The sequence below is a fragment of the Planococcus sp. S3-L1 genome, from assembly GCF_030063085.1.
GTDB classification, from domain to species: Bacteria; Bacillota; Bacilli; order Bacillales_A; family Planococcaceae; genus Planococcus; species Planococcus kocurii.
The window spans coordinates 1-51,030 of sequence record NZ_JASISN010000024.1; the positions used below are offsets into that span (position 1 = coordinate 1).

Consider the following 51,030-nt stretch of genomic DNA (forward strand, 5'->3'; position numbering starts at 1 on the left):
GCAGTGCAAAACATCAAAAAAATGACCCTTCTGCTAAGCAGAAGGGTCTAAAAACTTCACGTTCTTTTGTTTCTTGACCAATCCACTGAGAAGATAATCGATAAAACCTTAGTTTCTCAACAAGCTGGAAAACCGCTGAGAGTTTCTCAGCGGTTTTGTTTTTGGTAATAGATGTAATCAAGCGCTATGCCTTCTTTCCCGAATTGCCGTAGCAAAGACGTTACCTGCCCCCTGTGATAGCTAGCATGATTAACAAAAGTGAATAACATTTCTTCTCTAGTTGTGGAAAAATCATCTCCGCGCATATTTCGATAATGGAGCGTTTCTTGCCACTTCGCTTCAGGTAAAGAGGCGAAAAATAATTCCATTTCAGCATGAAGCAACATAAAACTTTCTGCTGCTTGTTCCGTTGTTTCTACATCGAAATGTTCAAATGTCGGATTCGCTACACCTGACATTCGAAGCAACCACAGTTTTTCCACGCCTAAAACATGCTCTGTTGTTTCTTGAATCGAAGCAAAAGAATTGATTCCTTCTTTTTTATAAAGTTCTTCGCCTAAATCTCTAACGTGTTGCAGGCAGGCTAATGTGGCCCATTTGTGATAAGAGAACATTTTGTCTTTGTTCAATTTGCACACCTCTCTCTACCGCTACTCACGATTCAAACCAACGTCGCGTATCTTTCCACCATTTTTTATAGGTGGCCTTGCCCTTTCAAAATTCTTCCTCGATTACTGAATAATAAAAATGGTCTTTCCACTCACCATTTATATAGAGAAAACTCTTCAACAAGCCTTCTTGTCGAAAACCCGTTTTCTCCAACACGCGAATAGAGCCCACATTATCCGGAGAAACATAAGCTTCGACTCGGTGAAGACGAAGCTGTTCAAAACCAAAGACCGTCATTAAGTTGACTGCTTCTGTAGCAATCCCTTTACCGACATACACCTTATCAATCGAATACCCGATCAAAGCACTTAAAAAAGGCATCCGTTTCACGCTGTACACGGAGATGTGTCCAATCAACTTATTGGTATTGTGTTCAAAGATCCCAACGCTATATTCTCGATTTTCTCTCGCTTGATAAATCGATTCCCGAATTTTTTCTCGCTGAACGCTCGCTGAGAAATAGCTGTCTCGATGACGTGGTTCGTAGACAGACCAGTATTCCCGGTTACGAAGCAGCAATTGCACCATTTCCTCTGCATCTTCAACCGCTAAACTGCGCAGATAGCATGTCTGCCCTTCAAAAAGCAAGTTCACACTAGGCCTCAGTAGATGTTAGTGAAATGAATTCCTTGGCATCTTGAACACATAAGGCAATTCCTTTTTCCCAAAACGCCTGTTGTGTAATATCTTCGCCTAAATGCTTCATCGCTAAGTCTTCTGCTGACATTACCGCTGTATCACGAAGTAAAGCCATGTACTTTCCTTCAAAACTATCCCCTTCTTCTAAAGCTTTTGCGTATACGCTCAAAGAGAATAAATAACCAAAGGTGTAAGGGAAATTGTAAAAAGGTACTTGGGTAATATAAAAATGCAATTTGGATGCCCAGAAATGTGGATGCGTTGACGCCAATCCGCCCGCAAATCCTTCTGTTTGAGCCTGCTCCATTAATTCATTTAATCTAGCTGCAGGAACAACACCATTTTTACGTTCTTCATAAAAACGAGTTTCAAAAAGGAAGCGCGAATGAATGTTCATGAAGAAAGCAACACTACGCTGAACTTTATCTTCTAGCAACGCAATTTTCTCTTCATTGGACTTGGCATTTTTCACAGCTGCATCTGCCACAATCATTTCCGCAAATGTAGACGCTGTTTCTGCGACATTCATAGCATACGAACGGTTTAACGCGTGAACTGGACGAAGAGCGAAAGAATGAAATGCATGCCCAAGTTCATGAGCCAAAGTTGCCACATTAGACATCGAGCCACTATAAGTCATGAAAATACGCGATTCTTCACCTAATGGCAAGCTTGTACAAAATCCGCCAGGTCGTTTGTTCGGACGATCTTCTGCTTCGATCCAGCCATTTTCAAATGCTTGCTGTGCGAATTGCTCTAGTTCCGGACCAAATTTTCCAAATTGCTTAAGGATAAATTCTGCTCCTTCTTGATAAGAAAACTGTTGCGTACTTTCCGTTACTGGTGCATCCACGTCATACCAATCCAGTCCGTCTTTTCCAAGTAGTTTTCCTTTTTGGTTTAAATAATCAACAAAAGGCTGTTTGTTTTTACTAATAGCTCTCCACATCGCATCTAAGGTTTCTTGCTTCATGCGATTAATGTGTAAGGGTTCTTGAAGGGGATTGTCCCATCCACGTTTTTTATACGTTTCCAAACGAAAGCCACCAATGGAATTCAAGGTTTTGGCAAAGAATTCTTCTTTCTCTGTCCATGCTTCCTCTAATTTTTGGTAGGACTCTTTTCGAACTGCTGCATCTTTATGAGAACTCAGATTATTCGCTTGTCCTACCGATAATGACTTCTCTTCGCCGTCCACTGTGACTGTAACGTTAATTTCGCCAACTAGCATATCGTATAATTGGCCCCAGCTGTGATACCCGTCAATACTTAACGCGGTAATCAAGCCTTCCTCTTTTTCAGAAAGTAACATTTTTGCCTCGTCACGCCACTCGTTTAAGACAAATGTAAATTTACGTAAAGACTCTTCGTTTAATAGTTCGTTCCATATGCCATCCTCGGTCTTTACTAAATCTTGTTGGATTTTCTGAAAAGAGTTTTGGAAACGCGCAGATAAGGTCGAAGCTTCACTTTCTAAAATACCTGCTTTTTTATCTTGTGTATTTTGTGCCATCAAACAGCCAATAAATGAACCTGCTTGACTGAGATGGCGCATTACACGGCTCATTTGTTCAAGCAAGTCAGCAACTTTTGGTGCATCTTCTTTCGTCGTTAGTACTTCAAACTTTTGGACGTGCGCTTCAAATTCAGAGAGTTTGTTTACTGCCTCGTCCATATGTAGCCGCAATTCCCGCGATTCACTTCCTCCTGGAAATAGCGTGTCCAAATCCCATTGTTCTGGATAGGTAACTGTCATAATTTCTCCTCCTGATAAACTAAATTTTCTAAAAACACTTCTTTAGTATATCATTTTTCTTTCCGAAACCGGAACAATATTTCACTCTTCAAGCTAATACTTCACCTTATCGACATGTTTAGGGATTTTTTTGGAAAAGGTTAATTGTTGATTGAAACGACGACAGGTATACTAAAATGAAGGAGGGATTCTGCATGATTCGTATTTTACTTATGACAATTTCTTTTATTGCTGTCGTTGTCATGAATACTTTGGCAAATACCTTGCCGTTAAACGATCAAACTACAGGTGACGTGTCTAACCGACTGTTAGTGTTGTTTACACCAGCCGGTTACGTATTTTCAATTTGGTCCATCATCTATCTTTTGCTGGCTGTTTGGATTGTTGCTTTCTGGATACGTTTAAGAAAAGGACAGACCCCTTCACACAAGATCACTTTGTTTTTTGTCTTAAGCTGCCTGTTCAATATAAGTTGGCTCTTGTTATGGCATTATGAATTTTTTGCCTGGTCCATTGTTGCCATGCTTGGCTACTTGATAGCATTGATTGCTCTTTACCTGCAATATGGAAATTCGGAAAGATCGTTTACTGAACGGCTGCCTATTTCAATCAATATGGGATGGATTAGTGTAGCCACTATTGCCAACATCAGTTTCGTCTTAACTTTTTACAATTGGAGCGGTTGGGGATTGAGCGATCAGCTGTGGACAGTTATTATGTTGACAGTCGCGACTGCAATCGCTTTGCATATTCGGTTTCATCATATGGATATTCCTTTCGCTTTGGTCTTTATATGGGCGTTCATTGGAATTGCTGTTAAACACGGCACAGACGAAATGTTAGTAACAACCGCATCTCTTTTCTTGAGCGGCGTTATCTTAACCGGTATTTTGCTCATAAAAAAAAGAACGGCACCTACTCAATAAATCTGCGAGAGACTCGATTAGAGCGAGCTTGTCTGCAGATTTTTTGCATTCACATTCAACTAACATAAAAAAGAGATTCGGCTATTCCACCGAATCTCTTTTTTATGTTAGCTGTTTAGTTTAGTCAATAAAATCGGTTCACCTTTTGTTACCAATACAGTATGCTCGATTTGCGCGACCAATGATTGATCCGGTGTTATAAATGTCCAGCCATCACCTGACTCGATAATGTGCTCGGCTTTTTGAGAGATAAAGGGCTCTACTGCAAGTACCATGCCTTCTTTTAAAATCGTCGTCTCCCAAGCATCGTAATAATTTAAAATATGTTGGGGCGCTTCGTGAAGTGATTTACCAATGCCATGTCCAGTCAAGTTTTTGATGACGAACAAACCTTGCTCTTTCGCTTCACGTTCAACAGCCTTACCAATTTGGTTGAGTTTTGCACCGGCTTTGACTTTCGTCATCGCGCGGTCAAATGCCGAAGCAGCTGCTTCACAGATTTTTTCTTTTTCAGCATGTCCTTCGCCTACAACAAATGAAATTCCTGTATCAGAGAAGAATCCTTCATATGACCCCGAAACATCGATATTCACAATATCTCCATCTTGGATGACACGGCTACCTGGAATACCATGAGCCACTTCTTCGTTGACGCTGATACATGTATACCCAGGAAAATCATATTCTGATTTTGGACCGGAAACGCCACCCAGCTCCTCAAATAATTGACCGCCCAGTTCGTCGATTTCTTTTGTCGTGACTCCAGCTTTTGTGGCAGCTTTCATCGCTTCCCGAATTTCAGCCACCATTTGGCCAGCTTTTTTTAACATTTCAATCTCTTTTTCATTAGTTGCTATCATCAATGACCCTTCTTTCAAGCTTTTCTATTCAAGAATTATACCACAAAATTAAAAGGGATTCTCTTCTACAGGTCTAACTAGTCCTGAATCCAAAGATTGAAAAGAAGGCTGTCAAAAGACAGCCTTCTACCATTTCAAGCTTCTGCATCTACCAATTTCGGTGCAGCCGCAAAAAGTGCAGCACAGACAAAAGCAGCAAGCAAGAATACCGGTATCATGTAAGTTGCATTATAGATGACCGAATAGATGATCACATTGCCTTCAGCAAACATGCCGAAGAACAAAATACCTGTAATAACATGGACCAAGTAGCGCAACACAGAAGCGATTAGCACTCCCACTACTATAGCCGTTATCATTTTACCCGTTTGCTTAGCTTGCGCATGTTGCATATACTTTGCACGCATAATGCCTGCTACCCCAACAACTCCATACGCTAAAATATAATCCAGCAAGACCTGCATGACAACAAACCCAAACGATAATGGGGTGACAGAGATAAATCCAGAAACGATTTGCAGGAGCCCGACTAAAATCCCAGTTAGAATTCCGGCACCTGCACCTCTTCTAAAAGCAATTAAAACAATTGGAATCATTACCAAGCTGACCGAGCCGCCTTGTGGCATCCGGAAAGAAATGAAATCCAACACAAATCCAAGAGCCGCGAAAATTGCAATTTCTGTCATCAACAATACTTTTTTATTTCTCATGACTTCCTCCTTAGGTGTTGTGTACATCACCAGAAGGGTCGTGAATAAAACCATATTAAAAACGACGTCAGGACAGAGCCTGGCGTCGTTGTAAGAGCCGGTTTCCATCCACATCCCTGCGCAAGTGTTAACTTACAGGTTCAAAGGGTAAGAACAAATGTTCACTCTCAGCAAAAGCTCCCCTTGTGGTGTATACAACTATATTAACAGTCACCTGTATTGTACACAACGCTGTTCTTTTATGCAACATCGTTTTAAGATGATGTGATAGGGTAAAGATGAGAATAGTTACGATACTTGAAAGGTGGTGGAGGCAGCCGGGATATTAGGCTTGCCAAAAGGATGATTGAATTGTTAAAAGAATTGATAAAGATTCAAAGTGATACCAAAGAGGGTGCCAACAAAGCTCTTCTTTTCTGTGCCGATTGGCTAAAAACCAAAGGAGAATCCGTGAAGGTTCATGACAATAAAGGCTACTTGATGTTGACAGCTGTTAAAGGGCAAGGAGAAGAGACGATTGTCTGGAATGGTCACGTTGATGTAGTTCCGGGTCATAAAGAGCAATTTGTACCTGTTGAAGAAGGAGATCGACTTTATGGGCGAGGCGCTGCTGACATGAAAGCCGGAGTTGCAGCCATGATGCAGGCGTTTGTCGAACTCGACAGTTCCCTCGTAACTCGCGAAGTGCAGTTACATATTGTCACTGATGAAGAAATTGGCGGACGCCATACATCCAAGTGGCTCGTCGAACAAGGATTCCACGGTGATTTTGTCATTTGCGGAGAACCTACCGGATTAAAAGTCGGACTTCAATCTAAAGGGATTTTGAGAATGGATATGGTTTTTAAAGGCAAACCTGCTCATGGTAGTCGTCCATGGGAAGGAATTAACGCCATTGAATCTGCGATGAAATTCCATCTGGCCGTCGCCGATTTACCGTTCCGAAAAGAATCCACCGAATATTACGAGCAACCTTCTGTCAATCTGCCCATCATCAAAGCAGGAGAACGCTATAATGTCGTTCCTGAGGTTTGTGAAATGTCTTACGATATCCGTTTTATGCCAGGACAGCAAAAAGAAGAAATCGTTCGACAATTGGTGGACTTGGCTGAGACTTTGAACGTTACTATGGATTATAAAGCTTCGGGATCTACACCTCCTCTAACAACTACAAAAGACAATCCATTTATTCAAAGCTTGCAAAAAGCAATTACAGCTACTACACAACAACAAGCTGTTTTGTTTGGTCAGCACGGCGCAGCCGACACACGTTATTATGCAGCCGTAAACGGCGGTGAAGGTGCCATTGAATTTGGACCAAGTGGTGACGACTGGCATGGCAATGCGGAATATGTAACGATTTCAAGTGTTCACGCATACAAAAACATCTTGCTGGCACATGCGCAACTGACGTAAGAGGTTTGCATCATAGAGAACTCGGGAAAACAACAATCACTACGATTATGAATGGAGAGATTTAAATGGCAATTGGAAGACTACTGAAATCTGCAATCAAATATGGCCCTATAGCATATCCCATTATTCGCAAAGTATTAAACAAAAGAAAACAAGGCAAAGCAGGTCAATCTCCTACTAAACAGCCTACTAAAAAACGCTAATAAAAAACGTTCTGGCATATATGCCGGAACGTTTTTTATTAGCATGAAACAGCTACTCTTCTTACATAAAAAAGTGAACCTCTCAGTATTTAGAGAAAAGTGAATATGCATTTTCGCACATTTTAAACGTAAGGAATTTCTTGCTGTAAAGCCAAGTACCCTGTTTTGTTTTGATCAGAAGGTCGCTTCGCCGTTTCTTCAGCTTCGCTATCTTTTGGTGTCTTCTGTTCTTGCTGTTCTTGTGCTTCTATAATTTCCTCAAAAGACAGTGGGTTTGCTGGTGGCAGTTCAGAATTTTCTATGGTCCACGCTTCTTGATAGTTTTCGAAAAATGCGTTTGCCATCGCCTGGTAACCAATTACGTTCGGATGAACATCGGCTGGATTTGGAATTTTATCCACGCCGTTTGCACCAAATGGTTGGTCTACTGACACAAAAATAGCACCCGCTTTTTCAGCTGACAATCGAAGAATTTCATTAAGTCGATCCAGTTGTTTGGACGTGCCATTTTTTTGACTTTCACGGACGTGAGGGTATGCAAAATAATAGCCCATCACATAAACAGTGGCATCTGGAGATTTTTCGGTAAGCTCAGATAAGATTAAGTCCATATTTTTTCTTGCTCCATTGAGCGCAAAATCTACTTGACGTTGTTGAAAAGTCAAAGAACCTTGTTTCGAGTCGTTTTGTACTAAACGCAACAGATCATTTGCTCCAGCTGATATCGTTATCAGATTAGCTGACCCAAGCACTTTTTCCGCCTCATCTGTTTGTATACTGTCTAACACATCAGCCGTTGTAAATCCAGGAAATGCCAAATCTTTCGAGTAAAAGGCCACGGGTTGATTGCGTGTTAGTTCTTGATGGATCAAATCGGTATAACCCGTATCTATTTGTTGATTGGGTGTTTGTCCTGCTGCTAGTGAATCCCCGATTGCCACATACGCGGCAGGGATTTGTATCGCTGCTTGCGCAGAGGCCGTTCCACTAAACAATAGAAAACCAGTCATTGCTGCCATCCAATACTTCTTCATCTCCATCACCTCTTAGAATGCCCAGTTTCCGTTTCGGAAGATAGGCTCTTTTGAACCATCAATCGTGATGCCATCAATATTCATGTGCTCACTGCCTATCATGAAATCTTCATGGACAATTGACGTGTTAAGGCCGATAGCTGCTAGTTGATTGCGCTCTAAATCGCGTGCACCTTCGTAGCAAGTAGGATAAGAATCACCAATCGCTAAATGATTTGAAGCATTTTCATCGAATAAGGTATTGTAAAACAGAATATTCGAATCGGAAATTGGAGAATGAAATGGCACTAATGCCACTTCTCCCAAATAAGCTGCCCCTTCGTCGGCGCTAATCATTTCGTCTAGAAGTTCTTGTCCTGTTGCTGCTTTGGCCTGAACAATTTTCCCTTTTTCAAAAGTCAGTGTAAATCCATCAATCACATTTCCCTGGTAGACCAGTGGCTTTGTGTTCTGAACGATGCCATCTACTCCATGCTTTAACGGAACGGTGTAAACTTCTTCGGTCGGCATATTCGCAATAAATGGATTTCCTTGAGGCGTTTTTGACGCACCAGACATCCAAATGTGCTTGTCTGGAAGTTCAATAGTTAAATTCGTTCCAGGTGCACTATACTGCAATTTCACGTAACGTTTATCGTTTAATTGCGTAGCTCGTTTCTCTAACAAGGCGATGTGGTTTTTCCAAGCTTCCACTGCATTGCCTTCACCGATTCGTACAGTTTTGAAAATAGCTTGCCATAAAGACTCCATTTGTTGTTCAGCCGGCAAGTTGGGAAACACTTTTTGTGCCCATTTTGAGGACGGAATTGCAACAATCGACCATGCTACTTTATCCGTTCCAACTGCTTGACGATAGCGCTCTAACGCTGTTCCTGAAGCTTTTTGCCAATCGGCCAAACGTTTTGCTGGAATTCCAGTTAGCAAGTCCGGATCTTCCGCATCAATCCACAGGAAAGCCCCACCCGTATTAACAACTTCATCTCGCTGTAAGACAGACCATTCTGGATATTCTTTAAATGTGTCATCAGGAGCTAATTCAAAATGCGTTCGTGTCAATACCGGATCTTCGTAGTTAACCTGTACACGTTTAGCACCTGCTTCATAAGCTTTTCTAACGACAATCCGCGTAAATTCAAGCGTGTCAATTGTTGTATTAATGACGACCAATTGTCCTTTTTGAACATTTAATCCGACATAAACCGTTAATTCAGCGTATTGTTCAAGCTTTTCATGAAAATTCATCGCTTATTCCCCTTCGCGGCAATGGTTTTGCTAGATCCTTCGATTAACTTACCACCATGAACAATTTTTTGAACAGGCTTAGAAGGCAATTCTTTCGTGAATTTTTTATAATGACGTTCATCAGCATACGCCAACAAAGTCAATACTTCACCATCAGCCCCAGCTCTTCCGGTTCTCCCTGAACGATGTAAGTATTGCTCAACGGTTTGTGGAACATCGACGTGAACCACGTGCGTCACCAAATCGATATCCAATCCACGTGCCGCTACTTCTGTTGCAATCAAAACGGCGACTTCCCCTTTACGAAAAGCATCTAATGCTTTTTTGCGTTCATCTTTTTTCATTTCAGAATGCAATGTGACGATTTTCGCGTCACGGAATTTCAATTTATTTTCCTTCATTAGCAACTGATCTAAGTTATTCACAAACGCTAATGCTTTCATGTCTGGAATATGCGAAATGCTGCGCAGCAATTCCGTTTTATCACGTTCATCCACTTTGATGAATGAATGCGTCACTTTACCAAACATTGGTAAATCTGCAGCTGTTACTTGCAGACGCGTTGGATGTTGCATTAACCGTTCGGCAACTACTTCTATTTCTTCTGTAATGGTCGCAGACACAAGAACCAATTGGCGGTCATGTTGCGTTTTTTCAATCAAGTCTTTCATAATCCCACGGTGCTCACGCGCCATTAACTGATCGCCTTCATCCAATACCAACATACGGATTTCATGCATTTTCAATTTTTTCGTTTTCACTAATTCATTTAGACGTCCCGGAGTTCCAACTACAATCGTTGGCTTTTTCTTTAGCTTTTCTAATTGACGCTGCATATTTGCACCACCAATCAACTGCGTAACGGTTACGTCTGTTCCTTCTGTCCACTCACGTAAGACATTAACGATTTGCATAGACAATTCCTGCGATGGCGCAACGATCATTGCTTGTATCGCTGGTTTTTCTGGATTTACTCGTTCTAATATCGGCAAGACATATGCCAAAGTTTTACCAGAACCTGTGGGAGATTCTGCTACGATATCATTGCCTGCTAACATTTCTGGAATCATCTGGTCTTGAATCGGCATTGCCGCTTCAAATCCAGCCTTCTCCCATTTCTCTTGCCATATTGGACTTAGTTCTTTTATAAAAGTCATTTGCGATTCCACCTTTTTTTCAATGCTTTTAGTGTACCATATTTGCTGTTTTATCGCCTTTTTGAAACTGGAAAAGTGTAAGCCTCCGTAGCATCCAATCACGATCAAAGTGCAGTCATTTCTATTTTCTTAAATTCAAAAAGCCAGCCCGGATACCGGACTGGCTCAGTCGATTATTCAGTTGCTTCTTTTCGTCTGTAAACAATTTCTTTTTCGGCTTCAGTGACTGGTCGAACAGGCTTTTTAATAAAGAAAGCCAGTATCAATGATACGAGCGCGATAAAAGTAGAAACGAAAAACGCGAAGTTAATGCCGTCAAGCATGGCTAAGTTCAAAATACTCTCCGGAGAAGTTCCACTTGCCGCCAATTCTTTCGCTGACGATTCGGTGCGTGTGTTCATGATGGTAATTAAGAAAGCTGATCCAACAGCCCCTGCCACTTGCTGCAACGTATTATTGATTGCTGTTCCGTGAGGATAAGATTTTATCGGCAAGGTATTCAAACCGTTGGTCATAACCGGCATCATAACCATTGAAATACCAAACATCCGCAATGTGTAAATTACCATAATACTGACGTAACTAGAGTCTAAGCTCAATTGGCTAAACATATACGTCGTTAAAACAACTAATGACAACCCAGGAATGGCCAACACTTTAGCGCCAAAACGGTCGAAAAGTCGGCCAGTAATCGGCGACATAAAGCCCATAATTAAAGCGCCCGGCAACATTAACAACCCCGAGTTAATCGGTGAAATTCCTTTGATGGTTTGGATATAAATCGGCATTAAAATCATTGCTGAGAACATAGACATGGAAAGAGAAATTGAAATAGCAGATGATAAAGCAAACATCGGATATTTATAAATTCGAATTTCCAGTAAAGGCTCATCTAATTTTAATTGGCGGAACCCGAAAACAATTAAAGATATCACACCTATTGCGATTGTCACTATGACAGTGGCATTGGTCCAGCCGAGCGTTCCGGCTGAACTGAACCCGTATAAAACACCGCCGAATCCTAAACTTGAAAGAGCCAACGAAGCTTTATCAAGTGATATATCTCTATTTTGGAATGTTAGGTTCTTTAATTTGAATATCCCTAAAGTAAGAGGAACTAGTGCGATCGGTAAGACAATCCAAAAGAGAACACGCCATGAGTAATGCTCGACGATAAATCCAGAAAGAGTTGGGCCAATTGCAGGTGCAACGACCATAACCAGTCCGAATATCCCCATCGCAGATCCTCGTTTTTCAACAGGAAAAGCAGCAAGCATAACGTTCATTAATAATGGCATCATCAATGCTGCCCCAGAAGCTTGGACCATTCTGCCGATTAGCAGAATGCTAAATGTTGGCGATATTGCCGCCAATAACGTGCCGAGTGCAAATAATGACATCGCCACAATGAAAATCGAACGATTGGAATAGCGCTGAATGAAAAAAGCACTAGCAGGAATCAAAATCCCGTTAACTAGCATATAGCCTGTAACTAACCATTGTGCTGTAGAAGCGGCTATATTTAAATCGATCATAATTTCAGGCAATGCAATGTTCAACAAAGTCTGATTAAAAATCGCTACGAACGCGCCGGTAAAGAGAATGGCAATAATGCCATAAGGTGGTTTTTTCTGTTCTGTCATATTTTCATTTCCTCCATACATCTTACGCTTTTTCTATTTCTTCATTTGATTATTCTATACCGGTTGTATATTTTTTTCAAGTCAAATGTTTTATTCATCTTAAATCATTGATTTGAAAGCATTTTTAACTTATTATAAAGATAGACTAACGGTATAAAGGTGAGGTATATGAACCCGAAAAAACAGCAAATTTTAAGCGCAGCCTACAAGCTGTTCATCAATAAAGGCTATAACCCCTCTTCTATCCAAGACATACTCGATGATGCTGGCGTGTCTAAAGGAACTTTCTACAACTATTTCGGTTCCAAATCTGAGTGTCTTATGGCAATCATGGAATCTATTGGCAGTGAAATTCGCCAGCAACGATTAGCCGCAGCACTTGGAATGCTAACCAACGATCCAGAGGTTCTGGCAGAGCAACTGTCTATTCGCATCAAGCTGAACCTTGAAAAAAATCTATTTTCTCTCTACGAAAGCATCTTTTATTCACAAGATCCGGAACTAAAAGCATTTTCCATTAAACAATACACGTTAGAAATGGAATGGATTTCTTCACGAATCGTAGATGTTTTTGGCAAAGAAGCAGCTCCTTACGCATTAGAAAATGCGGCTTTTGTCCACGGCTATGTACAGCAACTGATTCATTTATGGCGTCTCGTTTCTGTGGAGGAATTACCGGCAGAAAAACTCTCTTCTTTTGTCGTCCGCCGCTTACAAGCAACGATAACTCTTCAAATAGCAGCGAAAGACCATTTTATTGGCAAGCTCAAATTACCAATCGCCACTTTAGCAGATCACGTTAGCATTGAAGAACTTGCTATGCTATTAGAAGCTTATGCTCGAAACTTAAAAGATCATGCCAACACACAGCAATTAGTGCAGTTTCTAGCAACAGAACTCGCCACAGAAGCGCCGAGAAAAGCGTTAATTGAAAGTGTCCTAACGACTTTAGCTAATGACAAACGGATCGAAGCTGAACTGTCGATACTCATAGAACAAGTATGGAAGCATTTAGACGAGTTGGCATAAAAAAAGCGAAGCCACAACTGGCTTCGCTTTTTTTCGACATTTGCTTTTGTGTGCATTTCATTACTAGTAGCTATATTATCTGCTAGCAAAATGGGGAGCCCATGCAAATGTGAAATCGTTTCTTTGTACATTAAAACTGATTTTTTCTGAAGTTAAGTTATCAGCTGTCAGTTCTTGCTATATTTCGGCAATCGGCAGTTCAACAAATCGACTCTTGCGATAGGTTGCTAATTTTTCATCACACATGAACATGGCTCCTACTTTGTATCAACCATTGAAAAAAGCCAGAATCAACCGGCTTTTTCATTGTCTGTATAAGTTTTCATTAATTCATAAAGTGAAGTTTCATATAATTGTCTGCCATTGATCTTAAATACATTTTGTTCGACTAACCCTTGAATGATGGTTTCACGTTTATCTGTGAATTTTGACTCGGGCACTTGTTTCATTTTCATCGTTATCTCCTTCTGGAAGTATTCTTTTATCTTTACCCTATGATTTATCTCTTTAAAACCTGTAACTCAGTAAAGTTGTGTCAAAAATAAAAAAAGAGTTTAATCAGCGCGTTTCGCCAATTAAACTCTTTTTTTATTTTTCTAGCTCTAGCCAAGCCACTGCTTCACAATGCGTTGTCTGTGGGAACATATCAACAGGCTGTACTTCTTTTGTGCGGTAGCCACCATCTTCTAATATGCGCAAGTCACGCGCAAGTGTAGCCGGGTTACACGATACATAAACAACACGCGATGGACGCTGCTTGAGAATAGTCCGTAGCAACTGCTCATCACAGCCTTTACGTGGTGGATCGACCACTAAAACATCCGCCTGCTTGCCTTCTTTGTACCAGCGCGGAATCACTTGTTCGGCAGGTCCTGCTTCAAATAAAGTATTCGTTAAACCATTTAGTTCAGCGTTGCGTTTAGCATCTTCAATCGCTTGAGGAACAATTTCTACACCCATAACAAATTTAGCTTGCTTTGCAAGGAACAGAGAAATCGTCCCAATGCCACAATACGCATCAATGACGGTCTCCTGTCCCGTTAATTGAGCGTATTCAAGCGCTTGACCGTAAAGAATTTCTGTTTGTATCGGGTTGATTTGATAAAAAGAGCGTGCTGAAATTTCAAAACGAACGTTACCGATCCGATCTTCAATCACATCTTTGCCCCAAAGCGTTACGGTTTCGTCACCAAAAATAACATTGGTTTTTTCATGGTTGATGTTTTGGACAATCGATGTCACTTCTGGAACAGTTGCTTGAATCAATTCAATTGCTCGTGCTGAATGAGCAAATTTCTTTTTCTTAGTGACTAAAACGACCATAATTTCTCCAGTCGCTCGAGCTTTCCGAACTACTACGTGGCGAAGCATACCGCGGTGTGTGGCTTCTTCGTAAGGTTCAATGCCTATTTCCACTAAGTTGTTTTTCAAAGCGACCATAATCGCATCTGCTTCAGGTGTTTGAATCAAACATGTATCCGTATCTGCAATGTCATGAGAACGCGGCTGATAAAATCCAGCGACCACTTTGCCGTCTTGTGTACCAAAAGGAATTTGAGATTTATTGCGGTAGCGCCACGGATCTTCCATACCTTTAACTGGATGTACCGGCACATCTGGTAATTTACCGATACGCGTAATCGCGTCCCGCACTAATTTTCGTTTAAAAGTCATCTGTCCTTCGTAGGACAAGTGCTGAATTTGACAGCCTCCACATGTATCAAACACTGGACACGGAGCTGTAACACGAAAAGGTGAAGCTTGCTGTATTTCGATTAGCTTTGCAAAGCCATAAGATTTCAAGGTTTTTAACACATGGACCGAGACATCTTCTCCTGGCAAAGCGCCTGGGATAAACAGCGGATAGCCATCAACTTTTGCTACGCCTGCACCGTCATGTGTCAAATCTTCTACATGGACCGTTAGTCGATCGTTTTTGTTTACTGGTTTCAAAAAAATTCACTCCATTTCACATCTACTTATCATACAACAAAAAAACGCGTCAGGCAAAAGCCTGTACGCGTTCCTAATTTTTTTCTTTTCTAGCGGGACCATCTTTCAGAGAGAACCAGAAACCAAAAATAATGGCTCCGAACAACACTAGAAATGGTGCATAAAATATCATGAAATCCTGCATGAATAATGCCTCCTCTTATGCGTGGTAATCTGATTTGCCTTCAACGTAATCCTTATCGAACAAGAACAGACGGAACAACAAGTAAAGCGATGGCAACAACAAGAACAGCCCTGCGATAAATGCAATGATCAAAGCAATCGCCATGGCTTCATTAGTAAAGCTGTCATATATCGTCAAATACGGATACAGCAAGTACGGGTAATGGGATGCACCATACGCGAAGAATGCTGTAAAGAACTGCCCCATTAATAAAATAAAAGCCCAACCATAATGACGCTTTTTCCAAATTAGGTAAACCGTTCCAGCAAACAATAAGAACGACAATGCGAATGCCCACCATAAATCAAGAATGCGAGCGTAATGCTCTGGATTGTGGCCACGCAGTTCGTAAATAATCCCGGTTGCAGTAACGATTGCGGGAGCTGCCCAAACGAGCGCATATTTACGCATCAAATCAGTCGCTTTCGCATCACCAGCTTTCGATGAGTACCAAGTTAAAAATACCGACGAAATATAAAGAACTGCTGTTAAACTCAAAACGACAATACTCCACATTAACGGACTGGTGAACAATGCCCAGTAATCCAAGTAAGGCTGGCCATTATCAAGTTGGATAAAGCCACCTTCAGACATGGCAAGAACTGGTGATAATGCCGCTGGTAACAACAGCCCAGACAACCCATACATATAGATATAACCTCTATGATTGATTTTTGCTCCGTAAGTCGCAAAAGCGTAATAGGAACCTCGAATCGCCAGCAGTATCAATGCTAGACTAGCTGGAACTAATAAGGTTGTACCGTAGTAAAAAGCGGTTTGCGGGAAAAATCCGATAATCCCAACAAAGAAGAAAACAAAGAATACGTTGGTAACTTCCCAAACTGGTGACAAGTAGCGCTGAATAACCCCTGTCAAAATATGTTGCTTGCCAACAAACGAGCTATAGGCATTAAAGAAGCCGGCGCCGAAGTCAATCGACGCCACAATGACGTATAGAAACAGAAACAACCATAAAACAGAAATCCCAATAATTTCTAGAGTCATTCTTCTTCACCGCCTTTGCCATTTTCACGTGCTGCTAATTCTTTTTCAACGGGGTTGCGTCTATACATTCTTGAAAGAACAACAACCGTCCCGATTCCTAGAATCAAATACAAGCCAGCAAACAAAACAATCATCAAGTCCACATGACCACTAGTAGTTGCAGCTTCATCAATCTTCATATGACCTCGAAGAATCCAAGGCTGGCGTCCTACTTCTGTAAACCACCATCCTGCTTCAATAGCCACGAGTGCCAAAGGACCTCCTGCTACTGTTAGCCAACGGAACCATTTTGTCCGTATAAACGACCAGTTACGCCAAGCCGCCACAACATAGACAAAGGAGAAGAAGGCTAGCCACATCCCAATAGTGACCATCGTATCAAAAAGATAGTGAATCCATAATGGTGGAATTTCGTCCTCTGGGAACTCATTAAGACCTGTTACTTCAGCAAATGGATTACTGTGCGCCAGTATGCTTAAAGCATACGGAATCTTAATGGCGTACTTCACTTCTTCACCATCTAGAACTCCAAACATGACCAAACCAGCATCTTCTTCGGTTTCAAAATGCCACTCAGCAGCTGCCAATTTTTCCGGCTGATACTCTGCCAAATACTTACCAGAAAAATCACCAATTAAAGCCGTAGCGACAGAAAATACCAATGCTAATTTCATCGTCAAGAACAAAGCTTTTTTGTGATAAATATGCGTAGAGCCACGTAACATTCGGAAAGCCGCAATAGAAGCCAGTAAAAATGCGCTGGTCATGAAAGCTGTCGCCATAACGTGCGCTACTTTTGTCGGTACTGCAGGACTAAACATCGCCAGCAGCGGGCTGACGTTAACCATTTCACCATTTAGTATCTCAAAGCCCTGTGGTTGGTTCATAAAGGCGTTGACAATGGTGATAAAAACGGACGATGCGGCTGCACCGAGTGCAACCGGAATCAGTAGCAGAAAATGCTTCCGCTGATCTTCAAAGCGATCCCATGTATAAAGGTAAATCCCGAGGAAAATTGCCTCGAAGAAAAACGCAAAAACTTCCATAAACAATGGCAACGCAATGACGTTCCCTGCTAATTGCATAAAATTCGGCCACAGCAGCGATAACTGCAAGCCGATCGCTGTACCGGTTACAACTCCTACAGCTACGGTTATAACAAAGCCTCTTGCCCAACGGCGAGCCATCAAAATATAATGTTCATCTTTTTTCTTAATCCCCACCCACTGGGCGATCATAATCATGAGTGGTACCCCTACGCCGATTGTTGCGTAGAGAATATGGAATGATAAAGTCAAAAGCGTTAGAATACGACTCAGAAAAGCTGGATCTTGGAATTCCAATCTACTCGTCTCCTTTTTTCAAACATGTAATTTACTGTTTCCTTAGTTCCTATTGTACATCAAACGCACTTGCCAAAACTCTTCCTAAGCCTTGGTATCACAGCCAACTTTGAATAAGCTGTGACAAAAACGAAGTAAAAAGAATTGAAATTTTTCTCAATTTTTAGTATTCTATAAAGAACAAAGAAAAAGGGTGATTCATCATGAGAACAAAACGGAAAGTATTTGCTTATATCACAAGAGGCGATGATGAAAATCGTGAATTGCTTGTATTCGAATACAAAGGAGAACCAGAAGTTGGCCTGCAAGTTCCAGGTGGCACAATCGAAGACGGCGAACTATTGATCGATGCATTATACCGAGAAGTAAAAGAGGAAACAGGCTTGCCACGTGAAGTTCTTGACTTTGTAGGGAAAATCCACAAGTATACGTATTATCCTGAACATCAGGATAAGGCATACGAACGGAATATTTTTCAATTTGAATATACCGGAGAACCTATTGAATTTTTTGAACACATGATTAAAAGCCAGGGCCGTGATAACGGCATGACGTTGTTATTCCGCTGGGAATCGATTAAAAATCTGCCGCAGCTTGCAGCAGAACAAGACAAAGCAATCGAACTACTTTAGAATGTCACAAGATAGTAACTAGCAAACGGGGCTGTCCCAAAAAGTCATGAACAATGACTTTTTGAGTACGGCTTCTTTTGTTTCTGAAAATGTACACCGAGTTCTATATTCTTGACAGCAATCCAAAAAACAGACGGTGGAAAAAGAACTCTTTTTCCACCGTCTGTTTTATTTTAGAGACTTACCGGACGACTTATTTTTATTTACGGTCTTTTTCGTTCAATGAATCAATCGGCACATACATCTCAATATGACTAGCTAAGTTTTCGAATACAGCTGGCAGTAACCCACCATACTCTCCATCTAAATTGAGTAATACTCGTTCTTCTGTCGTTACTGTAATTTTGCTGGCTTTAGCATAAATTACATGAGAGTCCGATAAATGTTCACCCCGAAGAGCTAAAGAGGCAACACGGATAAACTCAGCCATATTGAGCTCTTTTAAAATTAATAACGTAAACTTCCCGTCGTTAATACTAGCATCAGGCGCTAATTTTTCAAATCCTCCAACCGAATTAGTCAATCCGATCAAAAACATCATGGCACTGTCATCAAAAACTTGACCATCGTATTCAATCCGAACACGTGAAGATCGAATCGAAGGCAGCATCTCGATGCCTTTTAAATAATAAGCCATTTGACCGAGAACTGTTTTTAACTTGCTTGGAACTTCATACGTTAGCTCCGTCAGCCTGCCGCCCCCTGCAATGTTAATAAAATACCGATCACCATTCATTAACCCTATATCCACAGGAATTGAATCACCTTTAAGAATAATATCAACAGCTTTTGTTATATCGCGTGGAATATGAACAGCGCGAGCAAAGTCATTGGTCGTTCCCATTGGAATAAGACCCACTTTGGGACGATTTTCAAAAGGAGCGATTCCTGAAACAACTTCGTTTAAGGTACCGTCTCCACCCACAGCGATTACTAAATCAAACTTCCGCTCTACAGCAAAAGCTGCAGCTTGAATGGCATCGCCTTCACAAGTTGTCGCGTGACAAGATGTTTCGTAGCCCGCTTTTTCCATTTTTTCTAGCACTTCAGGCAAGTGTTTTCGGAATAACTCACGGCCGGAAGTTGGATTGTATATAATGCGTGCACGTTTCATGAGATTCAGCCTTTCTGGACTTTCTGTAAAGATCGACAAAACATTTTCTAGGTAAGCAGTTATAGGTTTTCTAAAAATAGATCATTCATTTATGTTAGTGCTTTTTGAAATGCTTGACGTAAGTCTTCATAAACGATTTGCCAAAAACCATTGTTATATACAAATCCATCTGAAATCTCACCAATAACGGTCTTCAAGTGATGCTCGTATTGGGGATCATCTTTATCCGGAAGTACCGATTTCTTTTCATCGACAAAGTTTTGAACTTTAGGAGCTCGTGGACCCCAAGTACCCAGAACCTTGCCGTCTTCTGAGAGAATAATGTATTTGGGAATTGAACGTCCACCATTGGTTAAATAACGATCCATCAATTCGAGATGTTCATCACGGTATACGCAATGAACCTCTAAATGAACCGCATCTGTGATTTTTCGCAGGATGGCATTATTCATCATCGCATCGCCACACCAATCTTCAGTAATAACCAAAATATGAGGTTGCTTTTCTTTTAGCAACGCCATAAATTCCGTGTCTTCTGGAAGGTTAAACTTCTCATAGATGCTATAGGACTTTTGCTGATTCGACTCCATTTGAGCCATATAACTTTCCAAAGTAATGCCAGCTTCAAAATACTGCTGCTCCGTCATCATACAATCACGTCTCCCTCTTCCTACTTTCTACTAAACAGCCGGTTCCTCTCGAATTAGAAGGTTCATTCACATGAATTCAGTTGAAATTACAAAATACATCAAGCACATGCTATTGATCCAAACTTATCTTTACTACCAGTTTACTGTTATGTAGCAAAGTCTTCAAGGCTTAGGTGAAGAAATGCTGATTTACAGCGGTGTAAGTCACCACTAATTAACGGTCAACTTAAAGACGTCTAAAGTTTAACTTAGTTTCACTAAGCATAAAATTAACTTTTACCTGCAATTCTCCTAACTAAAAGCAACCGGTTCCAGCACGAAGCGCGTCCATCGGCTAAACGAAGCTAAAGACAAACGGCTTTTTCTTAGCTTTAGCGAGAGCAATGCTCAAAGTGGCCGGTATTGCTTTAACTTTACCCAACCCATAAAAAAGGATGATCCATAATGGACCATCCTTTTTTATGGGTAAAGCTTATCTTTTAGCAATTTCTTCAAGAAGAATTTTATTAAGCAATGGCGGATTTGCTTGCCCTTTAGTTTGTTTCATGATTTGCCCGACAAGGAAACCAATTGCTCGATCTTTACCGTTTTTAAAGTCTTCAATCGATTGTGGATTATTGTCAAGAGCTGCTGTAACGAATTCACGCAATGTGTTCTCATCAGAGATCTGAACAAGTCCTTTCGCTTTAACGATATCGTTCGCGTCGCCGCCTTTTTCAATCAATTCCTTAAAGACTTTCTTCGCAATTTTAGATGAAATGGTGCCATCTGAAATCAATTTGATCATACCAGCCAAACCTTCTGGTGTTAATTCCGTATCTTCAAGTTCTTTTTGCTCAGCGTTCAAGTAAGCAGATACTTCGCCCATCAACCAGTTAGATGACAGTTTCGCATCGGCACCAGCAGTTACTGTCGCTTCAAAGAAATCCGAAATTGGTTTTGCTAGTGTCAGAACCATAGCGTCATAAGAAGACATGCCTAGCTCTGAAACATAACGAGCTTTTCGTGCATCTGGCAATTCTGGAATTTCTGAACGAACGCGTTCTAGCCAAGCATCATCAATAACGATATCGACAAGATCAGGTTCAGGGAAGTAGCGATAATCGTCAGATCCTTCTTTAATGCGCATCAACAAGGTTTTTCCTGTGGATTCGTCGTAACGACGTGTTTCTTGCTCGATAATCCCACCGGACAATAACACTTGCTCTTGACGAACTTGCTCATGCTCAATCCCTTTACGAACAAAGTTGAACGAGTTTAAGTTTTTCAATTCGGTTTTTGTGCCAAATTGTTCTTGACCAAACGGACGAAGCGAAATGTTCGCGTCGCAACGCAATGATCCTTCTTCCATGCGTACATCAGAAACGCCTGTGTACTGAATAATGGCTTTGATTTTTTCAAGATACGCATACGCTTCATCAGCTGTACGAATATCTGGCTCAGAAACAATTTCGATTAATGGTGTGCCTTGACGGTTAAAGTCAACCAATGAATGGCCTTTGCCCGTGTGCGTTAGTTTCCCTGCATCTTCTTCCATATGAAGACGGGTAATGCCAATCCGTTTTTTCTCGCCTTTTACTTCAATTTCAATCCAGCCATGCTCACCGATTGGCTGATCAAATTGTGAAATTTGATAAGCTTTCGGGTTATCTGGATAAAAATAGTTTTTGCGATCAAATTTCGTGTGGCGCGTAATTTCGCAGTTTAATGCAAGTGCCGCTCTCATTGCCCAGTCCACTGCTGTTTTATTCACTACTGGTAAAACACCTGGATAGCCAAGGTCAATGACGTTCGTATTGGTATTTGGTTCCGCACCAAAATGAGCCGGTGCTGGAGAAAACATTTTAGATTCTGTTTTTAGTTCAACGTGGACTTCAAGTCCGATAATTGTTTCAAAATTCATTGTGCTGCTCCCTCCCATGTCTGAGGAGTTTTTTTATGGAAATCCGTTGCTTGTTCATATACATCTGCAACGCGATAAACGGTTTCTTCGTCGAAGTGCTTCCCGATAATTTGCAAGCCTAGTGGTAGACCATTTTCAAATCCACAAGGTATTGAAATGGCTGGTACACCTGCTAAGTTAACTGGAATTGTTAAAATATCGTTTGCATACATTGTTAATGGATCGTCAATGATTTCACCAATTTTAAATGCTGGTGTTGGCGTTGTTGGACCAACGATGACATCGTATTTTTCAAATGCATCATCAAAGTCTTTTTTGATCAAGGTCCGAACTTTTTGTGCTTTTTTGTAGTAAGCATCGTAGTAACCTGAGCTTAGTGCATACGTTCCAAGCATGATGCGGCGTTTGACTTCATCGCCAAATCCTTCAGAGCGCGTGTTCATGTAAAACTCAAGAAGACTTCCTGCTTTTTCTGTGCGGTAGCCATAGCGAATACCGTCAAAGCGTGACAAATTTGATGATGCTTCAGAAGAAGCAAGAATGTAATAAGTTGCTAATGCGTATTTTGAATGAGGCAGTGAAATTTCTTCACAAATTGCGCCTCGTTCTTCAAGCACTTTCAAAGCATCAAGAACAGCTTGTTTTGCTGCTTCGCCAACACCTTCAGCAAAATATTCTTTTGGAACACCGATGCGAAGACCTGTAATGTCACCCGTCAATGCCGCAGTGAAATCTGGAACTTCAACATTAGCAGAAGTTGAATCTTTGTCGTCATATCCCGAAATCGCATTTAACAGGAGTGCGTTGTCTTTTACAGTTCGTGTAATTGGACCGATTTGATCTAACGATGAAGCATAAGCAATCAACCCAAAACGCGAAATTCGTCCGTAAGTAGGCTTCATGCCAACTACGCCACAAAAAGCAGCAGGTTGACGAATTGAGCCACCCGTATCTGATCCTAGCGAAAACGGAACTTGTCCTGACGCAACTGCAGCAGCAGACCCGCCTGAAGAACCACCCGGAACAGTTTCAAGATTCCATGGGTTTTTTGTTTTTTTGTAATACGAGTTTTCGTTAGACGAACCCATTGCAAATTCATCCATATTTAATTTTCCGACGGTCACCATTCCAGCAGCTTTTAATTTGTCTACGACTGTTGCATCGTAGATTGGATTAAACCCTTCTAAAATACGGCTAGAAGCCGTTGTTTCAAGACCTTCTGTGACAATATTGTCTTTTACTCCGATAGGCAAACCAAATAAAGGTCCACGTTCAGCAAAAGGCACACTATCCATTTCTTTTGCAAGTTGTGTTGCGCGTTCTTTGTTTAACGCAAGAAATGCATCTACTTTGGGTTCAAGAGCTTCGATGCGTTCAAATGCTTTTTCAGTCATTTCAGCAATCGTTATTTCTTTTGTATGTATCATTTCTTGCAATTGTGCAGCTGTTTTTTCTACCAATGACATCTTTAGTGCCTCCTTCCGACTACTCTAAAATTGTTGGGACTTTAACTTGTCCGCCTTCATGTTCTTTCACGTTTTTCATAACCAAATCACGATCTAATCCTGGGATTGATTTATCTTCTCGTAAAACGTTGACCATTTGCAATACATGCGTCGTTGGTTCAACATTTTCCGTATCCAATTCACTTAACAATTCCATTGCGTTGGTAATTGCTTCTAATTGATCTGCAAAATGTTCCGCTTCTTCATCAGTAATTGCAAGTCTCGCCAAATGAGCGACTTCAATTACTTCTTCTTTAGTCATTTTCGCCATTTTTCTACACCTCCGGATTCAGTAAACATACGCTATATTATACCATTTTTCTAAAAAAATAAATAGGGACAGCCGCATGGCTATCCCTGTTTTAACATAAATTATTCGTAAATGTGAACAAACGGTTTAGTTTCTCCCGCTTTTTTCAAAACCAATGCTTCTGGACCGTTAGTCGAAGTAACACTAACTTCAACTAATACATTTTCAGGAAAATGTTCTGCCACTAAACCAGTCACGTATTGTGTAAAACCAATCACTTCAGCTGCTCCAAAAAATTGGATAGGGATTTCAATTTTCAATTCTTTTAGTTCATTGTTCTGATAAAAACCTGTCCCGATTACACTTGTAAAATTAGAAAAGTAGATTTCCACGTCTTGTTTGAAATTGCGAAAAGCCGTATCGATGTCTCGGTAACGTTCATCTGAACCTGAAGTTGGAAACAGCACATACGCTTCGTTTACTGCATTCCAGTTGGCAACAGTTTGTTTGCCACCCGGTGCAGCACCAGAAGCAAAATACGTACCTGGTACCATTGCATTTCCTGCGTTTTGTTTAAAAAGTCCTACTACGATTGGTACATCCGCTAGTCCTTCTTTTTCGCGTAGGCGTTTAACAATTTCGTCGGCCATGCGCTTGCCTTCTTTTCCGATTTGTGCTTGAGGAATTTCCTGTTCGTAGGACATTCCGCCTTCAGAGCTATAATACATCGTATTCAAGGCCAGACCTATTGAGATACCACCAAGCCGAATTTTCCCCTCATCCGTCTTCACTAAATAGTTCTGTTCGGTAATGTGTGCCAGTATTTCTGCAGGCGCACGTTCACCTGCTTTTTTCTGCTCTTCAGTTCGTTTGTCCGCAGCATTTAAACCTGCTGGATTGTCTGTACTGGTGCGTTGTAGCCAGGAAGTGGCATCTTCATCCGTGATTTTCTGCCCTTCCTGGAAATAATAATCGTCAGGCGAAAATTGTTTTTGCGACAAGCGCAACAACCCATTTTCTGTCTCCACAATATCGTAACGAGAATTTAGGCGATTAACGATTTTCCCTCTTGTGGCACTTTCTTTATATGGCAGAAGCGTACGATAATATTGATCATCCAGCTGCATGCTTGGAATAATCGCCGTCTCTACTTCTTCTTTTTCATTTACTACTTCTGCTTCCTCATCGGTCTCGGAAGGAACACATCCCGTTAGCAGCAGCAAGCTGATTGGAATCCACCACATACGCTTCATGTTAAAATCTCCTTATTTGTTCAATTCCTCAACGAGACGTGCTTCGTCCCAAATCTCTACTTTAAGCTCGCGCGCTTTATCGAGCTTTGAACCTGCTTCTTCACCTGCAATAAGCAAATCTGTTTTCTTGCTCACGCTGCCTGACAGCTTGCCTCCAAGCGCCTCAATTTGAGCGCTAGCCTCTTGACGAGTCATTTGTTCCAGCTTACCTGTCAAAACAATTTTCTTTCCTGCAAATGCATTTGCACCTTCTTCGATACGTACTCGTGTACCCGTATAAGTTAGATTGACGTTCGCTTCGTGCAAACGTTCCACCAATGCACGAACTTCTTCACTATCAAAATACATCACGATAGAATCCGCCATTTTTTCGCCAATTTCATGTATTTCGACTAGTTCTTCTTTTGTTGCTGCGATTAATTGTGCTAACGTTCCAAAATGTTCGGATAAAATACGCGCTCCTCTTTCGCCAACATGGCGGATACCCAGACCAAACAACAATTTCTCCATCGAATTGCTTCTAGAAGCCTCAATCGCTGCTACTAAGTTGGATGCAGACTTGTCACCCATGCGATCCAGTTCTAGCAATTGTTCTTTTGTTAGCTTGTAAATATCAGAAATGTCGTGAACCAAGCCTTCCCGGTACAATTGCTCAATCACTTTTTCACCAAGCCCGTCAATATTCATCGCGTTACGTGACACAAAGTGAATGAGTCCTTCTGTGATTTGTGCCGGACATTGCGGATTGACGCAGCGAAGCGCAACTTCTCCTTCGATGCGAACTAACTCGCTATCACATGCCGGACAATGAGTCGGCATTTCAAAAGGCAGTTCTTCTTCAGTTCGTTGATCAAGAATGACAGCTACGACTTCTGGAATAATGTCTCCCGCTTTTCGAATGATCACTTTATCGCCAATTCGAATATCTTTTTCTTTGATCAAATCTTCGTTGTGCAAAGAAGCACGTTGCACAGTCGTTCCTGCAACCGATACTGGATCTAATATCGCCGTTGGTGTCACAACTCCCGTTCGCCCAACACTCAATTCAATATCGCGTACAGTCGTCATTACTTCTTCTGCCGGAAATTTATAAGCTGTTGCCCATTTTGGACTTTTCGCTGTAAAGCCAAGTTCTTGCTGGTATAAAAATTGATTGACTTTAATGACGATGCCGTCAATTTCATAGGGCAAGTCATTTCGTTTGTCAGTCCACTTTTCAATATACGCCAATACTTCTTCAACAGTCGTACACACTCGGCGTTCTTTATTTGTTTTAAAGCCGAGACCTGCAAGATAATCAAGGGATTCATCGTGGTTTGATAAATTATATGTTTCCCCGTCGCCACCAATTCCATAAATAAAAACATCCAAATTTCGGCTCGCTGCAATTTTAGGATCCAATTGACGTAGCGATCCTGCCGCAGCGTTTCGTGGATTGGCGAATAGCTCTTCGCCTCGTTCACCACGCTCTTCGTTCAAGGCATGGAAGGATTTTTTGGGCATGAAGACTTCGCCGCGCACTTCAAGCGAGACGGCTTCTTTTAATTTGAGTGGGATAGTACGGATGGTTCGCAGATTAACTGTGATATCTTCACCAATGCGACCGTCTCCGCGTGTTGCTCCTTTGACGAATTTACCGTTTTCATACAACAGTGATACCGCAAGACCATCAATTTTCAGCTCGCAAACATACTCAATCTTATCACCTGCACCACTGCGTACTCGTTTATCAAATTCATGTAAATCCTTTTCGTCAAAAACATTAGATAAACTGAGCATTGGACGTTCATGCGTGACTTTATCGACAGTTGAAAGTGGTGCTCCGCCAACACGTTGAGTTGGTGAATCTGGGAAAACCAGATCAGGATAAAGCGTTTCTAAGTCGATTAATTCATTCAGTAATTGATCATATATTGCATCCGGAACGGCCGGTTTATCGAGTACATAATAAGCATGACCATAGTTCCGAAGCATTTCGTTTAATTCATTTACACGTTGTTCTGCTTTTAAGCGATCCATCTAGTTTCCTCCCGATTATACTTTTTCAATCGGCGCAAATTTCGCCAATAAACGTTTAATGCCGACAGGACTTGGAAAGGCAATATCAAGTTCGGTTTGTTCGCCTTCGCCTTTAACGCTAACGACCGTTCCGGTACCCCATTTTTTATGCGTTGCTTTATCGCCCGTTTTCCAACCCAACTTTTCACTGCCTGACTGATTATAGCTAGGACGCGTTACAGCGGGTCGTTTCGGTACTTGTCGATAACTGGTTGCAGCACCAGCACGATGGTGCGCTCGTGTTTGTTCAATCAGCTCTTCTGAAATCTCCGAAATAAACCGTGAAGGCATATTGAAATTACTTTTCCCAAACAATGTGCGTGAAGAAGCATGCGTCAAATACAATCGCTGTTCCGCACGCGTAATGCCTACGTAAGCAAGACGACGTTCTTCTTCTAATTCTTCGTCATCGTTATTTGATCGCGAATGCGGAAAGACGTTTTCTTCCAGTCCAATGATGAATACGACAGGAAACTCCAATCCTTTTGCTGCGTGCATCGTCATTAAAATAATCGGGCCGTCTGCATCTTCTTCGTCATCTAATGAATCGATATCCGAAATCAATGCTAAATCGGTTAAGAAAGCGACTAATGATTTGTCGTCACTTTGCTTTTCAAAAGCTTTCGTGACGGATAAAAACTCTTCCAAGTTTTCTAAACGGCTTTCGCCTTCTATGGTTTTATCGTTTTGCAACATTTGGCGGTAGCCCGATTTCTTCAGTATTTCTTCTACCAATTCCGTTACGGATAAATACTCTTGCATTTGCGTAAAACTATCGATCATCGCGCGGAATTCCAAAGCTGTCTGTGCCGTCTTCGGTGTTAACCCCATAAAGTCAGCTTCTTGCAATGCATCCATAATCGTACGATCTTGTTCAATCGCAAAACGTGCCATTTTCTCGAATGAAGTTGCCCCAATTCCACGCTTTGGCTCGTTGATGACACGAGCTAAAGACAAATCATCGTCGTTGTTGGCGATCAAGCGCAGATACGCCAGTAAATCTTTAATTTCTTTACGGTCGTAGAACTTTGTTCCACCAACGATGGTATAAGACATATTCGATTTAACGAACATCTCCTCCATAATTCGTGACTGCGCATTCGTACGATACAAAATCGCAAAATCAGAAGTTTTGTATTGTTCTTCCTCCATTAACCGCTGGATCGTTTGAACAACAAATTGTGCTTCCTGTCGCTCATCTCCTGCTTTATGCAAAGTGATTGCTGGACCTTCGTCGTTATCAGTCCGCAATTCTTTCGGATAGCGGCTGGTGTTTTTTTGAATCACGTCATTAGCTGCCTGCAAAATACGCTTTGTCGAGCGATAATTTTGCTCAAGCATAATGACTTTCGCATTTGGATAATCTTTCTCAAACGACAAAATGTTCGTGATATCCGCTCCACGCCAGCGATAAATCGACTGATCTGAATCGCCAACCACACAAATATTTTTGAATTTGCTCGCTAATTTTTGAACCAGCTGATACTGGGCGTTGTTCGTGTCTTGGTATTCATCTACATGGATATAATGGAATTTATTTTGATAGTATTCCAATACTTCAGGAACGGTATTAAACAAATTCAACGTCGTCATAATCAAATCATCAAAATCCAGTGACTGATTTTTCTTCAAGCGTTTTTCATATGCTGTATAAACATCCGATACTGTTTTTTCGTACGGATTAAATTGATTCATGTCCGCTGCAAACTGCGATGCATCAATGCATTCGTTTTTTGAAGATGAAATCGCATTTAACATTGTTCGCGGTTCGTATTTTTTCGGATCTAAATTTTGTTGTTTTAAGACATTTTTAATAACAGTCAATTGGTCTGTCGTATCTAAAATCGAAAAACTTTTCGACATTCCTAACTTATCGATATCGCGTCTCAATATACGTACACACATTGAGTGGAACGTAGAAGCCCACATGCGTTGTCCGGTTCCATGCCCTAATAAGCCATCAATCCGGTTACGCATTTCACGCGCTGCTTTATTGGTAAACGTAATGGCTAAAATATTAGATGGATACACTTGCTTTTCTAGCACCAAATAAGCAATACGGTGCGTCAATACACGTGTTTTACCTGATCCCGCACCTGCCATGATTAGTAGAGGACCTTCTGTCGTTTTGACTGCTTCTGCTTGTTCCGGATTCATTCCGTTTAGTAAACTTTTTGTTATCAATTCCATTTCGCACCACCTCGAACATTTGTTCTTACTAGTATAACGATTCATCAGCCGTTTCCGCAACTGCCTCGACGGTTTCCATCGCTTTTTCGATACTTTCATATATGATGTTGCCGACAACAATGGTATCCGCAATTGCAGATGCTTTTTTTGCCATATTTGCTGAATCAATGCCCCCGCCATAAAACAAGCGGGTTTCACATAGAACACTTTTCACTTTTTCTGTTAACTCCATGTCACCAAACATACCGCTGTATTCCAAGTAAAAAATAGGCAAACGGAAAAAATGTTCAGCCATGCGCGCATATGCCAAAACATCTTCTGTCGTTAAATCTGTTTTTGCTCCGGTTAGTTTTGCTGCTTTACAGTCAGCGTTTAGAATACAGTAGCCTTCTGGAATCAGTTCATCCCAATCTAAAATTTCGCCATATTCACGAATTGCGCTATGATGAAGGCCTTTAATCCACAGTGGATTGTCGCTGTTTAAAACCGTTGGGATAAAATAATAATCAAAGCCAGGCGCCACAGCGGCAATTGCTGAAACTTCGAGCACGAGTGGCACATCGTAGCGCTGTACACGTTCTGTTAAGCAAAGGACATTGTCGAGTGTGACATGATCACTGCCACCAATCAAGATGGCATCAGTCCCGGATCTGCAAATTCGTTCCAAATGTTCATCTGTGATCTCTTTTGCCGGATCTAATTTAAAGACATGTTGCCATGTTTTGAAATCCACCATTTATCACCTAACTTTATCTCAGTTATCATCTATTTAGTATAACAAAAAAACCGAACAGAGTCGGCTCTCTGTTCAGTCTTTTGGAAGTTCAAATGGTTTTTCATCTGGATACAGACGTTCCAACATTCCATCATAAGCGTCATTGCCGTAGTTCAAGCAACGGCGCACACGAGAAATTGTTGCAGTACTCGCGCCTGTTTCGTTCTTTATTTTTTCATATGTTTTTTTCATGCGCAGCATATGTGCTACTTCCAAACGCTGGGACATCGATTGGATTTCACTAATTGTGCATAAATCATCAAAAAAGCGATAAGCCTCTTCTTTATCTTTTAAAGCCAAAACAGCTTCAATCAACTGATCTGTCTGATGGCCTCTTATTTTGTCGACTTGCATGCAGCTTCAACATCCTTTCCTTGCTCTGATCATCAATGCGTATAGCTGACAGTTTGCTCTATTCCTGGGGCAGTCGGAACGATATGAATCCACGTTTTTCCTGGCACTAGTTTTACCGGCTCTCCATTTGCAGTTGGCACGAGCATTCCATCAAGTGAACTCCACTCTATTTCACGAACGCCTCCTGCTTGGAAAAGTAAAGCCGCTCCACCATTCGTCAAATCAATGGATTGGCGCCCTTTCGAATCGATCGTTTGGTGAGGCGCTTCAAACACTAAAATATTTGAAACTTCGACAATTTCTGATGTTTCTTTATCGGTCGTTAGTTTGCCACCGGAAGACCGGCTATACAAATGCGTTTCTCTATCATAGGCATAGTCACTAAAAAACAGCTCATTTGTTCCATACTCCACACTTACCGAAAGAGCCTGTTCCTCTAGTTTAGCATTTTCGAACGAGTCATAGAAATAATAAAGCGATTTCCCACTGTATTCCGTAGAAGCTTGCGTAATCTTCATGGCTCTTGAAACATTTTCCATTGAGATATAGGAGTTGTGAGGCGCCACTCGGTCAGATGATCGCTGAAATAAAGTTCCGTCATGTTGGATACCATTGACATGATCAACCACTCCAGATTCTAGCAGTACTTTGGCATCTGGACTATAGCCGTGAGCTACAAAAAAGCCATCGTATGCCGCGGCCAGTTGGACAAAATATTCCCGTGCACTACGAATTGGCCCCAGTGTTTCTGGAAAATCACTTTGATAAAGCGCAACAAACCGCGTGATATCATATTCGGCAATCATTTCAAAGACCATGTCTGCATTTGTCAGCCCCGTCTGCGGGCGGGCATCTGGATGATTATTAATGACCGCCATGACAGTTCGGCTATTTGTTGGTGGCACTGCCCGTTCTCCCGTGAACGGAGCAGTCGTTAAAACCTGGTCCCCCACTGGCTCTTCAGTGGGATCCTTTTTCATAATCAGCCAAAAGCCTGTAGTAAATACTGCTAGTACTCCGAGGACTAGCAACGTAAAAACCCAATTTTTCATATCGCTTACCTCATAAATGATGGAAACAAGATTTTTTTATTCATGACATCGTAAATGCCCTTTTGCGTAATCCGTACATATGGTAAATGAGTTGCCTGCAAAAACAATAACGTATAAACCGCATCACCATGCTTATAACCACGTTCGTTTAATGACTTTTTTAATGCTTTCTCTTGATCAATCAACTCTTCCATTGGCAGATTTGACATCACACCGCCATAAGGCAGCGGCAGAGATTCGATAATTTCGCCGTTTTCGGTCAGAATAATACCACCTTTAATGCGCTTTAATTCGTTAAACGCAAGCCACATATCTTCGCGATTTTTTCCGATCAGAATAATATCACCTGTACTGGTATACGAAGAAGCGAAGCCGTCCAAGCCCGGTGCAAAACCTTTAATCAACGTATTCACACGCCATTGTCCTTTTTTATCGATAAGCATCAAAAAGCTTTCATCATGCGATTTTGATAAGTTGGCGTCATGTGTATCAACACTGACCGTATAAGGTTTCGTAATGACATCATTAATCATTTCAATTCCAAAAGGCATCGAAAATTGGAAATCACCTTCAGTTAGTTCATAGTCAAGATCAAGGTCAGGCAAAATCGACCAATCGATATTCGACAAAGATTGAACTTTTTTTCCATCTTTTTTCAGCCATACGCCTTTTGAGATAACCCCAGATGGCACCGGATTATCCATGCTATCGAGAATATTCAAATTGGCGTAACGCCCTGTTGCGATTAAACCATGCAAGCTTGTTACATTGTAGTAGCGTGCCACGTTATAAGACGCCATCATATACGCATCAATCGGTGGCACACCGGCCTCAAGTGCAATTTTAATGCACAAATCCATAATCCCGTCTACATGAAAGGCTGGAGTTGAGCCATCAGTCGTCATCATTAACTTGTCAAAAACGTTTAACTCTCGCTCGACAATTCCTTTTAAAAGATTTGGCAGATCGGGTCGAATCGAAGAATGCCGAAGTGTAACGCCATAGCCATGAAGCAAACGCATCTCGACTTCATCTACCGTCATCGCCTCATGATCTCCATCAGCTCCAAGCAGCCTCATCCGCGCCAGAGTCTTTTCCGAAGCACCTGGGAAATGACCTTCGATTTTTTTCAAGCCCATTTTGGCTTTTTGAATCCAATACAACATCTGATCATCGCCTGCCATTAGTTTTGGCCAACCCGTCAGTTCCCCACCAAGTAATACATCTTGGCGATCTAACCATTCGCCCACTGATGTGGAAGTAAATAACTGATCTTCATTATTCAATTCTGTCTGCGAATCAAAACGTGTCCACCAATAAAAGCTAAATGGCAATTTCGCTAATTGATCTAGCAATGAAAACGCTTTCTTGTTTTCTAGCGCTAAAAAGAAGGTTAAGTTGTCCGAAAGGAACATTGTCGTTCCTCCTTGAGCCGCATAATCTGCAAAGCTTTGTGGATTATACAATTGTGAAGGATGAACGTGAGGTTCTATGTATCCTGGAACGATAAGTTTATCCGTCATATCAACCACTTCAGTAGCATCGTCAATTTTCGGCATTTCTTTCCCAGCATAAACAATACGATCTCCAGAAATCCATATAGTACCTGTTACCCATTTCTTAAAAATCCCGTGAAGGTACGTTGCATTTATCAAAACGAGATCCGGCGCGATTTCTTTTGTAACAATCTTCAACTGATTTCGAATCTCTGTGTTCTTCCATAACGGATTTACCATTTGCCGGCACCTACTTTCTACTAGTTCAATACTTAATATCGTAGCATAATTATACAATGAAATACAGTTATTCCCTGTAAAAACAAGCATGTTTTAAGTTACTCAGGACACAAAAAATCCACGCATAGCGCGTGGATTTTTTATCAGCTACTGATTATTGATTGGATCGCTAAAAGGTTTTAAAACGTCTTTTTTCTCTTCTTCTTGGAAAGTCAAAACATCCGTAACAGAATCATATGATTCTCCGTAAAATTGTTCATCTTTATACGTATGGATGTCTTCGTACATTTTTTGCATGCCTTCGAAAATCTGTTCTTCTGTTTCACCGCTTGGCGTCCAGTACAAAATTTCCATGGAATTTTCTTCACCTGTTGCTAATGAACGACGGCAATAGCCAATAGATGACGCATGTTCAAATCCTTCGCGCGCATAAAATCGCAGACGTTTCTCCGTGTCAGTATCTTCGTAATTGACTGGCTCAACTTCAAGAATGATGGGTTTTTTCTTGTCTTTCAACATCTGCAAAGTCTTTCTGCCAAGACCCATTCCACGGGATTCTTTTGACACAAACAAGTAATCTACAAATGTGAAATGCGGGAATTCTGCATACATTAAGACATGATAAGGACCCTCATCTTTGTAGTAGACGCTCCCTTTTTCTTTTAATAATGCATCCATATGCTCTTTCGACTTCATTTCTTCAACTGGAAAATACTGATTTAATTTTTCATACCAATTCATAGTTTGTCTCCCTTCAATTTTTAAATGCCCTGCTAATTTTGTTTCTGGGGTCTTCATAGGTTTGTCATTCTGGAGTTTATATAGAGGTAAAAGTGGGCTGTTGAAAATCCTCAACTTTAGAATCATTGCCTATTGGGCAGACAATAAAACAAAAATGACACATCTTCTTGTCGAATTTGTGTCATCAACCAGTATAGCATATATGTATATAAACTTCAATTTAGCAGCTTTTTCTCTTGAATATTAGATGATCCAATTAGACATTAATAGCCAGTAAAATTACTACTGGCCATTAATGTGAGATAAAATTATTTTGCACGCCATCCAATGTCTGTCCGGTAGAAAAAGCCGTTCCACTCTACACTGTTCAACTGTTCATAAACTTTTCTCTGAGCGTCTTGAATAGAAGAACCATTTGCTGAAACGAGCAGCACACGTCCTCCGTTTCCAACGTACTTGCCAGATGACAGCTTAGTTCCCGCGTGAGTTACTTCCACTCCAGTGAGTTTCGTCAAGTCTGGTAAGCATGCACCTTTTTTAACAGTCTCTGGATAATTATCAGCTGCAACAACAACACCAAGTACGGCTTGTTCGTCCCACTCTAGTTCAGCCGGTTGACCTTTTAAAATGGCATCCATGAATAGCCCGAAATCTGACTTCATGCGTGGTAAGACAACTTGCGTTTCCGGATCGCCAAAACGCGCATTAAATTCAATCACTTTTGGACCTTTTTTCGTTAAAATAACACCTGTATAAAGGATGCCATTAAACGGTGTTTCTTCAGACGCCATCGCTTTAACTGCAGGTTCTACAATTTCAGTATAGGTTTGATCCACAATTGCTTGTGAAATTTGTGGAACAGGTGAATAGGCGCCCATTCCCCCTGTGTTTGGTCCACGATCTCCATCGTAAGCTCGTTTATGATCTTGCGAAATGACCATTGGATAAATTTGACCGCTATGAACGAAAGACATAAACGAAAATTCTTCACCGTCTAAAAACTCTTCAATAACCACTTTTGAGCCAGAGTCTCCGAACTTTTGCCCTTCTAACATGTCATTAATGGCAAAAACAGCTTCCTCTTCCGTCATTGCCACAACGACACCTTTCCCAGCCGCAAGTCCATCCGCTTTAATGACAATCGGAGCACCGTGGTGACGAACAAATTCAATAGCTGATGCAGTTTCTGTAAAAGTCTCATAGCCAGCAGTTGGAATTCCGTATTTTTTCATCAATTCTTTTGCAAAAGCTTTGCTGCCTTCAATTTGCGCAGCCACTTTAGACGGACCAAAAATGCGCAATCCTTTGGCTTCAAAAAAGTCGACGATTCCTTCTGATAAAGGCTGTTCAGGTCCGACAAAACTAAAATCGACTTGCTGCTCTTTTGCAAATTCTGCAAGACCTGCAAAATCCATTTCATCAATAGCAAGGACTTCAGCATCTTCCCGCATTCCATCATTGCCTGGAGCTGCATAAACTTTAGTGACCGAAGCAGATTTCGAGAACTGACGGACGATGGCGTGTTCTCGCCCACCTCTTCCAATGACCAATACCTTCATACTTGTTTCACCCCGATTAATGTTTGAAATGACGGACGCCCGTAAAGACCATAGCAATTCCGTATTCGTTCGCTTTATCGATCGACTCTTGATCTTTTTTCGAACCACCTGGTTGAATAATCGCTTTTATGCCTGCTTTTGCAGCTGCTTCTACTGTATCATTCATCGGGAAGAACGCATCTGATGCCATAACTGCACCTTCTGCAGCACTGCCTGCTTGGTCTAACGCAATTTTAGCAGAACCAACACGGTTCATTTGACCTGCACCAATTCCTAAAGTCATTTCCGAATTACATACAACAATGGCATTGGATTTTACGTGTTTTACAACATTCCAGCCCAGTTTCAACGCTTCAAGCTCTGCTGCTGTCGGTTGACGATCTGTAGCAACTTGAATAGCCGCATCGTCATAGCCAAAAACATCTGGTTGTTGAATTAATAATCCACCTTCTACTGTTACCGTGTTCCATTTGTCGCTAATTTTACTATCGAATGGAATCGTTAATAGACGGATATTTTTCTTTTGGGTCAGCAATTCAATTGCTTCATCAGAAAATGATGGTGCAATAATAATCTCTAAGAAAATCGTCGCTAATTGTTTGGCTGTATCCGCATCTACTTCACGATTTAAAGCAACAATTCCACCAAAAATTGACGTTGAATCTGCTTCATAAGCTTTACCAAAGGCATCCGCGATTGTTTTACCTGTACCAACACCACATGGATTCATGTGTTTGACAGCAACTGCTGCTGGCATTTTGAATTCTTTAATCATTTGAAGAGCAGCATTGGCATCTTGAATATTGTTGTACGATAATTCCTTGCCATGTACTTGATGTGCGTTGGCAATTGAGAAACTTGAGCCAAGCGGACTACGGTAAAAAGCAGCTTTTTGATGAGGATTTTCACCGTAACGAAGCGTTTGAGACAATTCGTACGTAAGCGTCAATTGATCCGGATATTCTTCACCTGTCAAGTCAGTCAAATAATTAGAGATGTATGAATCGTAAGCCGCTGTATGGCGGAAGACTTTTGCTGCTAAACGTCGTCTCGTTTCAGGAGTTGTAGATTGTTTGTTTTGTAATTCCGTCAATACTTCAGCGTAATCAGCCGCATCGACAATGACTGTAACGTATGCGTGATTTTTTGCAGCAGAACGCAACATGGTTGGACCGCCAATATCGATGTTTTCAATCGCATCATCAACTGTCACGTCTGGTTTTACGATGGTTTCACGGAACGGGTATAAATTAACGCAGACAATATCAATCGGCGAAATGCCGTTTTCAGCCATTTGACTTTGATGTTCTGCATCATCATGTTTGGCTAATAGTCCACCGTGTACAAGCGGATGCAAGGTTTTTACACGTCCACCTAAAATTTCTGGAAATTTCGTAACTTCGTCTACGGCTGTAATCGCAACGCCGTTTTCTTCAAGAAATTTTTTAGTGCCGCCTGTCGATAACAGTTCATAGCCCATTTTTTCCAATTCCTGTGCAAATTCCAAAATCCCTGATTTATCCGATACGCTGAGTAATGCTCTTTTTTTCACAAATAGTCCTCCTATAGATTAAGACCGACAGTTTACCGGTCGAATAATTGCTGCAATGTTGCAGGATATAATTCATGTTCAATCTGATGGATCTGTTGCTCGACTTTTTCACGTCCACGACCTAATACCGGGAATGATTGTTGTGCAATAATGTGACCTGTATCCATTCCAGCGTCTACATAATGTACAGTGACACCTGCATTTATTGCTTCTGCGGCGAGTGTTTGACCAATCGCGTCTTTACCTGGAAACGCTGGCAAAACAGAAGGATGAATATTCACAATGCGATTTTCATATGCTTCAAGTAAAACCGGACCTATCAAACGCATATAGCCTGCAAGGACCACCCATTCCACTCCAAGTGCTTGCAATTTTCCCTTCAACATCTCTTCGTAAGATTGTTTTGAATCGTATTCAGAAGGAATAAAGGAAAAAGAGGCTACGCCTGCTTTTTTCGCACGTTCTAATACAAATGCTTTTGGCTTATCGGTTACAACAAGCATGAGTTCAGCCTCTAAATTACCAGCCGCAATTGCGTCTGCAATGGCTTGAAAATTAGAGCCATTGCCAGATGCAAAAACAGCAATCTTTGTTTTAGTTTTCATCTAATGTGCCATCCTGTTGACCTTGGAATTGAACACCCTGCGAGCTTGAAACACGGCCAATTTGAAAAGCTTGTTCACCATTCGCTTTAGCGATTTCCAACACTTTTTCTGCATCTTCAGGTGCTACAGCTAGAACAAAACCAATTCCCATGTTGAAAACTGAGTACAAGTCGCGGTCTGCCAACTCGCCTTTTTCTTTCAGCAACTTGAAAATATCAAGTACTGGCCAGCTGCCAAGAGAAATTTCCGCGCCTAAGCCTTCTGGCATCATCCGTGGAATGTTCTCGATAAATCCGCCACCTGTCACATGTGCCATACCGTGAATTTCAATCTCCTTGCCAATCGCAGCTACTGCTTTTGCGTAAATTTTTGTAGGAGTTAACAACGCTTCACCAATTGGTCCAAGCGCTTCATAACCTTCAACTTGTTGATCTAGTGTAAATTGATTTTGTTCAAAGACGATTTGACGCACAAGTGAATAACCGTTTGAATGAATGCCGCTAGATGCAAGTCCGATTAACACATCTCCTGCTGCGATTTTTTCGCCAGTTACGATTTTGGATTTCTCCGCAGCTCCAACCGCAAATCCAGCAATATCGTATTCATCTTCTTCATAAAGTCCTGGCATTTCTGCCGTTTCTCCGCCAATAAGTGCCGCACCTGATTGCACACAGCCATCTGCTACACCTTTAACGATTTGTTCGATTTTCTCAGGAATTGCTTTACCTACTGCAATATAATCTAAGAAAAACAAAGGCTCTGCACCTTGTGCAACGATGTCATTGACACACATTGCTACGCAATCGATGCCGATTGTATCGTGACGATCTGCCATGAACGCAAGCTTTAATTTTGTACCAACGCCATCTGTTCCAGACACAAGAACCGGTTCTTTCAAATTCAACTCAGACAAATCGAACATGCCACCAAATCCACCAAACGCACCGAGCATTCCTTTACGCGCTGTACGTTCTACATGCGATTTCATGCGATTTACTGCTTCATAGCCAGCTTCGATATTAACGCCTGCTTTTTCATATGCTTTTGACACACCGGTTCCCCCTTATTTCACTTTTTCTTTTTCGTGCGGTAATACTGTATCGGGATAAATATTGGTCGGGTATTCTCCTGTAAAACAAGCTAAGCAATGTCCACATTTTGATCCGGGATCTGTACGTCCAATATTTTGAACCATACCGTCAACTGATAAGAATGTTAACGAATCTGCACCAATAATTTCACGCATTTCTTCTATTGTATTGTTAGCAGCGATGAGCTCACCTGCTGTACTAATATCAATACCATAAAAACATGGATTTTTGATTGGAGGTGAACTAATGACCACATGTACTTCTGTCGCACCTGCTTCTTTTAGTAAGTTGACAATGCGTCGTGACGTTGTACCACGAACAATTGAATCGTCCACCATAATCACACGTTTGCCTTTCACAACTTGACGCACTGGCGAAAGTTTCATCTTGACCCCTTGTTCGCGCAAATCTTGTGAAGGTTGGATAAACGTACGTCCGACATAACGGTTTTTAATCATGCCGAGCTCATATGGTATGCCGCTTTGTTCCGAGTAGCCAATTGCAGCTGAAATACTCGAATCCGGAACACCTGTGACAACGTCCGCTTCAATTTGTACTTCTTTTGCTAATTGCACGCCTAGACGTTTTCTCGCAGCGTGAACGTTGATACCATCGATATCCGAGTCTGGACGAGAAAAGTATACATATTCCATCGTACATATTGAACGCTCTTCTGGATAAGCAAAGCGTTCTGCACGCATGCCGTCTTTCGTAATGATTAAAAATTCGCCCGGCTCAACTGATCGAACAAATTCTGCTCCCACAATATCAAACGCACACGTTTCAGAAGCCGTCACCCACGCATCGCCCAATTTACCAAGTGATAATGGACGCAAACCATTCGGGTCTAGCGCAATATACATCGCTTCTTCCGTCAAAATCACACATGCAAAAGCACCTTTTAATAACGATAATGCATTTTTTGCTTTTTCTTCAAACGTCGCATAGCCACTTCGTTTAATCAGGTGAGCCAATACTTCTGTATCTGAAGTTGTTTGGAAGATACTTCCTTGACGCTCTAAATGCCCTTTTAATTGTGTGGCATTAACTAAATTTCCGTTATGTGAAATTGCCAAGCTACCGGTAGTTGAATTAAAGAGGAGAGGCTGAACATTTTCAATGCCGCTGCCCCCTGCTGTTGCATAGCGAACATGCCCTATTGCGGCATGTCCTGCTATTTTCTCTATTTTTTCAGGCGTGAACACTTCACTGACCATACCTTCACCTTTTAACGGACGTAGGCCTTCTCCATCAGTTGAAACAATTCCAGCGCCTTCTTGACCGCGGTGTTGTAAAGCGTGCAATCCGTAATACGTCAATTGCGTCGCATTCGGATGTCCCCATATTCCAAAGACACCACATTCTTCATTTAAGCTTCTGATTTCAGCAAGCATGGGATAGCTCCTTTCCAAGCTGAGCGAAGCGTTGCGACGGATTCGTCGATCCAAGTCGTACCGTCTTCACCGTTAATTACAAATTTGTCTCCCGTGACTTGGCCGACTTTCTTAGCATCTGTTACGACTTTCTCGAATTGCTCTGCGTTTTCTGGGCTAACTGTTACCACAAAGCGTGATTGCGATTCGCTGAACAAAGCAGTTGTTGGGGATCCAGACAACGTGACTTCCATGCCTAATCCGTTACCAAAGGTTTTTTCAGCCAATGCGACAGCCACGCCACCTTCAGCAACGTCATGTGCAGATGCAACGAGTCCTTGTTGAATCGCCGATAAAATTTCTTGTTGGCGTTTTGCTTCGACTGTTAAATCGATCGCTGGTGCTTTACCGAAAATACGTCCCTCGACCATCTTCTGTAATTCACTTCCGCCAAATTCTGTAAAGCTTTCACCAATCAAGTAAACAAAGTCGCCTTGTGTTTTAACGTCTTGCGTTGTTACATGTGCAAGGTCTTCAACAAGTCCGACCATACCGATTGTTGGTGTTGGATAAATAGCCGTTCCGTTTGTTTCATTGTATAACGAGACGTTTCCGCCGATAACTGGAGAATCTAAGATGGTACATGCTTCAGACATACCGTCTGCTGCTTTTTCTAACTGCCAGAAGATTTCTGGTTTTTCTGGATTCCCAAAGTTTAAGCAATCCGTGATGGCAAGTGGTTTCGCACCTGATACGACAACATTACGTGCTGCTTCTGCTACCGCAATTTTACCGCCCACTTCTGGATCTAGATAAATATAGCGCGAGTTACAATCCGTCGTCATGGCTAAACCTTTGTTTGTTCCGCGAACGCGTACAACTGCCGCATCCGACCCTGGGCTTACCACAGTGCTTGTACGCACTTGGTGGTCGTATTGATCATAAACCCACTCTTTAGAAGCAATCGTCGGTTGTTTTAATAAAGCTGTTAAGGTTTCATTGAAATCCGTTACTTTTGGCTCTACGTTGTCCATTTGTTGGAACTCTGTAAAGTACGCAGGTACAGCTGAAGGCTTATGGTAAACCGGCGCATCTTCTGCAAGTGCGTCAACAGGAACTTCTGCAACAATTTCACCTTTATGTTTTAAACGCAATGTCGAATCATCTGTTACCGTACCAACTGTCACGGCATCTAACCCGTATTTCTCGAACAACTCAACGATTTCAGGCTCACGACCTGCTTTAACCACGATTAACATCCGTTCTTGAGATTCAGAAAGCATCATTTCGTATGCTGTCATCCCTGTTTCACGCTGTGGAATGTGATCCAAATCCATTTCAATACCAGATCCGGCTTTAGAAGCCATTTCGGCCGAAGAAGAAGTCAGTCCAGCAGCACCCATATCTTGAATCCCGATTAATGCATCTGACTTGATTAGTTCTAAACAAGCTTCAAGTAACAGTTTCTCCATAAACGGGTCACCCACTTGTACTGCAGGACGGTTTTTATCTGAGCCGTCTGTTAGTTCTTCAGAAGCAAAAGTGGCTCCGTGAATGCCGTCGCGTCCTGTTTTAGCGCCAACGTACATGACCGGGTTACCTGTACCTTTTGCAATTCCTTTTTGAATGTCTTCATGATTAATCAATCCGACACACATCGCGTTCACTAATGGATTGCCATCGTAACATTCATCAAATTGAATTTCTCCGCCCACTGTTGGGATTCCGATACAGTTTCCGTATCCCGCAATTCCCGCAACAACTTCTTCAAACAAGTATTTTACTCGCGGCGTTGTTAATTCACCAAAGCGTAATGAGTTAAGTAAGGCAATTGGACGTGCGCCCATTGAAAAAACGTCACGAATAATGCCGCCAACTCCAGTAGCCGCTCCTTGATAAGGTTCAATAGCCGATGGGTGGTTATGCGATTCCATTTTGAAAACGACCGCTTGTCCGTCACCGATGTCGACAATCCCAGCACCTTCACCAGGTCCTTGAAGAACACGTTCACCTTTAGTCGGGAATTTCGCAAGAACGGGTTTCGAGTTTTTATACGAACAATGCTCAGACCACATAACTGAAAACAAACCTGTTTCCGTGTAGTTTGGCAATCTTCCTAAAATCGTTTCAACCATTTCAAATTCCGCGTCCGATAAGCCCATTTGTTGATATACTTTTTGTTCTTTTATTTGAGCAGCATTTGGTTCAAGCATGACTGACATGTGATTCCCTCCACTGTTTAACGATTGATCTAAATAAAGCCAAGCCATCTTTGCCGCCGATTAACTCTGATACTGCACGTTCAGGATGCGGCATCATGCCTAGCACGTTTCCGCGTTCGTTGATGATTCCTGCAATGTTGTTTCGACTGCCGTTAAAATCATCTGCATACGTAAAGACGATCTGATTGTTTTCTTTAAGGTGATTGTATGTCGCATCATCGCAATAATAATTGCCTTCTCCGTGAGCGATTGGAATTTGGATTTCTTCACCTTGTTCGTATTCATTTGTGAACAAGGTATTGTTGTTTTCTACTTTCAATCCAACAGTACGGCACATGAACTTCAAGTTTTTATTTCGTAAAAGAACGCCTGGCAAAAGGCCCGCTTCCGTTAAGATTTGGAAACCATTACAGATTCCAAGAACCGGCTTGCCTGCTTCAGCTGCTTTTCTTACTTCATCCATGACTCCAGAGAATTGAGCGATCGCGCCGCAGCGCAAGTAATCGCCGTATGAAAATCCGCCTGGTAGTAAAATCCCGTCATAGCTGCTCAAATCTTTTGAGTCATGCCATACGTATTCTGCTTCTTCACCTAATTCATCTTTGACCGCATGGTACATATCCAAATCACAATTCGAGCCTGGGAAAACAATTACTGCGAATTTCATTGCGAGACAACCTCCTCAATTTCATAACGGTAATCTTCAATTACAGTGTTTGCTAAAAGTCGATGACATAATTCATTTACTAAAGAATCTACATTGCGTTCGCTGTCTTCAATAACCAATTCTAGGTATTTGCCAATTCGTACATCTGCCACTTCATCATAGCCCATTTTATGAAGAGAGCCCATAACTGCAGAACCTTGTGGGTCCAATACACTTTCACGTAATGTTACGTATACTTTTACTTTTTTCATGAGTGTTGTCCTCCTAGACGAGTTAAAATGAGTTCGTACGCTTCTGTCAAATTCCCGAGATTGCGGCGGAATACGTCTTTATCAAGCTTTTGTTTTGTTTTCATATCCCAAAGCCGGCAAGTGTCCGGCGAAATTTCATCTGCCAATAAGATTTGACCATTTTCATCTCGGCCAAATTCAATTTTAAAATCAACAAGATCTACGCCAATTTCTTTAAAAAAGCCGATTAACACTCCATTAATTTCGCGTGCCTTTTGCTTGAGCACTGCCACTTCCTCTGCAGTTGCCAGCTTTAGCATATCAACATGATCATCTGTAATTAGTGGATCGCCCAATTCATCATCTTTCAAATAGAACTCCACAACCGGACGGCTAATGGCCACGCCTTCTTCAATGCCAAGACGTTTGGCCATGCTGCCCGCTGTGATGTTCCGGACCACTACTTCCAATGGAATGATGCTTACACTTTGCACCAATTGTTCGTGATCAGACAATTGCTTAACGAAATGAGACGCAATGCCTGCTTCCTGCAATTTTGTGAAAATCAGTGACGTGATTTTATTGTTCAAAATGCCTTTCCCGGTAATTTCTTCTTTTTTCTCACCGTTGAAAGCCGTTGCTGAATCTTTATATTCCACCCACAAAATTCCCTGTTCATCCGTTGCATACAGACGTTTTGCTTTTCCTTCGTACAATAGCTGACCTTTTTCCATTTTCAGAAGCCCCCGTTTAGTTTAATCCAAGTCGGTTGAAAATCATGTCTACTTGTTGCAAGTGGTGATTGTAATCAAAGCAATCATCCAACTCTTCTTTAGATAGTTTAGCTGTAATCGTGTCATTTGCTTCCACAATTTTGCGGAAATGCGTTTGGTTTTCCCAAGCTTCCATCGCACATGGCTGAACGGTATCGTAAGCTGCCTCGCGAGCCATCCCTTTATCGATCAATGCCAACAACACACGCTGTGAATAAATCAATCCGAGTGTTGAATCCATATTGCGTTTCATGTTTTCAGGGAACACCGTTAAGTTTTTCACGATATTACCGAAACGATTTAACATGTAGTTAAGCGCAATCGTTGCATCTGGTAAAATCACACGCTCTGCTGATGAATGCGAAATGTCGCGTTCGTGCCATAAAGATACGTTTTCGTAAGCTGTTAGCATGTATCCACGGATTAAACGTGCAAGACCCGTCATGTTTTCAGAACCAATTGGGTTGCGTTTATGCGGCATTGCAGAAGAACCTTTTTGACCTTTTGCGAAAAACTCTTCTACTTCGCGTGTTTCCGATTTTTGCAATCCGCGAATTTCTGTCGCAAATTTCTCAACAGATGAACCAATCAATGCGAGTACACTTAAATACTGTGCGTGACGATCGCGTTGCAATGTTTGTGTGGAAATAGGTGATGCTGCAAGACCTAACTCTTTGCAAACATATGCTTCAACAAATGGATCAATATTAGCGTACGTTCCAACTGCACCAGACATTTTGCCTGTTTCAATTGAAGCTGCTGCCGCTTCGAAACGTTCTAAGTTACGTTTCATTTCTTCGTGCCATAATGCAAGTTTCAAACCGAAAGTTGTTGGTTCTGCATGCACACCATGTGTACGGCCCATCATGACCGTCATTTTATGTTCTTTTGCTTTATTCGCAAGAATTCCGATAAAGTTTGTTAAGTCTTTACGGATAATGACGTTTGCTTGTTTTAACAAGTAAGACAATGCGGTATCAACAACGTCTGTTGAAGTTAAGCCGTAATGAACCCATTTGCGTTCTTCGCCAAGCGTTTCGGATACTGCTCTTGTGAAAGCAACTACATCATGACGTGTTTCTTCTTCAATTTCCAAAATGCGATCTACTGAAAAAGAAGCGTCTTTACGAATTTTGGCTACGTCTTCTTTTGGAATATCTCCAATTTCAGCCCAAGCCTCACATGCTAGGATTTCTACTTCTAGCCATGCATTGTACTTGTTTTCTTCTGTCCAAATTGCGCCCATTTCGGGTCTTGTGTAACGTGCGATCATAAATTAGTTCCTCCAATTATTCTGGCCAAATGCCAGATCTATCTATTTCACCTAAAGTTGCCTCTAAGTCTTCCGTTAATATCGTAACATGTCCCATCTTCCGTTTCTGCTTTGCTTCGTCTTTTCCATACAAATGAATCGACCAATTTGGAAATTGTGCTATTTTTGAAGCAAGTGGCGCGACATGCTCACCTAACACGTTGACCATTACTGCTTGAGACCAAAGGATTGGCTGTCTTAGTGGCCAGCCACAAATGGCACGGATATGTTGATGGAACTGCGATATGTTTGTCGCTTCGATTGAATAATGACCTGAATTATGAGGACGTGGCGCCAATTCATTGACGATAATGCCACCGTCTTCTAACACGAACATTTCAACGGCTAATGTGCCTACCATATTGAGATGAGTCGCAATTTTCTCAGCTGCTTTTTTCGCCTCATCTATTGTCTTTTTATCGATTCTTGCTGGAACAATCGTCTCATGCAAAATATGGTCTTTATGAATATTTTCACCAATCGGCAAAATAGCTGTTTCACCGTGTACGTTGCGTTGAATAATAACGGAAATTTCTTTTGTAAATTCTACAAAAGCTTCAGCAACACATTCGCCATTTGTGAATAATCTTTTGGCTAAAGAAAGTTCTTCTATAGAAGAAACAGTTTGTTGCCCCTTGCCGTCATACCCACCTCGTGCTGTTTTCACAACGAATGGAAATGACAATTGACTACTTTTTTCTTTTAACTCTTCAAACGTAGAAGCTGTAACATAATCTGCCACGACAGCACCAGCTTCAGAAATCGCTTGTTTTTCAACAATTCGATTTTGTGTCACACGAATCAATTCAGAACCTTGCGGCACATAAGCGATTTCTGCTAATTTTGATAGCCCTTCTACATCTATATTTTCAAACTCATAAGTAATGACGTCACTCACTTCAGCTAACTCTTCTAACGCATGCTGATCATTAAACGGTGCAACAATTTGGATATCCGCAACTTGACCTGTTGGTGAATCCATAGCTGGATCGAGAACAGCAATTTTAAATCCTGCTTCTTTTGCAGCAAGCGCCATCATGCGTCCTAATTGACCGCCGCCGATAATGCCAATCGTTTGTCCAGGTAATATGGTTTTTGTCATACCAAATCCCCCGAACTTTCTAGAACTGCTGCTGTGATGCGATCTCTTCTTTCCTGCAATGCTTGTGCTGCCTGCTCATCTACCGTCCCCAGTATTTGCGCTGCTAGTAACCCCGCATTTACAGCTCCAGCTTTGCCGATAGCGACAGTCGCCACTGGAACTCCGCCAGGCATCTGAACGATTGATAATAAGGAATCTAAGCCGTTTAACGCTTTTGATTGAACAGGTACACCGATAACTGGTAAAGTTGTTTTGGCTGCTACCATACCTGGCAAATGAGCAGCACCGCCTGCCCCTGCAATAATCACGTGCAATCCACGTTCACGTGCTTGTTCTGCATAGCTAAACATTAAATCCGGTGTCCGGTGTGCTGAAACCACTTTCTTCTCGTAGCTTAACCCCAGTTCATCTAATACATCACACGCATGCTTCATTGTTTCCCAATCACTCGTACTTCCCATAATGACGCCAATTCGCGGATTCATCGATTGCACTCTCCTTTTAAAAAATAAAAAGTCCTTAAGTAAACTGCTCACATTACGTGAAAAGCAGTTTACTTAAGGACTGTAAATGATACGAATTTTAAATGATGGCATAAAGAAGCACATCCTTCGCTTTACGACCAATAAGTTGCTTTCCCGCATAGTCCGGACATTTACGGTGTCCTGGTAGAGACGCAGAAGCCAATTCTTCTGCATATATGGGGTATCCTCACTTATCATAACAAGACGACGAAACTACGTCAATGATAAAGTCGAACAATAAGTTATACAATTATTTAATCGTTCGTCTTTATAAGGTCTGACTTATCTTTATTCTAGTTTATCTCCTTTAAACTTGACGATTTGCCTAATAGGTACTGGTTGGCCATTTACTTCCTGAAACAGAGGCTCCTCTTTTCGTCCAACTGCTGCGTAGCCTTCCGCTTTCATCCGATCCAGACATTCCGAAATAGATTCATGTTCTTCAACTTCAAACCACACTGTATTCTTACTCATTTAAATAAGTTACCCCTTTTCACTGACTTTACCCAAAATCCGCCATGAATTGTTTTAGGTTCATACGCAATAATAAAAGCTTTTGGATCGAGTTCTTGAATCGCTTTGTATAGCTTTAGTTCCATTTTTCGCGGAGTTAAAATTTGCATCGATTGCCGATCCCCGTCACGCCCATTGGTATTCCAATCCGTGACACCGTAGCCTTTTTCGCGAAGTTGCTTAGGCAAATACTCTCCGGCTTCACTCGTAATAACGTTTACCGTAATATAACCAAGAGCCATTTTTTCCTCGATTTTAGAACCGATAACAACCCCTGATCCATAACCTAATGCATAAGCAACCAAGTTTTGAATTTGATCAAGATTATCAAGAACCAATCCAAGTCCTACTATGTATATAACAACCTCTACCATACTAACGGCTGCTGCTAAATAGCGATAGCCTTTTAACGTCATAATCATTCGCAATGTGAAAAAAGTTACATACACAATATTGATCGAAAAAATTATTAGCACCATAATCCATGGGTTTATATCCAATCTCTACACCCCTCTGATTTTCATTAACAATTAATTTTCATACTATGTTAAAAATCTTAAGAATGCAAGAGAGAAAAGCCTTGTGTATTAAGTGTTTGTCTAATGCTTCATATTTTTCTACTCCAAACGTTAGCACATCAAATTGTCTATAGCGAGTAACTATCAATTGGCTCTTTGTAGAGATAATAGAATTTTTATAAAATTGGTTAGGTAACGTGGCGGTAGTCGGTACTAATAGTGTGTCTTCGACTAACTACTTACTTTATTCTAAAAAATCCTTGAAAGTCAATTTCTAAAGAAACTCTAAAGAGTTTGATTTCCTGATTTAGTTGCTCGAAGTCTTTTAAATAAACTAACAGGTAAACAATCACTTTGATTTCGATTTACCGACGTTAGACCTAACTCTTTATATACGATACCCAAACAGCAATTCTTCGGTAAGCTTTACTACCTGTACAACACAAAATAACAATGCACAGAACTATGGCAAGTTACTATAGATAGATACAATAGCGTGTATTGTTTTCAAATTCACTCCAAAAGTTTCTTATAGAAGAACAGATTCCCGAACTTATCAGGTACTAAGATACTGCACAAAAACTTCCTAAGGACAAATAAGATGAAGTACTTGGTGACGCAGTTTCTCCTACTGCCAGCAGTTTCGGAAATGGTGGAACTTCCGCAGGAGTAGTACTCAACGCTTTCCAAAAAGAAAATATGATTATAAACAAATACAATCGGCCATCATAACGTTTGCTCAAAATTCTTAACTCGCTCTTTTTAGTGCATTCCACTCCCCTTATCGCAGGGAAAAATCGTCTTTCATAGGTGCTTTATCACAGCGAAAGGCTCGGCATTAAGCTCCATGTAAGCTACGTGCCGTATCGCGTGGTAGAAACACCGGTCTGATACACGATGGACCGATTAGCGAAAATTTGTCGACTCTCGGCTCATCCCGTTTCAAAACCCTATCTATTTCAACAGCAAATAAGATTTCGTTATCCAGACGAAAGAGAATGTCGTCTTATCGACCGCCTGCTGGAAAAAAATGCATTGTCACACGCGACTTTACTTACCCGCTAAGCACGTCACAATCGCGCTCACTGAATCGGCATCGTCTCTTCTTTTCACCTGGCCTTGAAGAACATGAAATCCGGGTTTCACCAGTCTGTAACGTTTCGGTCAAAGCAATCGCTACCATGTGTAAAACGCGCTGAGGCCATCTAATCCTTTTCTCCTAAATCAAACAACACTTCTATGTACTAAAGCTTCTCAGTCAAACGTATAAGACACAAGCATCTAGCTGTTTGAGATACCGATTATGTGTCTTTGTGAAGTTGTATTCGTAAATTGTCAATTCAAGTCGAACATGGCAAGAAATTCATGAACACTTCAAAGGGCGTATTGTAATTCAATATTTTCCGGGGAACTTGGTGGAATACCAGTAGAAAGTTTGAGATCTCTTTTTAGGTCATGCGGCTAAAGTCGATGCCTTTTGGATACGTGCGCCGAATACCACCGTTACTCTTCTCATTCGTGCCACGCCGACCAGGAACACTCAAATCCGAGAAGTAAAACGGGATCTCTACGCTTTCTCCACATCGATCTAGCCGTGAAATTCCATGCCCCGGTCGACGGTAATGGGTTTCACCACTTTTTTTGGCAGGTTTTTCAACACATGGATGATGGCCTGTGTGGTTTCACTTGCCGTTTTCGCAGCTAACTTATAGTTCTTCTCAAAACGGGTGGTACGTTCCGTCAATGTGAAAATCTGGCTCTTGTGCGATTTGCCGATAACGCTATCGATTTCCCAATGTCCCACTTGGCTTCGAGGCGCCAAACGTACATGGATCTTTTTCAGACAAGGCAGCTTGCCTCGCGGTTCACCTCGTTACTCTTTAACTTTCTTTGCGGATCAGTAGCTTTTGGGACAGGTTGAACAAGCCGAGAGTCCCGTACCGGTAATGCTCGAAACACGGATGGGAAAAGATTTTTGATGCATTTTCCAGTACCGTCCGACGAGGCATTCTGGTGACCAGTCGTGCTTTAGTTTGACAGGTTATAATCGACATCTTCTTGATTGACCGATCGTCTATCACGTCTGGCTTTGTAATCAGCCTGTGCCAACAGAGCGTGGCAAAGCTTACAGCGTTTCACTTCATAGTGGATGGTGCTTTTGCTTCGTTCTAGCTGTTTCGCTATATAGGACAGTAATATTTTCTTTCAGACAATAACACTCGATTCGCACACCTTCCCGTAATATCACAGGGGCATCGCTCATTTGGGAACACTCCTTTAGTTGATTCGCATTAACTACGGTGTATCCACTTGAGCTATTTTTATTTTCTAAGTGTTTGACTGGCTACGATAATCTACAATTTTCTTTTAAGAAACTGTCCAAACACCAGTTTTGTCGCTTATCAGCTTCCGACGCATGCTGTTGACCGACAACTTTATATGTGATTTGACTGTAAATCCTTATGGCATTTTTGCACGAGCAGGTTGTATTCAATAGCACAACCCTCATGTATTACTTAATCAAAGTGCATGAAGATTTACTTCATTATTTTCTTCACACAAAAAAAGCCGTTACCGGAATCGGTAACGACTTTTTTTCATGTGCCCAGCGACGTCTTACTCTCACAGGGGGAAACCCCCAACTACCATCGGCGCAAAAGAGCTTAACTGCCGTGTTCGGGATGGGAACGGGTGTGGCCTCTTTGCCATCATCACTGGACTATTTGGTTTTGAAAGACAAGATTTATTATACCAGTGGTACTGGTTTTTTTCAAGCTTTTTTTACAAAAACTTGGGCTTATTCTTTCAAAACTGGATAAACGACAGGTGAAACAAGCAAGTTTTTTCGCATACAGTGTGTTGGTTAAGTCCTCGATCGATTAGTATTCGTCAGCTGCACGTATCGCTACGCTTCCACCTCGAACCTATCTACCTCATCGTCTTTGAGGGATCTTACTTGCTTGCGCAA

At 41.5% G+C, this 51,030-nt stretch carries 47 protein-coding genes, 2 rRNA genes and 2 riboswitches; of the genes, 5 read left to right on the plus strand and 44 right to left on the minus strand.

What is annotated here, in order from left to right; all coding sequences use genetic code 11:
* Window positions 1–146: 146 nt before the first annotated feature.
* The 3 genes from QMF37_RS15965 to QMF37_RS15975 all read right to left on the minus strand — a co-directional run bounded on the left by QMF37_RS15965 (window position 147) and on the right by QMF37_RS15975 (window position 3,064).
* Window positions 147–629, minus strand: a complete 483-nt coding sequence (locus QMF37_RS15965) for a DinB family protein (RefSeq protein WP_071153271.1) — start codon at window positions 627–629, stop codon at window positions 147–149.
* Window positions 630–714: 85 nt separating this feature from the next.
* Entirely contained in the window at window positions 715–1,263 is a 549-nt protein-coding gene (locus QMF37_RS15970) for a GNAT family N-acetyltransferase (RefSeq protein ID WP_058386027.1), read from the minus strand.
* Between the two features lies 1 nt (window position 1,264).
* Window positions 1,265–3,064 (minus strand): M3 family oligoendopeptidase, encoded by a 1,800-nt coding sequence (locus tag QMF37_RS15975; RefSeq protein WP_283478856.1) that lies wholly within the window; start codon window positions 3,062–3,064, stop codon window positions 1,265–1,267.
* Window positions 3,065–3,258: 194 nt separating this feature from the next.
* Between QMF37_RS15975 and QMF37_RS15980 the strand changes: the two genes are divergently transcribed.
* Window positions 3,259–3,990: a TspO/MBR family protein gene (locus QMF37_RS15980; RefSeq protein WP_078080210.1), complete on the plus strand. Its 732-nt coding sequence runs from the start codon at window positions 3,259–3,261 to the stop codon at window positions 3,988–3,990.
* A 107-nt stretch (window positions 3,991–4,097) separates the two neighbouring features.
* Here the strand turns inward: QMF37_RS15980 and map are convergent, their stop codons facing one another.
* A complete protein-coding gene (gene map, locus QMF37_RS15985; RefSeq protein WP_058386030.1) occupies window positions 4,098–4,850 on the minus strand; it encodes a type I methionyl aminopeptidase in 753 nt (250 codons plus the stop codon).
* Between the two features lie 134 nt (window positions 4,851–4,984).
* On the minus strand, window positions 4,985–5,560 hold the full coding sequence (gene thiT / locus QMF37_RS15990; protein WP_071153269.1) for an energy-coupled thiamine transporter ThiT: 576 nt from the start codon (window positions 5,558–5,560) through the stop codon (window positions 4,985–4,987).
* A gap of 96 nt (window positions 5,561–5,656) precedes the next feature.
* Window positions 5,657–5,754: riboswitch (TPP riboswitch) on the minus strand.
* Between the two features lie 148 nt (window positions 5,755–5,902).
* On the opposite strand from thiT, the gene QMF37_RS15995 reads away from it, so the two are divergent.
* Both QMF37_RS15995 and QMF37_RS16000 read left to right on the plus strand, forming a co-directional pair.
* Entirely contained in the window at window positions 5,903–6,976 is a 1,074-nt protein-coding gene (locus QMF37_RS15995) for a M20 family metallopeptidase (RefSeq protein ID WP_071153268.1), read from the plus strand.
* Window positions 6,977–7,041: 65 nt separating this feature from the next.
* Complete coding sequence (locus tag QMF37_RS16000) at window positions 7,042–7,179, plus strand: hypothetical protein (RefSeq protein ID WP_169793159.1); 138 nt, start codon at window positions 7,042–7,044, stop codon at window positions 7,177–7,179.
* Window positions 7,180–7,301: 122 nt separating this feature from the next.
* Here the strand turns inward: QMF37_RS16000 and QMF37_RS16005 are convergent, their stop codons facing one another.
* From QMF37_RS16005 to QMF37_RS16020, 4 genes are all read right to left on the minus strand, one after another.
* A complete protein-coding gene (locus QMF37_RS16005) occupies window positions 7,302–8,213 on the minus strand; it encodes an SGNH/GDSL hydrolase family protein (RefSeq protein WP_283478857.1) in 912 nt (303 codons plus the stop codon).
* Between the two features lie 12 nt (window positions 8,214–8,225).
* Complete coding sequence (locus QMF37_RS16010) at window positions 8,226–9,455, minus strand: aminopeptidase (protein WP_283478859.1); 1,230 nt, start codon at window positions 9,453–9,455, stop codon at window positions 8,226–8,228.
* Window positions 9,452–10,612 (minus strand): DEAD/DEAH box helicase, encoded by a 1,161-nt coding sequence (locus QMF37_RS16015; protein WP_071153265.1) that lies wholly within the window; start codon window positions 10,610–10,612, stop codon window positions 9,452–9,454. The genes QMF37_RS16010 and QMF37_RS16015 overlap by 4 nt, the downstream gene beginning before the upstream one ends.
* Window positions 10,613–10,785: 173 nt before the next feature.
* Entirely contained in the window at window positions 10,786–12,255 is a 1,470-nt protein-coding gene (locus QMF37_RS16020) for an MDR family MFS transporter (protein WP_071153264.1), read from the minus strand.
* Between the two features lie 168 nt (window positions 12,256–12,423).
* Between QMF37_RS16020 and QMF37_RS16025 the strand changes: the two genes are divergently transcribed.
* Window positions 12,424–13,284 carry a TetR/AcrR family transcriptional regulator gene (locus QMF37_RS16025; protein WP_071153263.1) on the plus strand — a complete coding sequence of 287 codons (861 nt, stop codon included), beginning with the start codon at window positions 12,424–12,426 and terminating at the stop codon, window positions 13,282–13,284.
* 290 nt (window positions 13,285–13,574) lie between these two features.
* Here QMF37_RS16025 and fbpA read toward each other — a convergent pair whose 3' ends face one another.
* The 5 genes from fbpA to QMF37_RS16045 all read right to left on the minus strand — a co-directional run bounded on the left by fbpA (window position 13,575) and on the right by QMF37_RS16045 (window position 17,808).
* Window positions 13,575–13,739, minus strand: a complete 165-nt coding sequence (fbpA, locus tag QMF37_RS16030) for a Fur-regulated basic protein FbpA (protein WP_143039503.1) — start codon at window positions 13,737–13,739, stop codon at window positions 13,575–13,577.
* Between the two features lie 133 nt (window positions 13,740–13,872).
* Window positions 13,873–15,237, minus strand: coding sequence for a 23S rRNA (uracil(1939)-C(5))-methyltransferase RlmD (gene rlmD, locus QMF37_RS16035; protein WP_071153262.1), 1,365 nt, complete (start codon window positions 15,235–15,237; stop codon window positions 13,873–13,875).
* Between the two features lie 73 nt (window positions 15,238–15,310).
* Window positions 15,311–15,421 carry a cytochrome bd oxidase small subunit CydS family protein gene (gene cydS / locus QMF37_RS18315; RefSeq protein ID WP_410477416.1) on the minus strand — a complete coding sequence of 37 codons (111 nt, stop codon included), beginning with the start codon at window positions 15,419–15,421 and terminating at the stop codon, window positions 15,311–15,313.
* 15 nt (window positions 15,422–15,436) lie between these two features.
* A complete protein-coding gene (locus QMF37_RS16040; RefSeq protein ID WP_058386039.1) occupies window positions 15,437–16,465 on the minus strand; it encodes a cytochrome d ubiquinol oxidase subunit II in 1,029 nt (342 codons plus the stop codon).
* Entirely contained in the window at window positions 16,462–17,808 is a 1,347-nt protein-coding gene (locus QMF37_RS16045; protein WP_058386040.1) for a cytochrome ubiquinol oxidase subunit I, read from the minus strand. The genes QMF37_RS16040 and QMF37_RS16045 overlap by 4 nt, the downstream gene beginning before the upstream one ends.
* Window positions 17,809–18,011: 203 nt before the next feature.
* Here QMF37_RS16045 and QMF37_RS16050 point away from each other — a divergent pair, with 203 nt between their 5' ends.
* Complete coding sequence (locus tag QMF37_RS16050) at window positions 18,012–18,440, plus strand: NUDIX hydrolase (RefSeq protein ID WP_071153261.1); 429 nt, start codon at window positions 18,012–18,014, stop codon at window positions 18,438–18,440.
* A 199-nt stretch (window positions 18,441–18,639) separates the two neighbouring features.
* Here the strand turns inward: QMF37_RS16050 and QMF37_RS16055 are convergent, their stop codons facing one another.
* The 30 genes from QMF37_RS16055 to QMF37_RS16200 all read right to left on the minus strand — a co-directional run.
* A complete protein-coding gene (locus QMF37_RS16055) occupies window positions 18,640–19,554 on the minus strand; it encodes a diacylglycerol kinase (protein WP_058386042.1) in 915 nt (304 codons plus the stop codon).
* Window positions 19,555–19,643: 89 nt separating this feature from the next.
* Window positions 19,644–20,204, minus strand: coding sequence for a thioredoxin family protein (locus QMF37_RS16060; protein WP_071153260.1), 561 nt, complete (start codon window positions 20,202–20,204; stop codon window positions 19,644–19,646).
* A gap of 472 nt (window positions 20,205–20,676) precedes the next feature.
* Window positions 20,677–22,107, minus strand: coding sequence for an Asp-tRNA(Asn)/Glu-tRNA(Gln) amidotransferase subunit GatB (gatB, locus tag QMF37_RS16065; RefSeq protein ID WP_071153259.1), 1,431 nt, complete (start codon window positions 22,105–22,107; stop codon window positions 20,677–20,679).
* Window positions 22,104–23,573 (minus strand): Asp-tRNA(Asn)/Glu-tRNA(Gln) amidotransferase subunit GatA, encoded by a 1,470-nt coding sequence (gatA, locus tag QMF37_RS16070; protein WP_071153258.1) that lies wholly within the window; start codon window positions 23,571–23,573, stop codon window positions 22,104–22,106. Before gatA ends, gatB begins: the two co-directional genes overlap by 4 nt.
* Window positions 23,574–23,592: 19 nt before the next feature.
* Window positions 23,593–23,883 carry an Asp-tRNA(Asn)/Glu-tRNA(Gln) amidotransferase subunit GatC gene (gatC, locus tag QMF37_RS16075; protein WP_058386046.1) on the minus strand — a complete coding sequence of 97 codons (291 nt, stop codon included), beginning with the start codon at window positions 23,881–23,883 and terminating at the stop codon, window positions 23,593–23,595.
* Between the two features lie 101 nt (window positions 23,884–23,984).
* Window positions 23,985–25,115: a CamS family sex pheromone protein gene (locus tag QMF37_RS16080; RefSeq protein WP_071153257.1), complete on the minus strand. Its 1,131-nt coding sequence runs from the start codon at window positions 25,113–25,115 to the stop codon at window positions 23,985–23,987.
* Window positions 25,116–25,127: 12 nt separating this feature from the next.
* A complete protein-coding gene (ligA, locus tag QMF37_RS16085; RefSeq protein ID WP_071153256.1) occupies window positions 25,128–27,134 on the minus strand; it encodes an NAD-dependent DNA ligase LigA in 2,007 nt (668 codons plus the stop codon).
* Window positions 27,135–27,149: 15 nt separating this feature from the next.
* Window positions 27,150–29,363 (minus strand): DNA helicase PcrA, encoded by a 2,214-nt coding sequence (gene pcrA / locus QMF37_RS16090; protein WP_058386049.1) that lies wholly within the window; start codon window positions 29,361–29,363, stop codon window positions 27,150–27,152.
* A gap of 28 nt (window positions 29,364–29,391) precedes the next feature.
* Window positions 29,392–30,096: a heptaprenylglyceryl phosphate synthase gene (gene pcrB, locus QMF37_RS16095; protein WP_071153255.1), complete on the minus strand. Its 705-nt coding sequence runs from the start codon at window positions 30,094–30,096 to the stop codon at window positions 29,392–29,394.
* Window positions 30,097–30,171: 75 nt separating this feature from the next.
* Window positions 30,172–30,492 carry a YerC/YecD family TrpR-related protein gene (locus QMF37_RS16100; RefSeq protein WP_008432175.1) on the minus strand — a complete coding sequence of 107 codons (321 nt, stop codon included), beginning with the start codon at window positions 30,490–30,492 and terminating at the stop codon, window positions 30,172–30,174.
* 32 nt (window positions 30,493–30,524) lie between these two features.
* Entirely contained in the window at window positions 30,525–31,544 is a 1,020-nt protein-coding gene (locus tag QMF37_RS16105; protein WP_283478865.1) for a DUF3048 domain-containing protein, read from the minus strand.
* A 5-nt stretch (window positions 31,545–31,549) separates the two neighbouring features.
* Window positions 31,550–33,280: an adenine deaminase C-terminal domain-containing protein gene (locus QMF37_RS16110; RefSeq protein ID WP_283478866.1), complete on the minus strand. Its 1,731-nt coding sequence runs from the start codon at window positions 33,278–33,280 to the stop codon at window positions 31,550–31,552.
* A gap of 147 nt (window positions 33,281–33,427) precedes the next feature.
* Window positions 33,428–34,021: a GNAT family N-acetyltransferase gene (locus QMF37_RS16115; protein WP_058386944.1), complete on the minus strand. Its 594-nt coding sequence runs from the start codon at window positions 34,019–34,021 to the stop codon at window positions 33,428–33,430.
* 308 nt (window positions 34,022–34,329) lie between these two features.
* A complete protein-coding gene (purD, locus tag QMF37_RS16120; RefSeq protein ID WP_071153252.1) occupies window positions 34,330–35,580 on the minus strand; it encodes a phosphoribosylamine--glycine ligase in 1,251 nt (416 codons plus the stop codon).
* Between the two features lie 16 nt (window positions 35,581–35,596).
* Window positions 35,597–37,132, minus strand: coding sequence for a bifunctional phosphoribosylaminoimidazolecarboxamide formyltransferase/IMP cyclohydrolase (gene purH, locus QMF37_RS16125; RefSeq protein ID WP_071153251.1), 1,536 nt, complete (start codon window positions 37,130–37,132; stop codon window positions 35,597–35,599).
* Window positions 37,133–37,164: 32 nt separating this feature from the next.
* Window positions 37,165–37,737: a phosphoribosylglycinamide formyltransferase gene (gene purN, locus QMF37_RS16130; protein WP_071153250.1), complete on the minus strand. Its 573-nt coding sequence runs from the start codon at window positions 37,735–37,737 to the stop codon at window positions 37,165–37,167.
* A complete protein-coding gene (gene purM, locus QMF37_RS16135) occupies window positions 37,727–38,788 on the minus strand; it encodes a phosphoribosylformylglycinamidine cyclo-ligase (protein WP_071153249.1) in 1,062 nt (353 codons plus the stop codon). The genes purN and purM overlap by 11 nt, the downstream gene beginning before the upstream one ends.
* A 12-nt stretch (window positions 38,789–38,800) precedes the next feature.
* Complete coding sequence (purF, locus tag QMF37_RS16140) at window positions 38,801–40,222, minus strand: amidophosphoribosyltransferase (RefSeq protein ID WP_038705370.1); 1,422 nt, start codon at window positions 40,220–40,222, stop codon at window positions 38,801–38,803.
* Entirely contained in the window at window positions 40,198–42,423 is a 2,226-nt protein-coding gene (gene purL / locus QMF37_RS16145) for a phosphoribosylformylglycinamidine synthase subunit PurL (RefSeq protein WP_071153248.1), read from the minus strand. The genes purF and purL overlap by 25 nt, the downstream gene beginning before the upstream one ends.
* The gene (gene purQ / locus QMF37_RS16150; protein WP_049695147.1) at window positions 42,407–43,090 is read right to left on the minus strand and encodes a phosphoribosylformylglycinamidine synthase subunit PurQ; all 684 of its coding nucleotides are present in this window, start codon (window positions 43,088–43,090) and stop codon (window positions 42,407–42,409) included. The genes purL and purQ overlap by 17 nt, the downstream gene beginning before the upstream one ends.
* On the minus strand, window positions 43,087–43,341 hold the full coding sequence (gene purS / locus QMF37_RS16155; RefSeq protein ID WP_058386059.1) for a phosphoribosylformylglycinamidine synthase subunit PurS: 255 nt from the start codon (window positions 43,339–43,341) through the stop codon (window positions 43,087–43,089). The genes purQ and purS overlap by 4 nt, the downstream gene beginning before the upstream one ends.
* Window positions 43,338–44,054, minus strand: coding sequence for a phosphoribosylaminoimidazolesuccinocarboxamide synthase (purC, locus tag QMF37_RS16160; protein WP_071153247.1), 717 nt, complete (start codon window positions 44,052–44,054; stop codon window positions 43,338–43,340). Before purC ends, purS begins: the two co-directional genes overlap by 4 nt.
* A gap of 16 nt (window positions 44,055–44,070) precedes the next feature.
* The gene (gene purB, locus QMF37_RS16165; RefSeq protein WP_071153246.1) at window positions 44,071–45,366 is read right to left on the minus strand and encodes an adenylosuccinate lyase; all 1,296 of its coding nucleotides are present in this window, start codon (window positions 45,364–45,366) and stop codon (window positions 44,071–44,073) included.
* Window positions 45,367–45,382: 16 nt separating this feature from the next.
* A complete protein-coding gene (gene purK / locus QMF37_RS16170; protein ID WP_071153245.1) occupies window positions 45,383–46,507 on the minus strand; it encodes a 5-(carboxyamino)imidazole ribonucleotide synthase in 1,125 nt (374 codons plus the stop codon).
* Window positions 46,504–46,992, minus strand: a complete 489-nt coding sequence (gene purE / locus QMF37_RS16175; protein WP_078080209.1) for a 5-(carboxyamino)imidazole ribonucleotide mutase — start codon at window positions 46,990–46,992, stop codon at window positions 46,504–46,506. Before purE ends, purK begins: the two co-directional genes overlap by 4 nt.
* Before the next feature lie 138 nt (window positions 46,993–47,130).
* Window positions 47,131–47,231, minus strand: a riboswitch (purine riboswitch).
* A gap of 88 nt (window positions 47,232–47,319) precedes the next feature.
* On the minus strand, window positions 47,320–47,505 hold the full coding sequence (locus QMF37_RS16180; protein WP_058386064.1) for an NETI motif-containing protein: 186 nt from the start codon (window positions 47,503–47,505) through the stop codon (window positions 47,320–47,322).
* Window positions 47,502–48,023, minus strand: a complete 522-nt coding sequence (locus tag QMF37_RS16185) for a DUF2179 domain-containing protein (protein ID WP_058386945.1) — start codon at window positions 48,021–48,023, stop codon at window positions 47,502–47,504. The genes QMF37_RS16180 and QMF37_RS16185 overlap by 4 nt, the downstream gene beginning before the upstream one ends.
* 1,627 nt (window positions 48,024–49,650) lie before the next feature.
* The gene (locus QMF37_RS16190) at window positions 49,651–49,884 is read right to left on the minus strand and encodes an IS30 family transposase (RefSeq protein ID WP_481861838.1); all 234 of its coding nucleotides are present in this window, start codon (window positions 49,882–49,884) and stop codon (window positions 49,651–49,653) included.
* A gap of 781 nt (window positions 49,885–50,665) precedes the next feature.
* A 5S ribosomal RNA gene (gene rrf / locus QMF37_RS16195) occupies window positions 50,666–50,781 on the minus strand.
* A 140-nt stretch (window positions 50,782–50,921) separates the two neighbouring features.
* Window positions 50,922–51,030: ribosomal RNA gene (locus QMF37_RS16200) — 23S ribosomal RNA — on the minus strand; the annotation flags it as partial.

Coding starts and splice junctions, on each gene's coding strand:
- purL (WP_071153248.1), bottom strand. CDS start 42,423: ATGTCAGTCATGCTTGAACCAAATGCTGCTCAAATAAAAGAACAAAAA.
- purF (WP_038705370.1), bottom strand. CDS start 40,222: ATGCTTGCTGAAATCAGAAGCTTAAATGAAGAATGTGGTGTCTTTGGA.
- pcrA (WP_058386049.1), bottom strand. CDS start 29,363: ATGGAATTGATAACAAAAAGTTTACTAAACGGAATGAATCCGGAACAA.
- QMF37_RS16080 (WP_071153257.1), bottom strand. CDS start 25,115: ATGAAGCGTATGTGGTGGATTCCAATCAGCTTGCTGCTGCTAACGGGA.
- purE (WP_078080209.1), bottom strand. CDS start 46,992: ATGAATCCGCGAATTGGCGTCATTATGGGAAGTACGAGTGATTGGGAA.
- QMF37_RS15980 (WP_078080210.1), top strand. CDS start 3,259: ATGATTCGTATTTTACTTATGACAATTTCTTTTATTGCTGTCGTTGTC.
- purN (WP_071153250.1), bottom strand. CDS start 37,737: ATGAAAACTAAAACAAAGATTGCTGTTTTTGCATCTGGCAATGGCTCT.
- purD (WP_071153252.1), bottom strand. CDS start 35,580: ATGAAGGTATTGGTCATTGGAAGAGGTGGGCGAGAACACGCCATCGTC.
- QMF37_RS16180 (WP_058386064.1), bottom strand. CDS start 47,505: ATGAGTAAGAATACAGTGTGGTTTGAAGTTGAAGAACATGAATCTATT.
- gatC (WP_058386046.1), bottom strand. CDS start 23,883: ATGGCGAAAATGACTAAAGAAGAAGTAATTGAAGTCGCTCATTTGGCG.
- cydS (WP_410477416.1), bottom strand. CDS start 15,421: ATGCAGGATTTCATGATATTTTATGCACCATTTCTAGTGTTGTTCGGA.
- QMF37_RS15995 (WP_071153268.1), top strand. CDS start 5,903: ATGATTGAATTGTTAAAAGAATTGATAAAGATTCAAAGTGATACCAAA.
- map (WP_058386030.1), bottom strand. CDS start 4,850: ATGATAGCAACTAATGAAAAAGAGATTGAAATGTTAAAAAAAGCTGGC.
- QMF37_RS16055 (WP_058386042.1), bottom strand. CDS start 19,554: ATGAAACGTGCACGCATTATATACAATCCAACTTCCGGCCGTGAGTTA.
- QMF37_RS16185 (WP_058386945.1), bottom strand. CDS start 48,023: ATGGTGCTAATAATTTTTTCGATCAATATTGTGTATGTAACTTTTTTC.
- purQ (WP_049695147.1), bottom strand. CDS start 43,090: ATGAAATTCGCAGTAATTGTTTTCCCAGGCTCGAATTGTGATTTGGAT.
- purC (WP_071153247.1), bottom strand. CDS start 44,054: ATGGAAAAAGGTCAGCTATTGTACGAAGGAAAAGCAAAACGTCTGTAT.
- fbpA (WP_143039503.1), bottom strand. CDS start 13,739: ATGAAAATGAAACAAGTGCCCGAGTCAAAATTCACAGATAAACGTGAA.
- purB (WP_071153246.1), bottom strand. CDS start 45,366: ATGATCGCACGTTACACAAGACCCGAAATGGGCGCAATTTGGACAGAA.
- QMF37_RS16015 (WP_071153265.1), bottom strand. CDS start 10,612: ATGACTTTTATAAAAGAACTAAGTCCAATATGGCAAGAGAAATGGGAG.
- QMF37_RS16005 (WP_283478857.1), bottom strand. CDS start 8,213: ATGAAGAAGTATTGGATGGCAGCAATGACTGGTTTTCTATTGTTTAGT.
- QMF37_RS16060 (WP_071153260.1), bottom strand. CDS start 20,204: ATGATGACGGAGCAGCAGTATTTTGAAGCTGGCATTACTTTGGAAAGT.
- thiT (WP_071153269.1), bottom strand. CDS start 5,560: ATGAGAAATAAAAAAGTATTGTTGATGACAGAAATTGCAATTTTCGCG.
- QMF37_RS16105 (WP_283478865.1), bottom strand. CDS start 31,544: ATGAAAAATTGGGTTTTTACGTTGCTAGTCCTCGGAGTACTAGCAGTA.
- QMF37_RS16025 (WP_071153263.1), top strand. CDS start 12,424: ATGAACCCGAAAAAACAGCAAATTTTAAGCGCAGCCTACAAGCTGTTC.
- QMF37_RS15975 (WP_283478856.1), bottom strand. CDS start 3,064: ATGACAGTTACCTATCCAGAACAATGGGATTTGGACACGCTATTTCCA.
- QMF37_RS16000 (WP_169793159.1), top strand. CDS start 7,042: ATGGCAATTGGAAGACTACTGAAATCTGCAATCAAATATGGCCCTATA.
- ligA (WP_071153256.1), bottom strand. CDS start 27,134: ATGGATCGCTTAAAAGCAGAACAACGTGTAAATGAATTAAACGAAATG.
- purS (WP_058386059.1), bottom strand. CDS start 43,341: ATGAAAAAAGTAAAAGTATACGTAACATTACGTGAAAGTGTATTGGAC.
- gatA (WP_071153258.1), bottom strand. CDS start 23,573: ATGTCATTGGTAGAAAAAACAGCTGCACAATTGCAAGAAATGATACAT.
- QMF37_RS16100 (WP_008432175.1), bottom strand. CDS start 30,492: ATGCAAGTCGACAAAATAAGAGGCCATCAGACAGATCAGTTGATTGAA.
- QMF37_RS16020 (WP_071153264.1), bottom strand. CDS start 12,255: ATGACAGAACAGAAAAAACCACCTTATGGCATTATTGCCATTCTCTTT.
- QMF37_RS16050 (WP_071153261.1), top strand. CDS start 18,012: ATGAGAACAAAACGGAAAGTATTTGCTTATATCACAAGAGGCGATGAT.
- gatB (WP_071153259.1), bottom strand. CDS start 22,107: ATGAATTTTGAAACAATTATCGGACTTGAAGTCCACGTTGAACTAAAA.
- QMF37_RS16040 (WP_058386039.1), bottom strand. CDS start 16,465: ATGACTCTAGAAATTATTGGGATTTCTGTTTTATGGTTGTTTCTGTTT.
- QMF37_RS16115 (WP_058386944.1), bottom strand. CDS start 34,021: ATGAATTGGTATGAAAAATTAAATCAGTATTTTCCAGTTGAAGAAATG.
- QMF37_RS16110 (WP_283478866.1), bottom strand. CDS start 33,280: ATGGTAAATCCGTTATGGAAGAACACAGAGATTCGAAATCAGTTGAAG.
- purK (WP_071153245.1), bottom strand. CDS start 46,507: ATGACAAAAACCATATTACCTGGACAAACGATTGGCATTATCGGCGGC.
- QMF37_RS16010 (WP_283478859.1), bottom strand. CDS start 9,455: ATGAATTTTCATGAAAAGCTTGAACAATACGCTGAATTAACGGTTTAT.